The following is a 57,671-nucleotide window of genomic DNA, read 5'->3' on the forward strand; positions in this document are numbered from 1 at the left end:
ATCTATTCTCACCCAGTAAAGTTTGAATAATAATCCGTTCATTTAAGGTTAATCGTCTGCGTAATTTTTCCATAATTCAACAAAGATAAAATTTATCATTTGTTGCATTAAGTTATTGAATTCGTCAACTCTATTAGGTCTTACCGAAAACCTATACTGACCTACCGAAGCTCCCCCGCTATTCGAAGTCTCCTGACTTCGGATCAATAAAACGATAGGAACGATAGGCAGATTTGTAAATAAACTCAAGCTATTGCAGTTTAAATCTTAGTGAAACTTTGTGCTTCTTGGAGTCCTTTGTGAAAGAACTTTATACTGTAACACAAAGAGCCACAAAGGTTGCACGAAGTAACACAACGGTTTTACTTATTGAAATAACAGAAACCATCAAAAGTGATTTTGGTGGTTTTTTTATGTTTTGTTTGGGATTCTTCCTTGGTCAGAATGACAACTTGAAGCAGAAGTTTCTTAGAAATAGTGCCTCTATTCAAAACCTTTGCTAACTAGCCCCGATTATCTCACTTTGCTATTTTTTTTTAGCGGAGTTCGATGAATTTTATTTGTAGTGAAAATCCTTTTTTAACTCCGACAGAGTTTTGAACTCTGTCGGAGTTAAAAAAGATTGCAACGAAAAGCGGGAATTACCTTTACTAAAATGCGCAAGACTTTCGCTTCAATTAAAAAAAATAACTAACAGGTTTAAAACCCGCTATCCGAAGTCTCCTGACTTCGGATCAATAAACCGTGCCAATAGGTAAGGCAAACTAAATTTTAATTTCACAAACAAATGACATAAAAAATCTTTTTTATGTTATTTTTTTGATTTTGATTGTGGGTTTGCAATTCCTCTAACGGATCCGCGTTGCAAATGCATCCGTTTAATCCGCGTTCCATCTAAAGCGTAGCATCTTTATAGGAAGAAAAAGGAGTTTTAAAGAAATATTGGAAGAAAAAAGTATTTACAAAGAAGTAATAAAAACAATGTCAAAATCAGTAATTAGAATAAAAATAGGATAATTTTTAGTAATAAAAAACAAGGGTAAAGTAATTTTAGTAATAACAAAATACCTGTAAAAATGATTAGAAATAAAGCTCAACTTGACAAGATAAAACAGGATTAAAAACAGCAACAAAATAATTTTTGCAATTAATAAAAAACGATGTAATATTACATTAGAAATTAAAAATTAGTTGACATAAAAATTTAGTAATTAACAAGAAATCGTGTCAAGTAATTTTAGGAGGGGTCACCCACACTTGTAGTTGGAGCATCCGCACTTGTAATTGGAGCATGCTGTTTATATCTAAATTCTTTGCGACTTTGTGCCTTAGCGAGAATATTTTAAAAATTAGTTAAGTATATTTTATTTAATATTTAAAAGGCTTAACAAAGCAAATAGTTTGTTTTATCGAGCACCACTGTTTATTAATGCAATAATCATTTTTTAGCTTTTTTAGAATTATAATTATTTGCAGAATTAAAGAAAAAAAAACTATTTTTGATAAATATAATTTTTAGACTCAACCTATAAATAATTTTTTTATGAAGAGATTTTTCTTAGCTTTTGTTTTTTGTTTTTCAGCTATTTACGCACATTCCCAATCGGGTTATGATATTACTATTAATCTAAATAATTGTAATGATACCATTGCTTATCTTACTTTTTATCAGTTTGACAAAACGTTAATTAAAGATACCTGTACCACCATTAAAAATGGAAGAATAGTTTTTAAAGGAAAAAATAAATTGGATAAAGGAATTTACTCCTTAGTTAGCCAAAAAAAATCCATTTATTTTGATTTTTTCATTGATGATCAAACCCAAATAATAGAACTTAATAATGATTTGGCAAAAAATGACCTCGAAGATTTGTCGGCAGTTAATTCGCCTCTTGAAAATGAATTTTTCAATTATATAAAATTCATAAATAAACAAAATAAAGAATTTCAAGATTACAGAACGGAGATTAATGTTAAAACAAAAAAAGATACCCTGCTTTTAAATGAAAAGCAAAAAGTTTTGGATAAAAGAATTCAAGCTTACGAAAAGAACTTTTTGGAAAAGAACAAAGCAACTTATATTGCAGATGTTTTAAATTTAAAAATGGAAAAGGTATTGCAAGACATACCAAAAGCTTCTAATGGAAGACCAGATAGTTTGATGGTTTATAAATACTACAAAAAACATTATTGGGATAATATTGATTTTAAAGAGGAAGCAACCATGCGAAATCCTTTCTTTTTCCCAAAACTAAAAAAATATTTTGAATCGGTAATAGTTTCCTATCCAGACTCTGTAATTGTAGAAGTAGATAGAATTTTAGAAAAAACCAAACCAGGAAGTTTTCTTAATAAGTATATGTTGGCGCATTTAACGTACACCTACGAAACTTCTAAAATAATGGGGTTGGATAAAGTTTTTGTTCATATTTCCGATAAATATTTTAAAACAGGTAAGGCTGCTGGGATTTATGATGATGAATCTGTAATAAACAGAATAATTAAAAGAGCCGATTTATTAAGACCACTATTAATTGGTGCTACGGCACCCGATTTATCCATGATTAAAGCAGGTGATTATCCAATAGTAAAAAAGATGGGATTTGAAGCAGCTAAAACTAGCGACGAAGCTACAAAGGTCTATTATGCAAATGAAGGTACATTAAATAAAATGTTCAATCACCTTTATTCGGTTAATTCCGATTTTATTATTTTAGTTTTTTGGGATGTAGATTGCGGGCATTGTCAAAAAGAAATCCCAAAACTAATTAAATTATATAACGAACTGAAAAAGGATAAAAAAGACGTAAAAGTGTATAGTGTATATACATTACACGAAGGAGATAAATATTTGAAGTATATTGCAGATAATAATTTACAAGATTGGATTAATGTTTATGATGGCGCGCACATTAATAATGTGACTGTTAAATACGATGTTTATTCAACACCTGTTATTTATGTTTTAGATAAAAATAAAAAAATAAAAGCTAAGCGAATAGGGGTTGAGCAATTAAACGATATAATTAAGGAGATGGAAAAAGAATACCTTAATAAATAATATACCTACCCAATTTTTAAGAAAGACAACGTTTATGTTGCTTAAAGATGTATTTTTAATGAAAAACAACCGATAATTGCAAATTTTTCACTAAAATTGATCTCGGTTTATAATAAAAACAAAAATGAAATCAATTAAACTTATTACTCTTTTCCTAATTACGGGTTTTTCTCTTATTGCACAACAAAAAATCACGGTAGAAGAAATCTACACCGGTGCATTTCGTGCCAAAGCAATGGACGAATTGCAGTCTTTAAAAAAATCGAATCAATACACCGTTCTTAACTCGGATAGAGCAACAAGTAGCCAACAAATTGATTTATTTGATTATGCAACATTAAAAAAAGTAGCAACTTTAATTGATACTAAAAACTTCAAAAGTTTAGCAGACGGAATTGATAGTTACACTTTTAGTAATGACGAAAAGCAAATGCTTATTGCAAATGCTACAACTCCAATTTTTCGCCATTCTTTTACCGCCGATTATTATCTGTATAATCTTACAACAAAAGAATTGACTAAAATTTTGGAAAGAGTGCAAGAACCAACTTTTTCTCCCGATGGAACAAAAGTTGCTTTTGCTAGAGAAAACAATCTTTTTGTTTATGACATTGCTTCTAAAGAAATTACTCAAGTAACTACTGACGGAAAGAAAAATGCCATCATCAACGGAATTACCGACTGGGTTTATGAAGAAGAATTTGCTTTTGTAAGAGCCTTCGATTGGAGTGCAGACAGTAAAAAACTAGCCTATATCCGTTTTGACGAAAGCGAAGTGCCCGAGTTTTCAATGAATATTTATAAGAAAAATTTATACCCAACGGTTGAAACTTTTAAATATCCTAAAGCGGGAGAAAAAAATGCTTTGGTTTCTTTATTCGTATATAATGTTGCAGTAAAATCTTCCAAAGCAATTAAATTAGGAAACTATTCCGATTTTTATATTGCAAGAATGAAATGGACTTCGGATGCTAATGTTTTGTGTGCGCAAGTGTTAAATCGTCATCAAGATAATTTGGATTTGATTTTTGTAGATGGAACTTCTGGCGTTGCTAAAGTAGTAATGAACGAAAAAGATGCGGCTTATATTGATGTTACCGATAATTTAACCTTTTTAAAGGACAACAGTTTTATTTGGACTTCAGAAAAAGACGGTTATAATCATATTTATTTATACGATAAAACCGGTAAATTGAAAAACCAAGTTACTAAAGGCAACTGGGAAGTAACTGCTTATTATGGTTTTGATGAAAAATCGAAAACGGTTTTTTTCCAATCTGTTGAAAATGGATCAATAGTTAGAGATGTTTACAAGGTCGGTTTGGATGGAAAAAACAAAGTTAAATTATCACAACAAACAGGAACCAATGAAGCTACTTTTAGTCCTGATTTCACCTATTTTATAAACACTTATTCTAGTGCAATTGTTCCTAAAACCTATTCTTTGAACAATTCCAAAGACGGAAAACAAGTGCAATCCATTGTTGATAATACTACTTTGTCAGATAAATTGAAGAAATATGATTTACCAAATAAAGAATTTTTCGAACTAACTACAGACAAAGGAAACAAGTTAAATGCATGGATGATTAAGCCAAAAGATTTTGATGCTACCAAAAAATATCCAGTTTTTATGTTTCAATATTCGGGTCCAGGTTCACAGCAAGTGGCTAATCATTGGTTAGACACCAACGATATGTGGTTTATGATGTTGTCACAACAAGGATATATTGTTGCTTGCGTTGACGGAAGAGGAACCGGATTTAAAGGTGCAGCATTTAAAAAATGCACCCAATTACAATTGGGAAAATACGAAGTAGAAGACCAAATAGACGCTGCAAAAGTAATTGGAAATTATTCTTACGTTGATAAAACTAGAATTGGTATATTTGGCTGGTCGTATGGCGGATTTATGGCAAGCAATTGTCTTTTTAAAGGAGCTGATGTTTTCAAAATGGCAATTGCCGTAGCACCAGTTACCAATTGGAGATTTTATGATAGCATTTATACAGAACGATACTTGCAAACGCCGCAAGAAAATGCTAGTGGATATGATGAAAATTCACCAATAAACCATGTGAGCAAATTGAAAGGAAATTTCCTTTTAATACACGGAACGGCAGATGACAATGTGCATGTTCAAAACTCGATGCAAATGATTGAAGCTTTAATTCAAGCTAATAAACAATTTGATTGGGCAATTTATCCCGATAAAAACCACGGAATTTATGGTGGAAAAACCAGAATTCAGTTGTTTAATAAAATGACAAATTTTGTGAAAGAGAAGTTGTAAATTTAACTCATCACAATTTGTGATGACATAAAAATTTAAAAAATGATAAAATATCAAGACATTATAAAACGGAATCCAAATAAGAGATTTGGTAAACCATGTATAAGAGAAACTCGAATTTCTGTTTACGATGTTTTGAATTGGCTTGCAAATGAAATGAGTTTTAAAGATATCCTTTCCGATTATCCAGAATTGACGGAAAAAGATATTTTGGCTTGTTTAGCCTATGCAGCAGATAAAGAACATAAAATTGAAAGTGTTTAATGAAATTGCTTTTTGATCAAAATATTTCTTATAAAATTGAGAAAAAGATATCCTTATTATTTTCAGCGTCTAAACATATTTCTAGTTTAGGATTAATGAATAAGGATGACATTGAGATATGGAATTTTGCAAAAAAAGAAAACTATTCAATTGTAACTTTTGATTCTGATTTTTTTGATATTAGCATTATTAATGGCTGTCCTCCAAAAATAATTTGGATAAGAAAAGGAAACCTAACCACAAATCAGTTAGTTACACTTTTAGAAGAAAAACATTTGATAATAAGAAATTTCATAACCAATCCAGAAAAACAAGACATAGCGTGTCTTGAAATTGATTAAAACTATAACAAACTAAATAAAAACTAAATTAATTTAAAATGAGTGAAACAGTAAAAACAGGACATCCAAAAGGACTTTACTTCCTATTTTTCACAGAAATGTGGGAACGATTCAGTTATTATGGAATGAGAGCAATCTTCATTCTATTTATGACTAAAATATTATTAATGAAAGATGCAGATGCGTCTCAAATTTATGGAAGTTATACCGGTTTAGTTTATCTAACGCCACTTTTAGGAGGTTACTTGTGTGATAAATTTCTAGGAAATAGAAGAAGTATTATTATTGGAGGATTATTAATGGCTTTAGGTCAATTTTTCATGTTTTTAAGCGCTTCTGCAGGAGCAGATGGTGTTTCATTAATGTGGATGGGATTAACCTCCATTATTATTGGAAATGGTTTCTTCAAACCAAATATTTCTACCATGGTAGGGCAATTATATCCTGCAAATGATAGAAGAATAGATAGTGCTTTTACAATTTTCTATATGGGAATTAATCTTGGAGCTTTCTTTTCACCACTTATTTGCGGTTCTATGGATTTCAAATGGGGATTCTTAGCGGCTTGTATAGGAATGTTGTTAGGTTTAGTCGCTTTTATACTTGGTCAAAAAAAATACCTTATTTCTGAAGAAGGGAAAGAAATTGGTTTGCCAGTAAAAAAATTAGATGCTAAAAGTATCGGGATGATCATTGGATCCATTGCTATTATCTTTTTTATGTTGAATTTCAAACAAATGTTCAAAAGCGATATTGATATCATTAGCTATTTCATTTATGGAGCAATGGTAGCAATGCCAATTTTAATTTTAACAGATAAAAGTTTAAATAAAATTGAAACTCAACGTATTACTGTGATTTTTATTCTTGCTTTCTTTGTTATATTCTTTTGGGGTGCATTTGAGCAAGCAGGAGCTTCCTTAACATTATTTGCAGATAGACAAACCGAAAGAACTTTATTTGGTTGGGAAATGCCAGCGTCTTATTTTCAATCGGTAAATCCTTTAGCGGTTATTTCAATTGCTCCAATTATGACAATGGTTTGGGGATTTTTATATGCAAGAAAACTAGAGCCATCGTCACCTAAAAAAATGGCAATAGGTTTAGGATTAGTTGCAATGGGATATGTTGTAATTGCAATTGCTGTTAAAGGTTTAGGATTAGGCGAAAAAGTATCTATGTGGTGGTTAATTGGTTTATATGTAATTCACACAATTGGAGAATTATGTTTGTCGCCAATTGGTTTATCAATGGTTTCTAAATTAGCACCTCTACGTTTATCTTCTTTAATGATGGGAACTTGGTTCTTGGCTAATGCTGCTGCTAATAAATTTGCAGGAACATTAAGTGCCTTAATTCCTGGTGGAGAAGATGGAACAGGTGGAGCAACTTCATTTATAGGTTTTCAAATCACAAACTTATACGAGTTTTTTGTATTGTTTATCATAATGTCTGGTACTGCAGCTGCAATTCTATTTGTATTGAGTTCTTGGCTAGAAAAAAAAATGCATAATGACCATTTAGAAAGTGTTGATTTAGAAGTAGAAAACAGATAATCTAAATTAAAAATATTTTTATACCTTTCAAACCTACAAGAAATCCTTGTAGGTTTGTTTTTTAAATCAAATTACTATGTGGAAAAATCATCCTAAAGCACTGCCTTATTTGTTTTTATCCGAAATGTGGGAACGTTTTGGTTATTATTTAATGATCGGAATTTTTACATTATATCTTAAAGATGTAGAAGCTGGATTTGCCATGACCGAAAAAGAAGCTTCCGATTTATATGGAACCTTCATCGCTTTAGTATTTCTAACGCCTTTCATTGGCGGATTAGTAGCTGATAGATATTTAGGCTATAAAAAATCAATCGTAATTGGAGGTATTATGATGGGAGCAGGTTATTTTATGATGGGAATTCATAGTTTGCCAATGCTTTATCTAGCAATGACACTAGTAATAGTTGGAAACGGTTTTTTCAAACCCAATATCTCAACACTATTAGGAAATTTTTATTCAGAAGAGAAATACATCGATAAGAAAGACGAAGGCTACAATATTTTCTATATGGGAATAAATGTAGGGGCTTTTATTTGTAATTTCTTTGGCGCAGCTTTGCAAATACTTTTAGGTTGGCAATATGCCTTTATGGCTGCAGGTTTAGGAATGTTTATTGGTGTTATTGTGTTCCTTCTCGGAACCAAGCATTATGGCACTAAAACCGATAAAAAAGGAGTGCAACAAGGCGACATGCCGTTTTACAAAATTGTACTTTTTATATTAGTTCCTTCCGTTATTTTCGGAATTATTGGATGGTTTTTAAAAGGAGTAACTTCGGAGACCAATACCAATAGCGCTATTTTTGGTTCCGATAGTACCGATGCTTTTATCTTTGCTTGTATTCCTATTATTTTCTTTTACGGAAGTTTGTATTTTAAAGCCAAAGAAGAAGAAAAACGACCTATTGGCGCTTTATTATCAATATTTGCAGTGGTGATTTTATTTTGGGCCGTTTTCAAATTGAATGGTTCTGCTTTAACGACTTGGGCAGATCGATATACCGATAGAGAAATTACGGGAACTACTCAAGCGGTTTTTAGTAATTTAAAATTAGCTAAAGAAATTGAATATAAAAAAGATACTACCGAATTATACGATGCCAGTTTTCGACTTCAAAAAGAAAATGGGGAAGTGAAAAAAGTAGTGGATTATCCTATTTATTTTAGAAATGTTCACAAAGAAAAAATACCACAAGAAGGAAGTAAAATAAGTATATGGGCAACCAATTTAAGCCAATCCATAAATCCAGGTTGGGTAATTATTTTAACGCCGCTTGTTGTAGCATTTTTCACCTTTTTAAGAAGCAGAAAAAAAGAACCATCCACACCAACAAAAATCGCATTTGGTTTGTTAATTTCGGCTTTATCGGTATTGGTTATGGTTGCTGCAGTTCATATTGGAAACAACGGAATGGAGAAAGTTTCCGTTTGGTGGTTGGTTGCCAATTATGGAATCATTACCATCGGAGAATTATTCCTCAGCCCAATGGGATTGTCCATTGTGTCCAAGTTGTCTCCCAAAAACATCACCGCTTTAATGATGGGTGGCTGGTTTTTATCTACTTCAATAGGTAATAAATTATCCGGTGTTTTAGCAAGTATGTGGGACTCTTACGATGATAAAACCAACTTCTTTTGGTTGAATTTTGGATTGTTAATGTTCGCAACAGTATTGATGTTTGCGCTAGTGAAAAATTTAAATAAAGTAATGAAAGACCACGGAATTAATTAATTATGGAAAAACAAATTACAATAGAACAAATCCAAGATTTTAAAGGTAAATACCCAAAGCAAATTTGGAGTCTGTTTTTCTCTGAAATGTGGGAGCGTTTTTGTTTTTATGGAATGCGAGGAATGTTGGTATTCTTTATGATATCCCAATTGAATTTTCATAAAACAGAAGCCAACTTGCAATATGGAGCTACACAAGCATTTGTATATGCTTTTACTTTCATCGGAGGTTTATTTGCAGATAAAATACTTGGCTTTAGAAAATCTCTTTTTTGGGGAGGACTGCTTATGATTGTAGGAAGTGCTATTTTAGCAACCGATCCGCACCAATATTTCTTTTTAGGGATTTCATTTACTATAATTGGAACTGGTTTCTTCAAGCCAAATATTTCCACCATGGTTGGTAAATTATATAAATCTGGCGATTCTAGAACCGATGCAGGGTTTTCTCTATTTTATGCCGGTATCAATATGGGTGCCTTATTAGGAGGTTATTTATGTATTGCCATTGGAAAAGGAGAGATGTTTACCAATTTAATTCCAGAAGACAAACGTTGGAATGTAGCTTTCGGATTGGCTGCAGTAGTAATGATAATTAGTTTGGTTAATTTTGTTTTTACGCAACGATCATTAGGAACTATTGGATTGCAACCAGGACATCCATTGGCGGAAGTTAAATCGAAGCCAATTGCTAAATGGTTAGAGTATTCAGTGTATGCAGGAACAATTTTAATGGTTCCGTTAATAAAAATAATGGTTTCCAAAACAGAATATACCGATTATTTTATGTGGACCATTGGGCCATTAACGCTGATTTATCTTTTCTATGAAATGACAAAAGTTACTCCAGCCGAAAGAAAAAAACTTTGGGCAGCTTTAGTTTTCATACTTTTTTCTATAATTTTTTGGGGAATTTACGAGCAAAGTGGAGGGTCCTTAAGCATTTTTGCTGCAGAACATTTAGATAAAAATCTATTAGGAATGCAATTAGATCCTAACGGAGTTAATAATTCTGGAGGGGCTTTCTTTATACTTTTGGTTGCGGTTCCTATAGGTTTATTATGGATATGGTTGAACAAGAAAAAAATGGAACCAAATACAATTATTAAATTTGGATTAGGATTTATACTTCTTGGATTAGGATATTATGTTTTATTTGCAACAAAATTTTTCGCAACACTTTCTGGCATCACTTCTTTAAACGTGTTTACTTTAGCATTGTTGGTAATTACCTTTGGGGAACTTTGCTTGTCACCAATTGGGTTGTCTATTATGACTAAACTTTCCACTAAAAATCTCCAAGGGATGATGATGGGAATGTGGTTTTTAGCTAGTGCCTACGGACAATATGTAGCTGGATTAATTGGTGCTTTTCTGTCGGAAGCTAAAGAAGGGGCAACCAAAGCGGAAATACTTATAACCTATGCTGATGGATACAAACAATTAGGGCTTTATGCTTTAATTGCAGGAATAATATTAATAATAATTTCACCATTAATTAAAAAATTAATGCAAGAAGTAAAATAAATTTATTAAATTTCGGAATTATTATTGAAAAACAGATTTAAAACAGAAAATGAAAAAGATACTTATTACATTATTATTGGTTATTTCAGGTGTTACCTCTAATGCCCAAGAGGGGTTAAAATGGTACACCGATATTAATAAAGCAATTGAAGCTTCAAGACAAGAACAAAAACCATTGTTTTTATTTTTCACAGGTAGCGATTGGTGTGGCTGGTGCATACGTTTGCAAAATGAAGTTTTTAAAACTCCCGATTTTACGGCTTGGGCAAAAGACCATGCTATATTGGTAGAATTGGATTTTCCAAGAAGAACACCACAGCCAGAGGGAATTAAAGCGCAAAACAACCAACTACAAGAGATGTTTAAGGTGCAAGGTTTTCCAACGGTTTGGTTTGTTAAGCCTTCTGTTAATGACGGGAAAACTAATTTAGAGCAATTAGGAAGCACGGGTTATCTTGCAGGAGGACCATCGGCTTGGATTGCAAGCGCTAATAAGATACTTGCAAATTATGTAGCTGACCCAAAACCAGCTCCAGTAGCAAAACCTAAAACAACTAAAAAGAAAGCTAAAAAAGCGTAATTATAATTTGAAGAATCCCTTTTCGGCAGTGTCATGAAAAGGGATTTTTTCTTTTACACAAGTTGCTTTCCAAATTTTGCAATACGATTTATAATTTGAGGCATCTACGACAACTTTTTGCGGCTTCCAATTTTGGAATACTCTTTCTAAATTAATTTTTGGAGAATTAATCAAAAGTAAAATATCAGGACGTTCCTTTTCTAGGTATGCCCCAGAAGAATCAATTACTAGAATTTTTTTGTTTTTGAAATACAGTAAATTAGGTATGTTTTTCTTCTTTTGAATAGAACAATAATTAGCTACTAAATAAGATTTCAAAACTAAATTAGCATTTGCGTTTTTTTCTAAATTTTCAGAAGTAAATACCGTAACCTTATCGCCAATTCGTTTGGTGAAAATACTTGTGCGCTGTTTGTTAAAAATAATAAATTCCTCAGCTTTTTCATTAGTGTATTTAATTGTAATTGCAATTATTTGCAAGATAATTAGGGCAAATAAAGTTGCAATAAATTTTCTGTAGCTTGGTTTTTTCATCCAAATGAAGCTGCTAAAAATTACCAAATACAATCCCCACATACTAAAATAATGAAGCGGAATATCTTTGAATACAAAATTTTCAAACGATGCAACCCAAGCAATTATCTTATTTAAAGCCCAAATACAACATTCCAAAGATTTTAATAGCGGCATCCAAACCCAATCAAGTGCTGCAAGGAACATTACAATTACTCCAAGCCCCAAAATTAAAGACATCCCTGGGAGAATTACTATGTTGGTAACAAAAAATAACCCCGGAAATTGATGAAAATAATAGATGCTCATTGGCAAAGTGCCTATTTGTGCCGCAAAGGATACAGTAATGATTTCCCAAAATTGCCGTAAAATTATATATTTCGGATTCCATGCAGAAGCCAAGAAAGGCTGTAGCCAAACAATAAAATAAAGCGCTACATAACTCAATTGAAATCCAACATCAAACAAAAAAGAAGGCTGGAACAGCAAAATAAGCAAAGCGGAAACTGCTAAGGTATTGTAGATATTAATACTTCTTCTGAGGTACATTCCAATCGCAACAAAAGAAAACATAGTAACTGAGCGCACAACTGATGGCGCTAAACCGGCTAGAATTCCAAATGCCCATAAAAAGGTGATTACAATAATTAATTTGACAATAGAACCCGTTCTAGTATTTGGAAATGGCCTTAACAGAAATGTAATGAAAAGCAATATAAACCCAACGTGCAAACCCGAAACCGATAATACATGAACTGCTCCAGCATATTGATAATCCTTAACGACTTCTGGCGATATGTCTTGTTGTTGGCCTAACAGTAATGCAACTACTACATTCAGTTCCGTTTTATGAAAATGGTTTTTTTCTAGATTTCGGATAATTCGGTTTCGCAACAAACTTGCATGATAGGCAATACCCTTATCTGTGAATGAACCTACCTGAATATCGGAAGGCTTCACATACAATTGCCCATATATTTGTTGGTTTTCCAAATAGTTGCCATAATCAAATTGATTCGGATTATTAGGATTTCTATTTTTATAAAACGAACCCTTTACTTTAAGAATAGTTCCAATTTCTAAAGTAGGAATAAATGGATTCTTCTTTAGGTTCAAAAGTACTTTGCCGTAACTTTCTTTTCCGTTAAGGGTAATCATTTGCGCAACATAACGATAGTTAACTGTTGTGTTTTTTAATTTTTCTTTTAAGGTAATTGTTGCGGTGTAATTCTTCTTTTGAGTAGAAATAAAATGAATATAATGGAGTTTGTTTCGCGTTTGATTATTAGATACAAAAGTGAAAACACCAATTAAAAATGCTGCCAAAAATGTTGCAATACCAAAATGATTTTTTGGGATTATTGTCTTTCTTGGAATAATATAAGTAATTATAACTGCAATGAAACTAATTATTAATGCAATTAAAGCAACAAAAAAAGGCGGTTTTATATAATGAGCCAAGAGTAACCCAAATACAAAACAGCCTGTAATTTTTATTAATGGAAATTGAAGTACCCTCATTATTCTAAAAGTACGGAAAAGAAATAAAATCTAAAAGATATTTATTTCTTTTCTTTTGGAGTAGTGCTTATCCCAAAAGGAAGATATAACGGACAAAAACCAATTAAACTCGTTAGAGCAAAAACTCCTGCTAATGCTAAAAGTACTATTCCTAAAGTGCCATAAACAACTCCCGATAGATTTAATGCAATAAAAATTGCCGCTACAATTAAGCGTATTTTTTTATCTACGCTACCCATGTTTTTTTTCATAATAGTATAATTTAAATTAAAATCTATTACAAAAGTAAACGCAAATAATTTATTAGTTGTAACCTAAGTTACAAGAGGAAGGAGTATTATTGGGATATATCCGCAACAATTAAATGAGCTGTTTTATCACTAGCACCAATTCCGCCTAATTTTTGTTCTAATGTTTCGTATTTTTCTAATAGCACCTTTCGATAATTAGGTTCTAAAATTTTGGCTAATTCGGCTTTAATCTTAACCGAATTGCAGTCGTCTTGAATCAATTCGGTTACCACTTCTTCATCCATTATCAGATTAACAAGAGAAATATATTTAAGTGTAATTATTCTTTTGGCTATTTGATACGAAGCCCAACTTCCTTTATAACAAACTACTTCGGGGACTTTAAAAAGTGCTGTTTCTAGGGTTGCCGTTCCGGAAGTTACTAATGCAGCATAGGAATGACTTAGCAAATTATAGGTTTCGTTAGAAATAAATTTAATATTTTTTCCTTTCAAAAAAGTCTCATAAAACGAATATTCTTGACTTGGAGCACCCGCAATTACAAATTGATAATCGGGGAAATCATTCACCACGCTTAACATTAAAGTAAGCATTTTGGAAATTTCTTGTTTTCTGCTGCCTGGTAAAATGGCAATTATAGGTTTTTCGTCAAGATGGTTTTCTTTTCTAAAAGAAGCAGCATCGGTGGAAGTTCTATTATGAATGGCATCAATAAGTGGATGTCCTACAAATTCCACGGCAAAGTGGTGTTTCTTTTCGTAAAAGTCTTTTTCAAATGGAAGGATCACATATAGTTTATCAAAATCTCTTTTGATGTCTTTTATTCTGCTTTCTTTCCAAGCCCAAATTTGTGGAGAAATATAGTAATGCGTTTTGTATCCTTTAGTTTTAGCCCATTTTGCAATTCGCATATTGAACCCTGGGTAATCAATAAAAATCAAAACATCAGGCTGGAATTGGTCAATATCAGCTTTGCAAATTTTAATATTTCTGAAAATAGTTTTTAAATTTAGAAGCACTTCTGCAAATCCCATAAAGGCAAGCTCTCGGTAGTGTTTCACTAAAGTGCCGCCAGCATTTTGCATTAAATCACCACCCCAAAAACGAATTTCTGCAGAAGGATCTTCTTTATAAAGTGCCTTCATTAAATTGGATCCGTGTAAATCTCCTGAGGCTTCTCCAGCTATGATATAATATTTCATTTTATAATTTTTTAAACTATTTTATAAGAAATTACTTATAAAAACATTGTAATAATTGCTAAAATAATAGTTGCTAAAACTACTCCTCGAGCCATTAAATCTTTGTTTATTTTAAGCAAAATAAAAAACAATATCAAATCAATAATTGCTCCTAAGGTTATTACTTTTCCCATAATTCCTTGTTCCCTTATTGTAGATAAACCCTCTATTGAAACAAACGCTGGGGATTTTAGCATTAAAAAAACTAAAATACCTAAAAAGGCAGCGACAATTCCCATAAAAAAACCAATTAATAAGTCTGTTTTTTTCATAATATAGGTTTTAAAATTCCCACGTATTTAAAGTTTGAATAGCATGATGTGCCGTTAAATCAAATTGCACTGGAACGATAGAAATAAAATCGTTTGCAAGAGCCCATTCATCGGTATCGGTACCCTTATCTAAGTTGACGAATTCACCTGATAACCAATAATATTCCTTTCCAAACGGAGTTACACGTTTATCGAATTTTTCTTCCCACATTGCTTTCGCTTGACGGCAAATTTTAATTCCCTTTATTTCATTGGTTTTAAGTTTCGGGAAATTTACATTTAATACAGTTCCTTCTTGCAATCCATTAGCAAGAACTTGGGTTGCTATTTTTTTAATAAATGGTTTAATCTGTTCAAAATCGGCATCCCAATTATAATCCAATAAAGAAAAACCTATCGCAGGAATTCCCTCTATACCAGCCTCTACCGCAGCACTCATTGTGCCTGAATAAATAACATTAATAGAAGAATTAGAACCATGGTTGACTCCGGAAACGCACAAATCTGGTTTTTGTTTCAAAATTTCATTCACTGCCATTTTAACACAATCGGCTGGAGTTCCAGAGCAACTGTATTCGGTTACGATAGCATTTTCAGTAGAAATTTTATTTAAATGAAGCGTATTATTAATTGTTATAGCATGACCCATAGCGCTTTGCGGACTATCGGGTGCCACGACCACAACATCTCCAAGTTCTTGCATCACAGCAATAAGGGCTCTAATTCCAGGAGCTGAAATTCCGTCGTCGTTGGTTACTAATAGTAAAGGTCTTTTAGACATTATAATTTATTTTTTGTGTAACAAAAGTAATTATTTTGAGTCTTATTCTATTACAAATTTTATAACTTTGGCCATTAACCTTGGTTTTAACAAAAAATTATGCGAACTCCTTCTTTTACGGCATAGTTTTTTATGTAATTTAGTCAAAAATTAATGAATGCAATTATTCAATTTATGAAAAGACACTATAAAATAATAGTACTTGTACTAGCACTATCTCTTGGTCTTTGGAGTTTTATTCCGAAAGGCAAAAATGATCCCGAAAAAGACAAGCTTTTATTGGAACTTTTAGCTTTTGTTATTGAAAAAGGGCATTATAGTCCGGCTGCAATTGATGATAATTTTTCTAAGGGAGTTTACAAGGATTATATTAATGCTATCGATCCTTCTAAAAGGTTCTTTTTGCAATCGGATATTGAGGAGTTTTCAAAATATGAAATCGATATTGATGACGAAATAAAAAATAAGGACCTTACTTTTTTTGACCTTACCTACTACCGTTTATTACAACGTATGGAGGAAAGCAAAGAATATTATAGAGAGGCATTAAAAAACCCTATTGATTATTCCGTAAATGAAGATATCAATACGGATTATGAAAAAGCTCCTTTTTGTACTTCTGTAGAAGAGCTTAAAGAACGTTGGAGAAAGCAAGTAAAACTTTCTACTTTGGCATCTTTAGTTGAAAAACAAAAGGTTCAAGAAGATATCGAAAAAAATAAAAACAAATCTCCAGAAGAAAAATTGGCTGAATTTAGAACCAAACAAGGAGATAAATTAACTAAAGAAGCCGAAGATAAGTTTAAAGTAAGTCTTGCAAAAAAAGACACTATTACTCCTAAAACCTTCGAACAAATGGAAAAACAAACTCGTACCAATACTTTAAAATCTTTAGATGATAATTTCACTTTCATTAAAGATTTGGATAAAGAAGATTGGTTCGGGATTTTTGTAAACACTATTGCATCTCGTTTTGACCCACATACTTCTTATTTTCCTGCAGATGAAAAAGAACGTTTTGACGTGAGCATGAGCGGAAAGCTAGAAGGAATTGGCGCTAGATTGCAAAAGAAAAATGATTTCACCGAAATTACAGAATTAATTTCTGGCGGTCCAGCTTGGAGACAAAAAGAATTAGAGGCAGGTGATTTAGTTTTAAAAGTAGCACAAGGCGATAAAGAGCCTGTGGATGTAGTAGGAATGCGATTGGACGATGTGGTTAAAAAAATAAAAGGACCAAAAGGTACCGAGGTTAGACTTACAGTTAAGAAACCAGATGGCGCTATCAAAGTAATTACGATCATCAGAGACGAAGTGGAAATTGAAGAAACCTATGCCAAATCCAGTATAGTAGAGAAAAATGGAGTAAAATATGGCGTTATTTATTTGCCTAAATTCTATATCGATTTTGAAAATAAAGACAGCCGCGATGCAGGAAAAGATATTGCTATAGAATTAGAGCGATTGAAAAAAGAGGGTGTTCATGGAATTATTATGGACGTTAGAGATAACGGAGGTGGCTCTTTAAAAACTGTGGTTGATATAGGTGGATTGTTTATAGAACAAGGGCCAATTGTTCAAATAAAATCGGCTGCGGGTAAAAAAGAAGTGCTTTATGACAAAGACCCTAAAGTAGAATGGGATGGCCCGTTAGTAATTATAACTAATGAGTTTTCTGCTTCTGCTTCTGAAATATTAGCAGCTGCAATGCAAGATTACAAACGTGCGGTTATCCTTGGCAGTAAACAAACTTATGGTAAAGGAACGGTTCAAAATGTAATTGATTTAAACCAATTTGTGAGAGGAAATACCCTTGGCGATTTAGGTGCTCTAAAAACTACAACCCAAAAATTCTATAGAATTAATGGTGGTTCCACTCAATTAGAAGGAGTAAGTAGCGATATAGTTATGCCAGATAGTTTTGCTTATTTAAAAATGGGAGAACGCGATGTTGACAATGCTATGCCATGGGATAAAATTGACGCTGCAGATTATTCCCTTTGGAATAAACAAACCAATTTTGAATCGGCTATTGCTAATAGTAAAAAGCGTTTAGAACTTAATCCGCAAATGAAATTAATTGATGATAATGCCAAATGGAGAGAAGAACGCAGCAAAGAGGATGTATATAGTTTGCAAATTGATAAATTCAAACAAGAGCAAAAACAATTAGAAGAAAGCAGTAAAAAATTCAAATCTATTGAAGATTATAGCAACAAATTGCAATTTAAATCGTTGCCTTATGAAGAGGCCCAAATGGCAAATGACGCTACTTTAAAAGAAAAAAGAAACAGATGGCACGAAAGTTTGTCTAAAGATATTTATATTGAAGAAGCAATTCATGTATTAGACGATTTGCAATCGGGTTCTGCTAAAAAAGAAATGACGACCAAGTTGAAAAAAGAAAAAGTAGTTAAGTCTTAATCATCTTTAAGTTTTTAGAAAAGCCCTAGTGAAAAATATCTCTAGGGCTTTTTTGGGTTTTGGTGTTTTTTAAACTCTGTCAAAGTTTTGAACTTTGACAGAGTTATATAATTTTGGATAAATATGGAATTCAATTCCATATTTATCCAAAAACCATATGCCTTTAAAAGGATAACACTAAAAGGCACAAAATAATTTGGTTCAAAAAAGCGAAAAAACGAAAATTTAAGGGGAGATATAAAACAGCAAAAAGCCCAACTTAATTTCTCAAGTTGGGCTTTTTGATTTATATAAAAAATTAATTATTCCGCTTTAGGAGTAATTTTATTTTCTTCTCTTGGAGGTCTTGGTAAAAGTGCTTTTCTAGAAACTTTTTCTTTTCTAGTTTTAGGATCCAATCCTAAATATTTCACCATAAATACATCACCCATGTTTACAACATCAGCAACATTTTCTGTTCTTTCCCAAGCTAATTCCGATACGTGTAATAAAACTTCGTTTCCTGGAGCATCTGTATATTCTACAACAGCACCAAAATCTAGCATTTTAATTACTTTCACTTCATAAGCTTCACCCATTGCAGGTTTGAATATGATAGAGTCTATTTTAGCCAATACTCTTGCAATTCCGTCTGGATCTGTTCCTAGAATTTCTACAACTCCTTGTTCGTCAACTTCGTTAATAACGATAGTACAACCAGTAGCTTTTTGTAATTCTTGAATTACTTTTCCTCCAGGTCCAATTAACGCACCAATAAAGTTACCAGGAATAGTTCTCATGATAATTTTTGGAGCATGAACTTTAACGTCTGCTTTTGGAGCAGCAAGAGTTTCAGTAAGAATTCCTAGAATGTGCATACGTCCGTCACGAGCTTGAGCCAAAGCTTGCTCCATGATTTCGTATTTCAATCCGTCAATTTTAATGTCCATTTGGCAGGCAGTAATTCCTTCCGAAGTTCCAGTTACTTTAAAGTCCATATCTCCTAAGTGATCTTCATCACCAAGAATGTCAGACAATACAGCAAAACGTTCTCCATCTGTAATCAATCCCATTGCAATTCCAGAAACTGGACGAATCATTTGAATACCGGCATCCATTAAAGATAAAGTTCCAGCACAAACAGTAGCCATTGAAGACGAACCATTAGATTCTAAAACTTCAGATACTACACGAATAGTATAAGGACAATCTGCAGGAATCATATTTTTCAAAGCACGTTGTGCCAAGTTTCCGTGACCTACTTCTCTTCTTGAAGTTCCTCTTAACGGACGAGCTTCTCCAGTTGAAAATGGTGGGAAATTATAATGTAAATAGAATTTTTCTTCTCCTTGCTCGGATGGGGAATCAATTTGGTTTGCTTCTCTAGAAGTTCCTAAAGTTGCAGTTGCCAAAGCTTGAGTTTCTCCACGAGTAAACAATGCAGAACCGTGAACCGATGGTAAATAATCAACTTCACACCAAATTGGTCGGATCTCAGTTGTTTTTCTTCCGTCCAAACGAGTTCCTAAATCTAAAGTTACGTTTCGAACCGCTTCTTTGTTGACTTTGTAGAAATATTTTCCTACTAAATCTCCATTTTCTGCCAATTCTTCTTCTGTAAATAAAGCTTTTACTTCTTCTTTTACTACATCAAATGCAGCAGAACGTTCGTGTTTAGCAGAACCTTTACTTGCAATAGCGTAAATTTTATCATAAGCCGCTGCTTTCACTTTAGCATGAATAGCTTCGTCTGATTTTTCATTTTCGTACGTACGGACTTGTTTTTTTCCAAAAGCAGCAGCCAATCTTTCTTGGGCAGCAATTTGGTTTTTGATATGTCCGTGAGCAAATTTAATTGCTTCTAACATTTCTGCTTCCGAAATTTCTTTCATTTCTCCTTCTACCATAGCGATAGAATCCGTAGAAGCACCAATCATCATGTCGATATCCGATAATTCTAATTGTGCGCGAGATGGATTAATGATAAATTTACCATCAATACGACCTACACGAGCTTCAGAAATTAACGTTTCAAACGGAATGTCAGACAAAGCAAGCGCTGCCGAAGCTGCTAATCCTGCTAATGCATCTGGCATTACATTATCATCGTGTGACATTAATTGGATCATCACTTGCGTTTCTGCGTGATAATCATTTGGGAAAAGCGGACGCAATACACGGTCCACTAATCGCATTGTTAGCACTTCGTTATCGCTTGGACGCGCTTCTCTTTTAAAGAAACCTCCAGGAAAACGTCCTGCTGCTGCAAATTTTTCACGATAATCTACCGTAAGCGGTAAAAAGTCGATACCTGGACTTGCTTTTCTTGCGGATACTACTGTTCCTAAAATAACAGTATTTCCAATTCTTACTACTACAGAACCGTCTGCTTGTTTCGCTAAACGACCTGTCTCGATTGTGATGCTTCTTCCATCACCTAAATCGATACTTTCTACAAATAATTGTGGAATCATAAATTTTTCCTTTTTAATTTTACATTGGTTTTCTGCCTGTCAGCAGAGTTGTTGTGTTGTTTGTCCCGATAGTAAGTCGGATTGTAGTTGTTGTATTCCAATGAAAAACCAAACTTTTTTAATATAAAAGCTAAAAAAAAGAGGCGCGAAAGCACCTCTTATAATTTGTATTATTTTCTAATACCTAATTCTTTAATTAACTCACGATATTTTACAACATCTTTTTTCTTTAAGTAATCTAAAAGACTTCTTCTTTTACCTACCAAAAGTACTAACGAACGCTCTGTATTATAATCGTGACGATTTTTTTTCAAATGCTCCGTTAAGTGAGAGATTCTAAAAGTGAAAAGTGCTACTTGACCTTCTGTTGAACCTGTGTTTTCAGCTTTTCCTCCGTGTTTAGCGAAGATCTCAGCTTTAGTTTCTTTAGTTAAATACATTTTAATATTATTTTAAATGATTATTATGTATGAATAAAGAGTATCCTTATTCGGGTGCAAAGATAATATTTAATTTTTAAATTCCAATATTTTAAATTCCAAATTCCATAGGATAAAAAAATTCCGCCATTAGCACTTTGGAATTTGGGTTTTAAATTTTGGAATTTACTTGAAAAGTTTTGCAACCTCCTGATTTACAAATTCTAAAAATCGTTCGTCCTTTTCAGTAAACGGATCTATCACATGCGAATCAATATCTATTTGACCAATATTTATTCCATTTACAAACAAAGGAACTACAATTTCCGACTTTACCGTGAAGCTACAAGCAATATAGTTGTCTTGAGCCGCTACATCGGGAACTACAAAGTTGGCATTCGATTCGGCAACTTGACCGCAAATTCCTTTTCCGAAAGGAATTACCGTATGATCGGTTGCTGCTCCTATATATGGACCAAGATGCAAGGTTTTGGCTTCGTGATTGGCAAAGTAAAATCCAACCCAATTATAATACGAAATAGAATCCGATAAAAACTGACATAAATTTTTCAATTTTTCATCTCTATTTAAATTATTAGCAGCAAGTAGCGCGTGCACTTTAGGTTTTAAATCCTCAAAATTCATATTTTATTATTTTTTACAAAAGTAACCATTGCAATTTCTTACTTTTACCTAAAATTTGTTAAAATTATATTTTGAAAGAATACATCGTACAATTCAAGCCTTTTTTGTTATTCCTTGCCAAATTCGCTGCAAGTTATTTACTATTGACTTTTGTTTACCAAACGTACTTGCACCAATTTGACGAAAAAAAAATGGAAGTGGATGGGTTTACCCAATTGGTAGCAAATCAATCTCAAAAAATACTTTCACTTTCAGATGCTAATTCCCATACTGGCGTAAATACTAAAGAAGCCAGCGTAAAATTATTTTACGACGGTAAATGGGTAGCTAGAATTATAGAGGGTTGTAATGCGCTAAGTGTAATAATTCTCTTTGTTAGTTTTGTAATTGCCTTTACGGGAAAATTAAAACCTACTTTATTATTTATCCTTTTTGGAAGTTTAATTATTCATATTATTAATGTGCTTCGAATAGCTCTACTTTGTATTGCCTTACAAAATTTTCCCCAATACGATTCCCTACTTCACGACGTGATTTTCCCTTTAGTAATTTATGGGATTGTATTTTTACTTTGGATAGTATGGGTGAATAAATATTCTTTTTATGCTGAAAAACCTACTGAAAAATAAAACCAAAGTCTTCTTCGGAATTCTTTTGCTATCTCTATTGGTTGCTATTAGAGCCTTTGAAAATACTATTTTCTACGACCCGTTCTTGGCTTATTTTAAGACCAATTATTCGCATTTGCCATTGCCTAACATCAATAGTATTAAGTTGTTTTTTAGTATGGGGTTTCGATATTATCTGAATTCGATTATATCTTTAGGATTGCTTCGATTGCTTTTTAACGATAGTAAAATAATGAAATTCTCTATATTTTTATATTCTATTTTCGGAATTATCTTCATGGTTGCCTTCTTTTTCGTGCTTATAAAATTTGGAGAAACCAATAAAATGAATCTTTTTTATATCCGAAGATTTATCATCCAACCTATTTTATTAATTCTTTTTATTCCTGCATTTTATTATCAGAAAAAAATGAAATAGTTTTCTTTTTGCGTATCTTTATGTAGGTAAATCACAAAAAGATGAAAGTAGTTAAATATTCCGGTGATATAGTAGAATTTGAACCCGAAAAACTCAAAAAGTCCTTGTTGAAATCTGGTGCTTCCCCTGAAGCAGTAGAACGAATTGTAAATACCATACAAAGTCAAATTTACGATGGTATTCCCACCAAGCAAATTTACAAAATGGCATTTGGATTATTGAAAAAAGAATCCAATTCGCATGCCGCCCAATACAATCTTCGATCTGCCATACAAATGCTTGGTCCTGCGGGTTTCTTCTTTGAAAAATACATTGCCCGACTTTTTACTTCCGAGGGTTACAAAGCCATCACTAATTTAACTTTGGAAGGAAAATGTGTTACCCATGAAATAGACGTAGCCATCCGAAAAGAGGATGCAATTGCAATTATTGAATGTAAATTTCATGCGAGTAGAAATGTTATTTCGGATGTGAAAATTCCCATGTACATACTTTCTCGTTTCAATGATTTAAAAGATCGAAAACAAAACATTTTTACTAATGCAGATAAAATTTCCAACTGTTGGATTGTCACTAATAATAGGTTTAGTAGCGATGCTATTGCTTTTGGAAATTGTTCTCAAATGAATATGTTAAGTTGGGATTATCCTAAAAAAGATAATTTACGCACTAAAATTGACTCTAGCAGACTTTACCCTGTAACCTGCTTGACTACTTTAACCTTGGCGGAAAAAGACAAATTATTGATATTAGATATAATTTTGGCGAGTGAACTAATTAATAACATCCAAAGTTTAGAACGTTTAGGATTGTCCCCAAATAGAATAAAAAATGTATTAAAAGAAGTTACAGAACTATGTAAATATTTAAATCATGAAAGTTAAATTCATTGGCGGAGCCGGCACAGTAACCGGGTCTAAAACAATTATTGAAAGTAACGGAGTTCGAATTTTAATGGATTGCGGGCAGTTTCAAGGGATCAAACCCTTGCGCGAACTCAATTGGCAGCCCTTACCCATTTTGCCGTCAACCATTGATTTTGTTTTGCTTACCCACGGCCATTTAGACCATTGTGGTTGGTTGCCCCGATTGGTAAATCAAGGATTTGAAGGGAAAATTTATTGCACCAGTCCAACCAAAGATATTGCAAAATTAATCCTTTTAGATAGTGCTAAAATTCAGGAAGAGGAGGCGTATAAAGCCAATGAAGGGAACTATTCCAAACATGAAAAAGCCGAACCACTTTATGATGTTGCACAAGCCGAAAAGGTGTTTCCGCATTTTAGAGTGGTGAAGGAAAATGAAATTATTAATTTAGATGCTGAAATTTCAGCTGTTTTTACTAATGCCGGTCATATTCTTGGAGCTTGTTCGATAGCCTTAACTCTTGAAGGAAAAACCTTAGTTTTTTCTGGAGATATTGGCAGGGATAATGATGTGTTGATGTATCCGCCAACCAAACCTAAAAAAGCCGATTATGTATTTATTGAAAGTACTTATGGAAATAAAATGCATCCAAATGAAGAAGTAAAATTACTTCTTGAAGCCTATATCAACAATGCTTATTCTAAAGGGGGGACTGTCATCATTCCGAGTTTTGCGGTAGAACGTGCCCAAACCATTATGTATTTGCTTTGGCGATTAAAAGAAGAAGGCAAAATTCCAAACATACCCTATATTATTGACACTCCTATGGGAATTAGCGTTTTGGAAATTTTTCGAAATAATAAAAAATGGCATAAACTTTCGGAAGAAGAATGCGTAGCCATGTGCGCGATGTTTACCATGGTTTCCGATTATCAAGATACTATCAATTTTATTTATAATAAAAAGCCTAAAGTGGTAATCGCTGCTAGCGGAATGATTACGGGAGGAAGAGTTTTGAGTTATTTGGAACGTTATATTAGTTTGCCAGAAACCACCGTAATTATTGTAGGATACCAAGCCGAGGGAACTCGTGGAAGAAAACTATTAGAGGGTGCACCCGACATCAAAATTAGAGGAAAATACTACGATGTAAAAGCGAATATTGTGGAGATTGAAGGGTTATCTGCCCATGGAGATCAAAAGGATTTACTGAATTGGCTTTCGGAATTAAAATCTCCTCCCAAAAAAGTATTTATTGTTCATGGGGAAAACATGCCTGCAGACGAACTTCGAATTAAAATAAATGAAAAATACGGCTGGGATTGCTCTGTGCCTTTAATGGGACAAGAGTTTGAATTGTAAGATTTTAACAAACAATTAATTGAAGTAATTTCATTTTGATTAACTTTGCACAATGAATTTCAGAAAATACACCAATGTATTGTTAGTATTTTTCCTATTGGTTTCCAATTTAGGAATGTCTTTCAACGTGCATTATTGTGATAATGAAATTGCTTCGGTTTCTATAAATACCGCAACTGCTTGCTATGAAATTGAGAAAGATTGTTGTGGCGTGGTGGAAAAAAAATCAAAATGTTGCCATGATAAAATTATAAAATCGAACGCGAAATTTGATCAAATCACGGCTAAATCTTTATCTATAGATTCTAATTATAATGTAGTTTGTAACGAATGGAAACCATTAGTTTTTCCGGATGCTATTAACTTCCAACAAAAAGTAACTACTTCTTATTATTGCGATGCCAATGCGCCGCCATTGTACCTTTTGTATAGCCAATATACCTTTTACGGATAATTTAATTTAAAAAGTTTAGGAGTTTATTAAGTTTAAAAGTTTAGCCAAAAGGATTACTATCTATTGCTAAACGAAGTAATTGTAGGATAAAAAACGAAGTTTTTAAATTAGTGAAATTTACCACTAAAACTAATTCGTGTAAAATTCTTGCAATTCGTGTCTTAAAACTTTTTTACTCTTTTAGAAACAAATTTAAATTCAAAAATTTAATTATTCGAAAATGAAAAAAATAACAATATTCCTAATGTTGTTCGTTTCTGCAGTGAATTTCTCCCAAACAAAATTGGAAGATGTAAAAGTAGAAGCAGTAAAAAAAGGAATACGAAAATCGCTTACCACAACCGCCAATACTTCGGTGGTGGGTAGCAAAGAATTACTCAAAGCGGCTTGTTGCAATCTAGCCGAAAGTTTTGAAACCAATCCGTCCATAGACGTAAATTTTGCCGATGCTTTAACTGGAACCAAACAAATTAAAATGTTGGGTTTGACTTCGCCTTATCTTATGATTACCGAAGAAAACATTCCTTCAGTTCGAGGGGCATCCCAAGCCTACGGATTGTCTTTTACGCCTGGAACTTGGGTAGAAAGTATACAAATTACGAAAGGTGCTGGAAGTGTGGTTAACGGTTACGAAAGCATTTCAGGTCAAATAAATACCGAATTAATCAAGCCCATAAAAGACATTCCGTTTTTCTTGAATGCCTATGGCGCTTCCGATTCTAGATTTGAATTGAATACCCATTTTAACACGAAAGTTTCCGATAAATGGGCAACTAGTTTTTATATACACGGAAATACGCGTCTTGCCAAAAACGACATGAACCACGACGGATTTTTAGACAATCCGTTAGGAAAACAAGTAAATATGGTCAATCGTTGGCAGTATTCCAATCCAGAAACGGGCTGGATTTCGTTTATTAATTTCAAATATATGAAAGATGAAAAACAAACCGGTCAATTGGAATTTGATAAAAACAGGGACAAACTTACTGCCAATTTTTGGGGTTCCGAAATCAATACCAATCGTTTCGATTTTACTTCCAAACTGGGTTATGTTTTTAAAGGAATGCCCTACCAAAGTATTGGAATTCAAAATGCCTTTAGCAACCACAATCAGGATTCGTATTTTGGGTTGAACCAATATAACATCCAACAGCAAAGTTATTATTCGAACCTGATTTTCAATTCGATTATTAACAATACCATGCACAAATTTGCGACAGGATTGAATTTCACTTACGATAAATATGCCGAATTTCTGAACCTTGCGGATGTAAGTAGAATTGACAATTCGGTTGGAGGTTTCTTCGAATACACCTATGACAACAACGACAAATTCAGTTATATCCTTGGCGGAAGGTTGGACTATCATAATAGATTAGGCGCCTTTTTTACTACGAGATTACATGTTAGATATAATCCGTGGGAAAAAGCAGTGTTTCGTTTGTCTGCTGGTAGAGGAAAACGGGCTGCCAATATTTATGCGGAGAATCAAAATTTATTTGCAAGTTCTAGAGCCTTTTCGGTATTGGATACTAACGGAAAAATTTATGGTTTGAATCCGGAAATTGCTTGGAATTATGGCTTTAGTTTTACGCAAAATTTTATGCTTTTCGGAAAACCTGCCGATGTAACGGTTGATTTCTATCGCACCGATTTTCAAAACCAGGCTATAGTAGATGTAATGCAAAGTCCGCAACAGGTATTATTTTATAATTTAAAAGGGAAATCGTTTGCCAATAGTTTGCAATTGGATTTCAATTATGAAATTGTAAAACATTTTAATTTAAGAACGGCCTATAAATACTACGACATTTCGACTGATTATCTTTCGGGAAGTTTTCAAAGACCGTTGCAGGCCAAGCATCGTTTCTTCGGAAATATTGAATACGCAACACACATTATTGAAAAAGGAAAACAATGGAAATTTGATTATACTCTGAATTGGCTAGGAAATCAACAATTGCCAACAACCTCTACCAATGTGGTTGGTGAACAATTGCCGGAATTTTCTCCTTCTTTTACAGTAATGAATGCTCAAGTTACTAGAACTTTTTCAAGCACTTTTGAAGTATATGTAGGAGGAGAAAACATTGGTAATTACCGTCAGGACAAAGCCATTTTAGGAGCAGGCAATCCTTTTGGCTCGAATTTTGACACTTCCATAATATACGCACCTGTTTTCGGGCAAATGTATTATGCCGGTTTGCGATTTAAAGTGAAATAAGGTTCAATGACAATTTCAAAAATCAATAACAATAGCAATAACAATTTCAAAAATCAAAATCAATAACAATTTCAAAAATCAAAACAAAATGAAAAATATACTTTTCGGAATGTTGTTACTAGTAGTAACCCTTTCTGCTCAAGGTCAAGACACTCGAAGCGGAGCGGAACTTAGCGAAGCTAAAAAAAATAAAAATGCCAAATATACCACTGAGGTAAATGGCAATTGTGATTTGTGTAAAAAACGAATTGAAAAAGCCGCGTTCTCTGTTGCGGGAGTAAAATCGGCAATTTGGGATGTAGATACGCACCAATTAAGTTTGATTTTGAACGAAGAAAAAACAACTCTTTTGGATGTGAAAAAAGCAGTTGCTAAAGTTGGCCATGATACTGATGAAGTTAAAGCAACTACTGAAGATTATGATAAACTTCATGGTTGTTGCCTTTATGATAGAAAATAATTAGCAAAAATCCTTGAAAGTAATTTTTAGGGATTTTTTCTTTAAAAATGTATTAATTAGTTTCAACATAAGCGAAATTATAATTACTTTCACGCCCTAGACTTTGATAAAGTTGAGGAGACCAAATAATAAAAAATTAAAAAAGCATTTATGACTGATTTTGACTGGAAACAACTTTTTAATCCCGAATTCTATATTTTATTACAAATAGGTGGTGTAAAAATTGGCTTGTATGTAGTTCTATTTATCGTTTTTGCGGAAACTGGTTTACTTGCAGGGTTTTTCCTTCCAGGAGATAGTTTGCTTTTCCTTTGCGGAATATACAGCGAATCGCTAATGAAAGAGCTTTCTACAGGAAATGACTTTGTGAATGTAACTTTTTTGGCAGCGCTTATATCCTTAATGGGGATAGTTGGTAATATGTTGGGGTATTGGGTAGGAGTTAAAAGCGGATCGTATCTTTTCAAGAAAGAAGATACCTTTTTCTTCAAGAAAAAATACCTGTTCCAATCGAAAGAATTCTTTGATAAATACGGAAGTAAAGCCATTGTATTTGCTCGTTTTTTACCAATAATAAGAACCTTTGCGCCAGTAATTGCAGGTATTGTTGAAATGGATAAAAAGAAATTTATGTTCTTTAATGTTTTAGGATCTGTGCTTTGGTCGTTTACCATGATCTTTTCAGGACATTATTTATATGAGTTGTTTTTAACCCAATTCCACATTGATTTAAAACATTATATTGAAATTATTGTAATAGGAATTATCTTAATTACAACAGTTCCTGTGCTAATGAAATTACTAAAGAAGAGAAAGTAATCTAAATACAAAAATCCGCTTAATCATTGACTAAGCGGATTTTCTATTTCGTACTTCGTATTTACAACCTCGTACTTAATTTTACATCATTCCAGGCATACCGCCACCCATAGGGTTTCCGCCCGCGTTTTCTTCTTTAATTTCTACTAAAGCACATTCGGTAGTAAGAATCATTCCAGCGACAGAAGCAGCATTTTCTAAAGCTACACGAGTTACTTTTTTAGGATCGATAATTCCTGCTTTAAGCATGTCTACATATTCGTCAGTTTTGGCATTGTAACCAAAATTACCAGTTCCTTCCGAAACTTTTGCAACTACTACAGAACCTTCTAAACCTGCATTTTCAACGATAGTTCGTAATGGCGATTCCACAGCACGAGATATAATTTGAATACCTGTTGCTTCATCTGCATTATCTGCAGTAATTGTAGCTAAAGCAGCTTTAGCTCTCAATAAAGCAACACCACCACCAGCAACAATACCTTCTTCAACCGCTGCACGAGTAGCATGTAAAGCATCATCTACACGGTCTTTTTTCTCTTTCATTTCAACTTCCGAAGCAGCTCCAACATAAAGTACAGCAACACCACCAGCTAATTTAGCCAAACGTTCTTGCAATTTTTCTTTGTCGTAATCAGAAGTCGTAGTTTCCATTTGACTTTTAATTTGATTTACTCTATTTTTTATCAAATCTGCATTTCCTGCACCATTTACAATTGTTGAATTGTCTTTGTCAATAGTAATTTTTTCGGCAGTACCTAACATTTCAATAGTTGCATTTTCAAGTGTATAACCACTTTCTTCAGAAATTACTGTACCACCAGTTAAGATGGCGATATCTTCTAACATTGCTTTTCTTCTGTCTCCAAAACCTGGAGCTTTAACAGCAGCAATTTTCAAGGCACCTCTTAATTTGTTTACTACCAAAGTAGATAAAGCTTCTCCATCTACATCTTCTGCAATAATCAATAATGGTTTTCCTGATTGAGCAACTGGCTCTAATACAGGAAGTAATTCTTTAAGAGAAGATACTTTTTTATCGTATAAAAGAATGTAAGGATTTTCTAATTCTACATTCATTTTCTCTGGATTGGTAACAAAATAAGGAGATAAATATCCTCTGTCAAATTGCATACCCTCTACAACATCTACGTATGTATCTGTTCCTTTAGCTTCTTCCACAGTAATCACACCTTCTTTACCAACTTTTCCGAAAGCAGTAGCAATTAACTCACCAATTACTTCATCATTATTCGCAGATATAGATGCAATTTGTTTGATTTTTTCAGAATCACTACCTACTACTTGAGCCTGTTTACCAAGATCAGCAACAATAGCTTCCACTGCTTTGTCAATTCCACGTTTTAAATCCATTGGATTTGCTCCTGCCGCAACATTTTTCAAACCTTCTTTTACAATTGCTTGAGCTAGAACGGTTGCGGTTGTTGTTCCATCACCAGCTAAATCATTAGTTTTAGAAGCAACTTCTTTCACCATTTGAGCACCCATATTTTCTAATGGGTCTTTTAATTCAATTTCTTTTGCAACCGTTACACCATCTTTAGTAACGTTTGGTCCTCCAAAAGATTTTCCAATAATTACATTTCTTCCTTTTGGTCCTAAGGTCACCTTTACTGCATTTGCCAAAGCATCTACACCACGTTTTAAACCATCACGTGCTTCTATATCAAATTTTATATCTTTTGCCATTTTGTGTTTGTATATTTTTAAATCCTAATACTTCGTATTTCTAATTTTTTACCTCGTACTTTTTATATGATTGCAAGAATATCGTCTTCTCTCATGATAAGATAATCTTTACCGTCCAATTTAAGGTCGGTTCCAGCGTATTTACCATAAAGAACTACATCACCAACCTTCACGGTCATTGGCTCGTCTTTTTTCCCATTTCCTACTGCAAGAACAGTTCCTTTTTGTGGCTTTTCTTTTGCAGTATCCGGAATGATAATTCCAGAAGCGGTTTGCGTTTCGGCAGCTGCTGGTTCCACAATTACTCTATCTGAAAGTGGTTTAATGTTTAATGCCATAACTTGTATATTTTTTAGTATTATATTAAAGATTGTTTTTGTTTATTCAGAAATTATGCCATTACTGTAAAACTGACAATTTTTCAGCAAGGTACAAAAATCAGACTAAGAAGTAATCATTTTCTTACTAGGAGTTTATTAATTGCTTAGTTTTGTAAATAAAAAAATCCCGATATAATTCGGGATTTATTTTTAAAAAATAGATTTTTTTATTTTTTTACTGGAGCAGCAACTGGTTTTGGAGCAGCAGGTGCCTCTTTTTCAGTTGTTTTTGGTGCAACAGATTGCGATGCGTCAATTATTTTATTATTATTATCACCTAAGTTTCCTGAAAAACTTAAACTAGATAGTAACACTAATACGATTAATGCTCCTGCTAAAAACCAAGTACTTTTGTCTAAAAAGTCGGTTGTTTTTTGTACCCCACCCATTTGAGTAGATCCGCCAATAGAAGAAGACAAGCCGCCTCCTTTAGGATTTTGTACCATGATAACGATGATTAGTAAAAAACAAACGATTGTTATTAATACTAAAAAAATTGTAAATGTGCTCATTGCTTAATTATTATTGTTTTGTTGTAAATTTTTTATATCTGAAATTCGGTCTGCAAAGAAACTACTTTTTTCTGGATATTTCAAAATTAATATTTCATAAGCTTGAATTGCTTTAGAATATTTTTTTTGCTCCAGATAAACCTTAGCTAAAGTTTCAGTCATTAAATAGGATTTATCCTCTGCTACTGGGGAAAAGGCAGGTAGGATATTCTCTTTTTTAACAGGTGGAATTTTAGGATTTGTAGAGATAAATTTATCGATAATTTCTAATTTCTTCTTTTTTTCAAGGTCTTCTTTTATAGGAATTTCTTTCCGTTCAATTGGTTTTAAACGCGATAATTGAAGCCATTCTTGAAAAGAATGTTTTTCGTTTATTGTAAAGTCTAATGGTTTTCCAATTTCTAGTTTTTCTTCTAGATTTTCCACAATTGGTTTTGCCTGTGCGATAGAAGAAAGAATAGATTGCTCTAAAGTAGTACTGTTTTCAGCAGTTTTCGGAGCTATTACTACTTCGCTTCCAACGACATCCATATTTAATAATTCGGCAACTTTTTGATCGTAAAGACCATTTTGAACCGTAACAAAAGAATCGGAAGTGATAAAATCAAATAAAATACTTCGGTCGGTTGTGAAAGCTGCTGCAACCTTTAAAGCATAATTATATTTAAAACTATCTTGGTTGTATAAATGTTTTAATCGTAACACGCGAGCACTTTGAAAATAAGGAAATTCTTCCATTATTTTTTCCAATGCGATGCTGTGACGCTCGTTTATGGCATCGGGTTTATTAACTATATAAGTAAAATCGGTTACGTTCAATTTTTTGTTTTTCGGAATTTAATTTACAAAGGTACTATTTCTAAATTTACCACTTTGCAAGCGATTCATTAAAGACATCTTGGGTAATACGTTCAAATATTACATCCAATGCAGTAGTTAAAGAAGAACCAATTAATTGTTGGTCACCAGGATAATCATAATAAAAAGAAAATGGTTTTTCAAAATTGTCTTTTTCGTTATTTTTATTGGTATAACGAACATTTACTGTTATGGTCAGTCTATTTTGTGCCGCTGTTAAATCGGCAGTGGCAGCCATTGGAGTAATATTATAATTAGTAATTTCTCCTTCGTAAGTCAAATCACCGTTGGTTCGTACTAGGTTGAGGTTGGTTTGATTTTGTATAATATCTTGTAATTTCAAGGTAAATGTACGCTCAATTCCGGGTTGCACCAAAGGCGCATTATTTTGAAAATAATTCACTTGAAATGTTTTAGCATCAATTTTTCCGGTTCCAGTAAAATTGTAAGGACCACAACTATTTAAAGTTATAGTTATAAGGAGTGCAAATAAGAATTTAAGTTTATTCATTGGAAAATTTAAAAGTCAAAGATATTATTTTCTAATTATCAATTGTTAATTATCAATTATTAATTAACTACAAATCGTATTGTTTAATTTTTCGGTATAAAGTTCTTTCGGAAATTCCGAGTTCATCGGCAGCTAATTTCCGTTTGCCTTTGTTTCGTTCTAAAGATTTCTTGATCAATTCAATTTCTTTAGCCTCTAAACTTAACGTTTCTTCTTCCTCTACGGTTTCCGCCAATAGATAGTTATTTTCGTCTTCCTCTTCTTCAAATTCTTCTTGTTGTCCTTGCTGATTTTCTTCTTTTTTTACAACAACAGAGTTTCTAGGTTCCTCTTCAAAGAAAGTTTCTTCCTCTCGTTTTCCGTACACTTTCTGAACTAAATTCGGATTGATGTCTTGCACTTTGGCACCGTTTTTCATCAATTCTAAAGTCAGTTTTTTCAAATCATTCAAATCACTTTTCATGTCAAAAAGTACTTTGTATAAAATATCTCTTTCAGTAGAAAAATCGCTTTCACTTTTCTTGTCTCGGATAACACTTGGCAAATGGCTTCCGTCTTGAGGCAAATAGGACATTAAAGTTTGCAACGAAATATCCCGTTTGGTTTCTAAAACCGAAATTTGTTCGGCAGCATTTCGCAATTGACGAATATTTCCGCTCCAGCGATATCCTAAAAGGTATTTAATTGCAGTTTCTTCTAGTTTAATTGCAGGCATTTTATATTTGTGAGCAAAATCGGCAGAAAACTTCCGAAACAACAAATGAATATCGTCTTTTCTGTCCCGTAAAGGAGGTAACAAAATATCTACAGTACTCAAACGGTAATACAAATCTTCCCGAAATTTTCCTTTTTCAATAGCGTCAAATAAATTGACATTGGTTGCAGCAACAATTCGCACATTGGTTTTTTGCACTTGCGAAGATCCAACTTTTATGAATTCGCCATTTTCCAAAACACGAAGCAAACGCACTTGGGTAGTAAGCGGCAATTCGCCAACTTCATCCAAGAAAATAGTTCCGCCATCGGCTACTTCAAAATACCCTTCACGAGTAGATGTTGCGCCCGTAAACGAACCTTTTTCGTGACCAAAAAGTTCGCTATCAATAGTTCCTTCCGGAATAGCTCCACAGTTCACTGCAATGTATTTTCCGTGTTTACGGTGGGATAGCGCATGAATGATTTTAGGAATACTTTCCTTTCCAACGCCACTTTCTCCAACTACCAAAACCGAAATATCTGTAGGAGCAACCTGAATTGCTTTCTCAACGGCACGATTTAGCTTTGGGTCGTTCCCTATAATTTCAAACCGCTGTTTTATGTTTTGTACTGTTTCCATATTTTTTTTAGCCACGAATGCCACAAATTGGCACTAATCTGTTTGTTAATAGGATTTCACTAATTTTATGCGGACACTCTTTTTAAACCACAAGTACCTCTAATTGATACTAATTTATTTATAGAATTGTGCTTATTTTTTGCTTTATTTATAAAACTATTCTTTTGTGATGAAGAGATTTTGGGCTAAAATTTGCTAAAATCCCCAATTTACTTTTAGTAATATTCATGTAATTTAAAGTTTGAGCAATATTATCATCCATTAACATTTTTATTGCTTTCACTTCTAAAATAATGTTGTCGTAAACAACAAAATCGGCATAAAACCTTTTGTTTAGGGTATAGCCTTTGTAATCTATTATGAATTCTTTTTCCCTTCTAAAAGGTATCTCGTGATTTGTAAATTCAATTTCAAGTGCTTCTTTATAAACGGATTCTAATAATCCACCACCAAGAACATTTTGAACTTCCATACATAAACCAATAATTTTATAATATTCTTCTTTTTTATATAATTCCATGAATGTTAATTTATTAAAATTCGTGCAATTTCACAACATAAAAATTTGTGTCAATTAGTGTAATTCGTGGCTACTTTTAATTCCTTTCCGACAATCCCACCGCTTCTCCAATCAAGGTTCCACTGGTGCAATTGGTGATTTTTACATTTACAAAATCTCCTATTTTATAATTTTCTTTTGGAAAAACCACTGTAATACTTTGGGAATTTCTTCCGGATAAATCATTTTCTGATTTTTTAGAAGTTTTATCCACCAAAACTTCTACAGTTTGTCCCAGAAATTCTTGCGTTCTAAAAGCACTATGAATTCGTTGAAGGTCAACAATTTCTTGTAAACGACGCATTTTTGTTGCTTCAAGAACATCATCTTCCATTTTTCTGCCAGCTAATGTTCCTGGTCGTTCGGAATAGGCATACATATATCCAAAACTATATTTCACATATTCCATTAAGGATAAAGTGTCTTGATGGTCTTCTTCTGTTTCGGTAGGAAATCCAGCAATCATGTCTTGCGTAATGCAAACATTTGGTATAATCGTTTTTATTCTATCAATCAAATTTTTATATTCTTCTCTAGTGTGCAAACGATTCATTGCTGCCAATATTTTATCACTTCCCGATTGTACCGGCAAGTGAATGTGTTTGCAAACATTAGGGTATTTAGCGATAACGTGCAAAACTGGTTCGTGCATGTCTTGCGGATTGGAGGTAGAAAAACGAATGCGCATTTTAGGGAATCCCTTTGCAACCATTTCTAGTAAATGCTCGAATTTTACTGCGGTTGCAATTTGCATTTCTGACGCTTTATCAAAATCTTTTTTCAGTCCGCCTCCATACCAAAGATAACTGTCTACATTTTGTCCTAATAGAGTGATTTCTTTATAGCCGGTATCTGATAAATCTTGAATTTCTTTTATAATACTTTGCGGCTCCCGACTTCTTTCGCGACCGCGAGTAAAAGGGACTACGCAAAACGTACACATATTATCACATCCTCTAGTGATAGAGACAAATGCCGAAACCCCATTAGAGTTTAATCGAACAGGAGAAATATCGCCATAGGTTTCCTCTTTAGATAATAGCACGTTTATGGCATCGCGACCTTCTTCCACATCGGCCAATAAATTAGGCAAATCTTTATAGGCATCTGGACCAACAACCAAGTCTACAATTTTCTCTTCTTCAAGGAATTTTTCTTTCAAACGTTCTGCCATACAGCCCAAAACACCCACCTTCATCTTCGGGTTAATTCGTTTTACAGCATTGTATTTTTCCAGTCGTTTTCGTACTGTTTGTTCGGCTTTATCCCGAATAGAACAAGTGTTTACCAATACTAAATCGGCCTCTTCCAGAATCTGAGTAGTGTTATATCCATCGTTTAAAAGTATAGAGGCTACGACTTCGCTATCCGAAAAATTCATAGCGCAACCATAACTTTCTATATATAGTTTCTTAGTGTTTCCTGCTTTAGTTTCCAAAACCAAACTCTGTCCTTGTAGGGTTTCGTTAATTTCCTTTTCCATACTTAATATTATCCTTCCGATACTTCGAAATCTGAATTACAAAGATACTACTAAAAAAGAATATCTGCCAAGATGGCAGTTGTGTTTTAACAAATAAATAAGGCTTTCCTTTTAAAATTGACCAGCCCAGTATATAGGTAAAAACTCAATTTTGTTTTCTTTTCCTCTTTTGGCTAATGAAAAAACTATGGCTTGTTCAATATGTTTGTTGTTTTCTAATAAATAATGTAAACTTTTGAGCGAACCAATTTTCCCAGATTTCACCTCAATTGGAGTTATGGAATTATTTTTCAAGATAATAAAATCAACTTCAGAGCTTGCTCCCGATTCGGTTCGGGCCCAATAAAAAGTGTTTTGCTCTTTTTGGCAAATTAGTTGTTGTGCAACAAATTGTTCCGATAACATTCCTTTAAAAGCTGCAGATAATTCTTTTTTTATATAAAGATTTTGGTATTCCAAATTGCTTATTCTTAATAATAAACCTACATCTAAGAAAAATAGTTTGAATTGTTTTCCTGATGCTACAAGGGGTAAATTACTCACAGAAACATTTGGAACACTATGCAATAAACGAGCAGTTAATAGTAAATCAACCCCTTTTTTTATGGTAGGACTTGTAAAACGTTGTGATAATTTGGTATAAATTATTTGATTGCCAATAAACTTAGTGCCATTCTCTAAAATATCCAATAAACACTCGGAATTCATATTGGGTTTGTATTTTTTAAAATCTTGTTGGTAACTGTAGAGTAAGTCGTCTTGAATTTTTTTTAATCCGAGTAAATCATTTGTTTCTATAAAATAGTTTACACATTCAGGCATGCCTCCAATTATAAGATATAAATTAAAGTCTTCTTCAAAATAGTGTTTTACCTCATTTGGAACTTCTTTATAAGGCATTTCCAATAATTGAACTAAATTATTTTTATTTCTAGCTTTTAAAAACTCATAAAAATTCATTGGGTAAAGGTTCATTGTTTCGACTCTTCCAACAGGAAAAGGTTGGTTTTTAAATTCAAAATCTAGTAAGGAACCAGCTGCAATTATATGTAAATTAGGCATTTCTTCAAAAAAATACCGTAAACTGCCAAGTGCTTCTGGGCAAGATTGAATTTCATCTATAAAAAGTAAATCTTTACCTTCTTCAATTTTTGTGTTTAGTGCTAATCCAAGTTCAAAAAGAATTCTTTTTACATCCAAATTCCCTTTAAATATGGAGTGTAAATCTTTATTTTTTTCTAAATTGACTTCGATTATTTTTCCGTCAAAATGTTCTTTGCCAAAATATCTAATCAACCAAGATTTTCCAACTTGTCTTGCTCCATTTACAATTAATGGCTTTCTGTTTTTTTTCGATTTCCAAGTAATTAAATCGGATATTTTATTTCTGTACATTATTGAAGGCAATTAAAATTAATAAGCAAATTTAAAATAAATACCATTAATACAATAGTTTAATTTAAAATAAATACCATAAAAACATATTGTATTTTAATATAATTACCATAATTCATGATTAAACCTTCAGTTTCTGTTTGATTTCTAAAGAAAAACTATGAAATAATCCTATGAATTAAGTGTTCTGTTTTTATCTTAAAATGAGATAGAATGTTATTTAAAAAAATAAAATTCAATTTCAAAAAGAATAAAAATTCTAATTTAAAAAAAAATCATATACTTTTGCCGAACAAATAAAATAAAATGGCAAAGAATTTAGTTATAGTTGAGTCCCCAGCAAAAGCAAAAACCATTGAGAAATTTCTAGGTGCAGATTACCAAGTCGAGTCCAGTTATGGTCATATTGCCGATTTGCCTTCTAAAGAAATAGGAGTGGATGTCGAAAACGGATTCAAACCCAAATACGAAGTTTCTGCCGATAAAAAAGCATTGGTAACCAAACTTAGAGGATTAGCCAAAAATGCCGACATGGTTTGGTTGGCTTCCGATGAGGACCGAGAAGGAGAAGCAATCTCTTGGCATTTATCCGAAGAATTAAAATTAGATAAAAACAAAACCAAACGAATTGTTTTTCACGAAATTACTAAGAATGCGATTCTTAAGGCAATTGAAAATCCGAGAGAAATTGATTACAATTTAGTAAACGCACAACAAGCACGAAGAGTTTTAGACCGATTAGTGGGTTATGAATTGTCTCCTGTTTTATGGCGTAAAATTAAAGGCGGACTTTCTGCAGGTCGTGTTCAATCGGTTTCAGTGCGATTGATTGTAGAACGCGAACGCGAAATTCAAAATTTCAAAGCAGTTGCTTCTTATTCCGTTGTTGCCGAGTTTACTAACGAAGCCGGAAGATCTTTTAAAGCAAAACTTCCAAAAAATTTCAATACCAAAAAAGAAGCCGAAGATTTTTTAAATAAAAACATAGGCTCTACTTATAAAGTTGGCGATTTAGAAACCAAACCAACTAAAAAATCTCCAACAGGACCTTTTACTACTTCTACTTTACAACAAGAAGCAGCACGTAAACTGTACCTTCCCGTTGGAATTACCATGCAATTAGCACAACGTTTGTACGAAGCGGGGTTAATTACTTACATGAGAACGGATAGTGTAAACCTTTCTAAAGATGCTATGGAGGCTGCACAAGCAGAAATCATAAAATCCTACGGAAAAGAGTTTTCTAGACCTAGAACCTTTGTAAACAAAAGTAAAGGAGCACAAGAGGCGCACGAGGCGATTCGTCCTACAGATATGTCCCGTCATACGGTGAATATAGATAGAGATCAAGCGCGCTTGTATGATTTAATTTGGAAAAGAACCTTGGCTTCTCAAATGAGCGATGCCGAATTGGAACGTACCAATGTTAAAATTGAAGCCAATAATCACTCGGAAGTTTTTACAGCATCTGGTGAGGTAATTAAGTTTGAAGGTTTCCTTAAAGTGTATTTGGAAGGAAACGATGAAGACGATGAGGAGCAAGAAGGCATGTTGCCAGCGATGAAAGTGAATGAGAAATTGGTAAACAATTACATTACTGCAACTGAAAGATATTCTCGTGCAGCGGCTCGATATACAGAGGCTTCTTTGGTGAAGAAATTAGAAGAATTAGGTATAGGTAGACCATCTACTTATGCGCCAACTATTTCAACTATCATCAATAGAAATTATGTTGAAAAAGGAAATTTAGAAGGACAGGAGCGTAATTATACCCAATTGACGTTGCAATCGAATAAAGTTGCTGAAAAACTTCTGAAAGAAAATACAGGATCCGATAAAGGGAAGTTAGTTCCAACCGATATTGGTACAATCGTTACCGATTTCTTAGTAAAAAACTTTGAAAATATTTTAGATTATAATTTCACTGCCAAAGTGGAACAAGATTTTGATGAAATTGCAGAAGGAAACATCAATTGGACTAAAATGATGCAGGAATTTTATGATAAATTCCATCCGAATGTAAAAGATGTTGAAGCCAATGCCGATAGAGAAAGTGGCGAAAGAATTTTAGGAAAACACCCAGAATCTGGTAAAACAGTTTTGGTTCGTTTAGGAAAATTTGGCGCTATGGCTCAAATTGGCGATAGTGAAGACGAAGAAAAGAAATTTGCTAGTTTGCGTGCCGAGCAAAATATTGGAACTATTACTTTACAAGAAGCCTTAGACTTGTTTTTACTGCCAAAAGCATTAGGAACGTACCAAGGAGAAGAGGTTGAGGTGAGTTTGGGACGTTTTGGTCCGTTTATTAGATTTGGAAAAGTTTTCGTTTCTTTGCCTAAAGGAGAAGAGCCTTTGGATGTAACGTTAGAAAGGGCCAAAGAACTAATTGACGAAAAAGCACAAGCCGATGCTCCAATAGCAGTTTATAAAGGCGAAGGAGTTCAAAAAGGAACTGGAAGATTTGGTCCATTTATTAAATGGGATGGAATTTTCATTAATGTTTCTAAAAAATATAATTTTGACAATCTTTCGCAAAGCGATATTGAAGAATTAATTGAAGATAAATTGCAAAAAAATATCGACAAGGTAATTCACGACTGGAAAGAAGAAGGAATTCTTGTTCAAAAAGCACGTTGGGGAAGATCTGAAATTACTAAAGGAAAGATAAAAATTGAATTGAGTAAAGATATTGATGCTTCTAAGTTGACCTTAGCGGAAGTGCAAGAAATGATTGCTAAGAAAACTCCAGCCAAAAAAGCGCCTGTTAAAAAAGCAGCGGTAAAAAAAGCACCAGCCAAAAAGAAATAACCACTATCCTATATTTTTCTCCTTTAAATAGGAGTGGAGTGAGGAAAAAATGAAATAAAAATGGAATTTGATTTTCTTTCTCCAGTAGAAACCGATTTGATAATTGACTTAAAGCGATTGTCTTCCCAGCATTTGTCGAACAAAGTTGTTTTTCATACGCAGGAAGATTTTCCGGATATTTCCAAAGTTTCTATTGCTATTATTGGAGTCCCAGATCATCGAGGTAACAATCAAGATAGTCGAGAAATAGATTTATCTCTAATTAGATTAGAATTATACCATCTTTTTCCAGGAAACTGGAGTCACACTATAGCTGATCTAGGCGATATATTACCTGGAAATTCACCAGAGGATACTTACTTTGCTTTACAGAAAGTAGTCTCTAAGTTGATGAAAAATAAAGTTATACCTATAATTATAGGAGGCTCTCAAGATTTAACTTATGCTTTATATCGTGGTTATGATGATTTAGAGCAAATGGTTAATTTGGTATCCATTGATTCTAAATTTGATCTTAGTAAGCAAGAAGGAACTGCATTAGCAGATTCGTATTTATCCAAAATAATCATTGAAGAACCCAATAACCTTTTTAATTATAGTAATGTTGGATACCAAACCTATTATAATTCGCAAGAAGAAATAGATTTGATTGAAAAATTGTATTTTGACGCCTATAGATTAGGTGAAGTATGCAATAATATAGCTATTTCGGAGCCGGTTTTTAGAGATGCTGATTTGGTAAGTTTGGATTTAACCTCTGTAAAGTCCTCCGATTCTGGAAATTTCACTAATTTTCAACCTAATGGATTTAATGGTAAAGAAATTTGTGCGTTAGCAAGATATGCCGGTATTAGCGATAAAGTTTCCTGTCTGGGGATATTTAATCACCAAGGTTCTAAACAAGAAACAGCTCTTATTGCTCAAGTGATTTGGTATTTTATAGAAGGAATACACTATCGTTCTAATGAGTATCCGTTTGGAAGTAAAGATAATTATATAAAATATACGGTTCCTAACGAAGAAGAGGATGTAGTGTTTTATAAAAGCGATAAAACCGAAAGATGGTGGATAGAAATACCTTTTTTTACAAATTCAAACAATAAATTAAAAAAGAATACGTTATTACCATGTGCACAGGAAGATTATTTGGCTGCTTGCAACCAAGAACTACCCGAACGCTGGTGGAAAGCCCAACGAAAAAGCACAATTTAATAAAAAGCGTAAAAAAGCAATTTTTTTTTCAAGCTTTCATTTTATGAGAATATTCATAAAAAACAGCAAAACAGCATTAATTGTCTTGATTATCGGTACTTTATTAGGTATTTTATTTTTTATTTTTACATATAAATGTAATTTTGATAAAAAAAAGAAAACTTTAAGATACAAATAATTGTTTTTTTGAAAAATAATGGATAGGTTTACGCCCTTGAAATACGAACACATAATTAACCTGAATTTATATGAAGAAGTTCATTGCATTTGCATCTATTTTAACTCTATTAGTGAGCTGTGGTAAGTCTAACGACAAAGGAGAGTTAGTTGGAGTGAAAGGAAAGAAATGGCATCCAGAGAAACCTTTTGGAATGACATTAGTTCCAGGAGGAGCATATATCATGGGTAAATCAGACGATGATTTAGCTAATGTACAAGATGCGCCAACTAAAACGGTAACTGTTAGGTCCTTTTATATGGACGAAACGGAAATCACAAATAGTGAGTACCGTCAGTTTGTAGAATGGGTAAAAGATTCTATTATTAGAGTGCGTTTAGCTATTCTTGCTGATGAAACTGGTGTAAAACCTGGCGCTGGTAAAGGTGGTAAGGGTACAGGTAGTATAGGTGATTTTGCTTTTAACGATCAAGATCCTGCTAAAATGACTGCTTACGACAAATACATGTATGAGAATTATTACAGTGTTGGTACTACAGACGATCCATATGCAGGACGAAAACTGTACCGTAAAGTAAAATTGATTACAGATACTAAAAAATATCCTGATGAATACTATACGGAGGTTATGGATTCTATGTATCTTCCAGTTGCCGAATCTTTCAATGGATTAAGAACTATAGATGTAAATAAATTGCAATTTCATTATTCTTGGATGGATATTCAAGCTGCAGCTAAAGCTAAAGTTGGAAAAAGAAGTAAATTTATTAAAACAGAAAATACAAAAGTATATCCTGATACAACTGTATGGATTAAAGATTTCGCTTACTCTTATAATGAGCCAATGCACAACGATTATTTATGGCACCAAGCTTATGGTGACTACCCAGTAGTTGGGGTGAATTGGAAACAAGCTAAAGCATTTTGTGCTTGGAGAACATTGAAAAAGAATATTTACGTAAAACAAAAGAAAGGAAGAGATTTAATTAACTCTTTCCGTTTGCCTACCGAAGCTGAGTGGGAATATGCTGCTCGTGGAGGTTTACAATCCGGTAACTATCCTTGGGGAGGTCCTTATACTAAAAGTGATAGAGGTTGTTTCTTAGCTAACTTTAAACCAAGTAGAGGAGATTATGCTGCAGATAATGCATTGTATACTGTGGAAGCAAAATCTTTTCAGCCTAATGGTTATAATTTGTATAACATGGCAGGAAATGTATCGGAATGGACAGACACTTCTTATGATGCATCCGCTTACGAATTTGTGTCAACTATGAATCCTAATGTTCCTGATACTTCTAATAAACGTAAAGTTGTTAGAGGAGGTTCTTGGAAAGATGTAGCTTACTTCTTGCAAGTAGGAACTAGAGATTTCGAATACCAAGATACTGCAAGAAGCTATATTGGTTTCAGAACAGTTCAAGATTACATGGGAACACAAACAACAGGAAAAAACTAACCTGAAAACAATTTTTGTATATTAACTAACTTGATTATATTAAACTTAACTAACTAAAATTATTTATTATTATGGCAATTTTAAGCAAAAAAACGATGAATTTCACTTACGGTATGGGAGCTGCAGTCGTAATTATTGGAGCACTTTTCAAAATCGAACACTTACCAGGTGCAAGTATATTATTGAAAATTGGTCTTATTACAGAGGCTTTCATCTTTGCTCTTTCTGCTTTTGAACCAGTAGACCACGAATTAGATTGGTCTTTAGTATATCCTGAATTAGCCGGTGGTCAAGCAAAAGAAAAAACTAAAAAAGAAGAATCCAAAGATGCTCAAGGTTTATTGTCTCAAAAATTAGATACTATGTTGAAAGAAGCTAAAATTGACGGTGAGTTAATGGCTAGCTTAGGAAATAGCATTAAAAACTTTGAAGGAGCTGCAAAATCAATTTCTCCTACAGTAGATGCTATGGCAGGACAAAAGAAATATGCTGAAGAAATGGGTAAAGCTGCAACTCAAATGGAAGCTTTAAATGGTTTATACCAAGTTCAATTACAAAGCGCTGAAAGAAATGCACAAATTAATAACGAAGTTGCTGAAAACAACTTGAAATTAAAAGACCAAATGCAGTCATTAACTTCTAACTTGTCTACATTAAACAATGTATACGGTGGAATGCTTTCTGCAATGAACAATAAAGGATAATTAGTTTTAAACTATATTTTATAAATTAACAAAATTATTAAACTAAACTAATTAGAAAAAATGGCAGGAGGAAAAATAACCCCTAGACAGAAGATGATTAACCTAATGTACTTGGTTTTCATTGCAATGTTGGCATTAAATATGTCCAAAGAAGTATTATCTGCTTTTGGATTAATGAATGAAAAATTCGAAAGTTCTAATACGGCTTCAGTCGTAAATAATAAGAAACTTTTGATGACTATTGATCAAAAAGGATCTGAAAATGCAGGTATGTTTGGTCCAGCCAAAAATGCCGCAGATAAAATTGCTACTATTTCTAAAAACTTTTACGATTTTGTAGAAGGATTAAAAGCAGATGCAACTAAAGGAGTTGAAGTTGATAAAGAAACAGGTAAATTACCATACGAAGCTATGGATAAAGGACCTCATATTGACGAAACTTGGTTTAAAGGTGATGGTTATTCTCCTAAAGGGAATGAAATAATTGCTGCAATTAACAAATATGTTACTGAAATGAAAGCAGCTGCTACAAGCGAGCCTTCATTAGCAGCTAAATTAACTCCAATTATTAAAGATTTGGAAGCGAAATTTAACACAGCGGATGTTAAAGATAACGAAGGAATTACAAAAAAATATTTATCATATCATTTTGAGCATTTTCCAGCTATTGCATCTTTAGCAAAATTAACTGCTTGGCAAAATGATATTCAAAAATCAGAATACGATTGTTATAGCTCTTTATTAGGTGGTGCTGCAATTGAAGCTGCATCTATGAATAATTATACTGCGATGGTTGTACTTGAAAAAAGCGCTTACTTTCAAGGAGAAGCTGTAAAAGGAAAAGTAGTACTAGGAAGATATGATGATAGTACTAAACCTACTTCATTTCAAGGTCCTGGTAAAATTGAAAATGGACAAGCTGTTATCTCTATGACTGCAGGATCTATTGGAGAGCAAAATATTACTGGAAAGTTTACATTTGTTGAAAACGGAAAAACTATTCCTCTTCCATTTGAAGGAAAATATGTTGTTATTCCTCGCCCTAATTCAGCAAATATTTCCGCTGATAAAATGAACGTTGTTTATAGAGGTTTACCTAACCCAATGACAATTTCATTTGCAGGTATTGGAGATAATAATGTTAATGCTTCTGCTCCAGGTTTATCTAAAGCTGGTGCTAATGGAAAATACAATTTGAACCCTGCATCAGGAGAAAGTGTTACCGTTAATGTTACAGGAAAAATGTCAGATGGTAAAACTGTTTCAGATAGTAAAGTTTTTAGAATTAAAGGTATTCCTGCTCCACAAGCCGCTATTGGTGGTACAGCTGGAAGCCAAAAAGGTGCTAAATCACGTTTGCAAACATCACAAATTACTGCTGTTTTACCTGATTTCTTGTATGATTTGAAATTTCAAGTAACACAGTTTGTTTTGAAAGTTCCAGGACAAGCATCAATTGTAGTTAATGGAGACAGAGTTAATGCACAATGTACTGCTGCTTTAGCCAGAGCTACTAAAGGTGATCAAATTACAATTTCGGATGTGAAAACAAAAATTATAGGTGATGGAGCAGGTATTCAAACAAAAACTGCTGCCCCAGCTATCTTCGAAATACAATAAAAATTTAAGTTAGGCGTTTTAAAACTTACTTAGATAACTTAGAATATAAATTATGAAATTGAAAAACTTTTTACTAGTAGTATTTGGAGTTCTTGGAGGTTACACTTCATTAGCTCAGTCTAATCTATTGAATGCTAAAACACCTTCAGAAATAGGTAAAAAAACAGCTGCTCAATTGGAATCAGATAATGATAAACCACTTCCTTATGGCTATGTTCATGACAGAGACGTTTTGATGGGTAAAACTACCTGGGAATTAATTGATCTTGATGAAAGAATTAATTTTCCTTTATACTATCCTGTAGATACTGCATTTGTTGGTAAAGAAAGAAGATCACTTTTTCAAGTTCTTTTGAATGGTATAAAAGACGGTAAGATAACTGAGGTTTATGGTGATGATTATTTTAATTCTAAAAAATCTTTAAAAGACTTAGAATCAGTTTTTAAATTCAGAGATACAGTTCCGGCTGGAATTGATGAGTTTAATACCGATGTAGCAGCTTATAAATCAGGTAAAAAAGTATTAGATAAACAATACATTAATGAAACTGTTTTAGACGCTTCTGATATATCGGGATATAAATTAAAAGGGTTTTGGTATTTTGATAAACGTCAAAGTGAATTAAAATATAGATTGCTTGCTATTTGTCCAATGGCTACAGAGGCTAGAGACAAAGCTAAAGGAAATACAGATTCTATTGAATTGTTTTGGGTTTACTTTCCTTCTGTTCGTGATATTTTGCATGAGGCAAAAGCTTTTAATGATAGAAATTCGGCTATGCCAATTACCTTTGATCAATTGTTAAATTCGCGTCGTTTTAATGGTGTTATTTATAAAGAAGAGAATGTGTATGGGGATAGAAAGATTGATGATTATATGAAAGACAACGCCCAATCACAGTTATTAGAATCGGAACGGGTTAAAGAAAAAATCCGTGATTTCGAACAAGATATGTGGACTTATTAATATATTTTAAAAGCTTATTAAAAACTCTTACCTTTGGTAGGAGTTTTTTTATACCTTAAAAAATCTACTCATCAAATAAATTTAGTACTAATGTTAGATTATATTGTTGTTGGTTCTGGTTTGGCTGGAATTGCTTTTTCAGAAATTGCATTGCAAAACAACAAAACTATTTTGGTAATTAACGATGGTTCTCAGAATTCCTCAAAAATTGCTGGTGGTCTTTATAATCCGGTTATCTTAAAACGGTTTAGTGAAGTTTGGCAAGCAGGTCCTCAATTAGATTTATTATCGAATTTTTATTTTGGATTAGAATCTAAATTAGGTGTTAAGTTAGATTATAAATTACCTTTACTACGGAAATTTCATTCGGTAGAAGAGCAGAATAATTGGTTTACCGCATCAGACAAAACAAATCTTTCTAAATTCTTGTCCACCAAACTAATCACTTCCAAATTGAATTTTATCGATTCCCCTTTTAATTTTGGAGAAGTATTGCTATCCGGTTATTTGGATACTGCTTTATTATTAGATGCTTTCAAAGATTTTTTAATTTCTGAAAATTTATTTCTTAATGAAACTTTCGATTATTCACTTTTAGAAATTAAAAATAATTTTGTTTCGTATAAAAATCACAAAGCAAAACACATTGTCTTTGCTGAAGGGTTTGGCATGCTTTCTAACCCATTCTTTTCTAAATTACCGCTTGACGGAACTAAAGGAGAATTACTTTTAATTAAAGCCCCAAAGTTGAATTTAGAAGTTATTGTGAAATCAGCTATCTTTATTATCCCTATAGGAAATGATTTGTACAAAGTTGGCGCAACTTATAATTGGGAAGACAAAACCAATATCCCAACAGAAGCTGCCAAAAACGAACTTGTTGGTCAATTAAAAGAACTAATCCAATGTGACTTTGAAATAATCGAACATTATGCAGGAGTTCGCCCTACGGTAAAAGACCGGCGTCCACTAGTGGGTACCCATCCATTGCATAATGCTATTCATGTTTTAAATGGATTGGGTACAAGAGGTGTAATGCTTGCTCCAGCAATGGCAACAAGCTTATTTAATCATATTGAAAACAACATTCCTTTAGATCCTATGATAGATATTAAAAGAATTAAGAATTTTGTTTCCAGTTTTTATCAAAAGCAAGAAACATATTGATATAGATGTTTCTTGCCAATCTTGCAGTTACAGGCATCAAAGCAATAATACCTACAATAATCCCAATAAAAGTTGGTTTTACAGGAAAACCAATTATCACATTCGAAATCACAAAAATGGCTACTCCAATACCAACAGTCAGACCATAACTAACATACATTGCCCCATAAAAAAAAGAGGGTTCAATCAAATATTGGGTATGACAATGACTACAAGTATCGTTCATTTTGTATAAATCATTCAATTTATACGGGTTTTTCTCTAAATACATACTTTCTTCATGGCATTTAGGACAAGTTCCTGTTAAAATGCTATATAATTTGGATCCTTTTTTTAACATTTGCAAAAATTTTCTACAAAGGTACTCTTTAAGGAAGTTTATAATGTAACAATTGTCACAAATAATATGCTAAATATTCACAATTTATCGGTTTCTTTTGGTGGTTCGTATCTTTTTGAAGAAGTAACTTTTCGTCTTGGTTCTGGCGATAGAGTAGGGCTTGTAGGGAAAAATGGTGCGGGAAAATCTACTATGCTCAAAATTCTTGCTGGAGATTTCAAACCTGATTCTGGTCAAATTGCGAAAGAAAAAGAAGTTAGAATGGGTTTCCTTCGTCAGGATATCGATTTTGAACAAGGGCGAACCGTTCTGGAAGAAGCTTATGAAGCTTTTATAGAAATAAAACAAGTTGAAAAAAAGTTGGAAGAAGTAAACCATCTTTTGGTTACCAGAACCGACTATGAAAGTGAAGAATATGGACAAATTATTGAAGATTTATCCGATTATACACATCGTTTTGAATTACTAGGAGGTTACAATTATGTTGGAGATACTGAAAAAATTCTTTTAGGATTAGGATTTAAAAGAGAGGTTTTTAATGATCAAACGGATACTTTTTCTGGGGGATGGAGAATGCGTATCGAATTGGCTAAATTGCTTTTGCAGTCTAATGATATTTTGCTTCTCGATGAGCCAACCAATCACTTGGATATTGAGAGTATCATTTGGTTGGAAGGTTTCTTAAGAAATTTTCCAGGAGTAGTGGTAATTGTATCCCACGATAAAATGTTCTTGGATAATGTAACCAACCGAACTATTGAAATTTCTCTCGGTAAAGCCTATGATTTTAATAAACCGTATTCTGAATATTTGGAATTGCGACATGAAATTCGCGAGAAACAATTGGCCACTCAAAAAAATCAAGCTAAGAAAATAGAAGAAACCGAAAAGTTAATTGAAAAATTCCGTGCTAAAGCTTCGAAAGCTTCTATGGCGCAATCGTTGATTAAGAAGTTGGATAAAGTGGAACGGATTGAAGTAGATGAAGATGATAATTCTGTTATGAATATTTCATTTCCGGTTTCAAAAGTTCCAGGTAAAGTAGTTATTGAAGCAGAGGAAGTTACTAAAGCCTATGGCGATAAAGTGATTCTGAAAGATATTTCTTTGTTAGTAGAACGAGGGAGCAAAATTGCTTTCGTGGGCCAAAACGGGCAAGGAAAATCGACTTTCATTAAAGCAATTGTAAACGAATTCAAATACCAAGGAAATATAAAACTAGGGCATAACGTTCAAGTTGGATATTTTGCACAAAACCAAGCAGAATATCTAGATGGTGAAATCACTCTTTTAGAAACTATGGAAAATGCTGCTGCTGACACCAATCGTTCGAAAGTTCGAGATATGTTAGGGTCGTTTTTATTTCGTGGAGATGATGTAGATAAGAAAGTAAAAGTACTTTCGGGAGGCGAACGAAACCGTTTGGCCTTATGTAAATTGTTGTTGCAGCCCATCAATGTTTTGGTGATGGATGAGCCAACAAATCACTTGGATATTAAATCGAAAAACGTATTGAAAGCGGCACTTCAAAAATACGAAGGAACTTTATTGTTAGTTTCCCACGATAGAGATTTCTTACAAGGAATGTCGAATTTAGTGTACGAATTTAAAGATCAAAAAATAAAAGAATATTTAGGGGATATTAATTTCTTCTTGGAACAACGCAACTTGGAAAATATGCGGGAAGTAGAGAAGAAAGATATTGCAAAAAAAGAGGCTCCTAAAGAAACTAGTAAAGTTTCGTATGAAGAGCAAAAGAAAAATAAATCCCTTCAAAATCGTTTGAGTAAAATTGAAAGTCAAATTAAGCAATTGGAAATTGACATCCAACACGATGACAAAGCTTTGGCTTCTAATTACGATAAACACTTGGAAGACGCTTCTTTTTTCATGGCGTACAACAAGAAAAAAACAGAGTTAGACAAGCTTCTAGAAGATTGGGAAGTAGTACAAGGTGAGATAGACGCTATGAGTTAGCAGTTACTTAAACGGATTGCGTTCTTGCCAAATGGTTTTTGGCTCCAAATAATTAAATATGGTTTTCGTACATCTATCAATTAATTTGGTTTCGTGTTTGATGTAACCAAAAACTTCGGTAGGTTTTGCGCCTACCGAACTTTTTATTTCTAATGCCGTTCGAGCAAAAACAATTTCGTGAAATCCTTTATTTATGGAATACGCAATCATGTCGTAAAGCATGTTGAGATACAACATTTTCTCTTTTTGAATGGAGTCGTCATACCCTAAGAAATAGGTGTCCATGGCCTCTCCATTTTTTATTAATGTATTAAAACCAATCAATTTTCCATCTAAAAAGTATCCGTAAAAAAGGAATTTATCTTTTAAGATTTCTTTAAAAACCCTAAAATGATTTTTCGCTAAATAGAACGTATTGAAGGGAGCATTCTGAGCAACATGAAAATATAATTCGTAAATTTCTTCTTCGTGATGAATGATTTCTTCTAAATTTAATTTTCTTTTTTCAATATCCGAAGCCTTTTTACGAGCACGTTTGTATTGGTCTCGGTATTTTTTGGATAAAGCATCAATATAATCTTGTTCGGTTTTCCAGTTTTCCAGAATAGAAAAAACCATATTGGGCTGGGTAGAAAATTGAAAATAATCTGCAAAGGTTTCCTTTTCAAATGCTGCTATGTCGGTAGATTCAAAATCTTTAAAGGTGGTGATATGCACTTTTTTTCCTGAGGATTGTATGTGCTTCTTCAAATCTTCCATGGCACGCAATAAGGCTTCTGCAATAGATTTCTTTGAAATTTTATTAGAAAAAGCAAAAGTATTCTGACCTGTAAGCATGTTGTTGCCAATGAGTAAAACGTGGGAACAAAAGTTTTTGAATATTAAATTCCGAACACTTGTTTTAATACATTTATCCCGATCTCCAAAAGACTCCAATTGGTTAAGGTCTAAAAATTGAGAAAGTGCAATTCCAACTAATTCCCCATTATAAAAAAGTCCTATAAAATAACAGTTCATGTTTACAGGTGCCGATTTTTCTAGTACTTCTAGATATTCTTTGGATAAAAAAATGTTATTTACAGCCAATGAGTTCCAATTTTCAGGAAGTTCACTAACTTTGGAATAAATAGTAAATTGTATTTTAGAATTCAAAGGTCCAATATATTCTCCAAATTTAGTTTATTTGGAACAGATTAATAAAATAGTATTTTACTTTTAACTTAATTTTCTGATAATGAAAAAATATTCCGATATAGAAATTCAAACGGCTATAAAAACCCTAAATAATTGGATTTTAAATGAAGATAAAATTGAAAAACAATTCCAATTTAAAGATTTCAGTGAAGCTCTGACTTTTATTGTCCGCATTGGCGTTTTAGCTGAAAAACAAAATCATCATCCCGAATTATATAATGTTTATAATAAAGTAAAAGTTGCATTAACTACCCATGATGTAAGTGGTTTGTCGGATAAAGATTTTCTGCTGGCATCCTCAATTGATGCCATTTCATAAAAAAAATCGCCCCACAAAAATAGAGCGATTAGTATATAAATAAATGTGAATATTACATCCATTGGCAAATAATTCCACCCATCAATAAGCAAGTAACCACCCAATAACCACCAGCAATAAGTGTGTATTTCCAACTTCTTCTTTCAAAAAGTGCATTTACACCAACTACCGGCAAAGCAAAAAACAGCCCTGCTATAAAACCATGTATAGCTCCATGTCCAAAAGTTCTATAGGTTGTTCCGTAGGCATCCATGTAGTTTTTTAAAATTGAAGGGTCAACACCTTTTATATTAACAGTTGCAGAGTTAGCTCCCATTTGATGAATAACTAAAGACCACAATACAACTGAAATAAAGAATGCATAAACATATGCCATAAGCATTGTTAAAGCAATGTTACCTCCTTTTATTTTTTCCTCGGTAACTCCAGATTCTCTCATCCAGATGTTTCCAAAAACTTTAGGATTGTACCAAACAAAACCCACAAATAAAGAAGAAAATGACGAAAGCAATAAAATTAAAACAGTGTGCATGATTTTTTGATTTTAGAATTAGTAAAACAAATATAAAAAATATTTAGTTTATTTTAAACTGAAAAAAGCCTTAATGAAACTAAATCATTAAGGCTTTTCTGTATATTTAAGTTTCGGTTTTATTCTTCCGCACCTTCACCTGTTTTACGGTAAATGAAATTACCATAAATATGACGTTTTGCAAATCTGTTTGAAGATTCAGCATTTACCATTTTAACATAAATGTTTCTCGGAACTCCAATGTATTCGTAAGTCATTCCGTTTACATAAGTTACAAAAAGAGTTTGTTTCTCTAAATGAAAATCAAGAATATTAAAATTATTAATAGTTTCTTGGTATTCAGGGAGGTTTTTCTCTACAGTTTCTGCAGCAATACTTACTAAAAAATGGTACGCATTAATGATGTTTTTACTTTGCTCCTCAGCTGCAAGTTTACCTGCTTCGTCATTTACAAACTTATCCGGATGGCTATCCTTCATGCTATTTCTGTAAATAGACTTTAATTCTTTTAAAGTTACATTTTTGTCAACTTCCAATAACTTTCTGTACTCAACAACTCTTTTCATAAACTAAAATTAATTAAAAAATAAAGTAATTTTTCTCAAAACACTTATTCAATAAGGAAAACCTATCACTATTTGTACCTCTTTTGTTTTGAGGATATATAGCTGCAAATAGGTTTCTATCTTTCTAAAAAGAAAGATTTCTTTTTAATGCGTGCAAAAGTAGTAAATAAAGTGCAAACTATTCACGATAACATTAGATAATATATCAGCAAAAATTATATTAGAGAAGCATTCGTTAACATTACGGACTGTATAAACATAAATACTTAGTGCTAAAAAAAATCCGTTAGGACTTTTTAATCACAAATGGAACAATACTAACTATCCATTTGTGATTTTTTTGAAAAAAAAACTTTATTAATTTGACTGTAGCCTTTAATATTTTTTTTATAATTTTAAAAACACCACTTTATCTGTGGATTTTTTAGAATTAACTTAATAAGTTTGTTGCTAAATAAATTATCTTCAATAAAAGGTAACTTTTTAATAATGTGTAATCCGTACTTTACGAATGAATTAGCTATAATATTGTGAATTTTGAGCTTATAATTTTTTCAAGAATCACTATTTGAATTGCACAAATTGTAAATAGTATTTTTTAGTTGAAAAATGGATACATTTGTATTAATAGTATTGTTAAAGTATAACCTTCTTGTACCAACTTGCACCAAATAAGTGTAATTATTTTGGTTTACTTTGCATGTTAATTTAGATTGCCCCTTTTGTTTATGGTAAAGGACGAAATTAAAAAAATAATTTACTATTGATAGTATATTTTTCGTGAGAAAAACGTCTATTAATCGTTTTAAAATGAGATTGCCCTAATATTAAATCTTTGCCCCCAAAGAATATAATAAACCTACATTATGAGAAATAGTTACAAATTTCTATTGTTATCTTTTATTTTTTGTACTAATTTACTTTTGGCTAATACCCAAAACGAAAGGACTACTATAAAGCCCTTAGTTACCAGCTCTTCGAAGATTGCGGTAATTCCTGTAATAAACGTTACTGCATCATTAACCACTTTTAATGCTTGTTTGGGAAGCGTTTCAGCAACGCAGACTTTTACAGTAGGTGGGACAGGATTGTCTAATAATGATATTACAATTAGTGCGCCAGCGGGTTATGAAATCTCTTTAAACGGGACTTCAGGATGGTCAACAACAACTCTAATCTTAACTCCATCTGGTGGCGGTAATGTTGCATCAACTATAATTTACATTAGGATTGCATCTTCTACAACTTCTATTACCAATGGAATTACGATTCAAATAACTTCCACAGGTGCCATAACTCAAACTATTACAGTTAATGGAAACATTAATGCTTTGCCAACAATAACAGGAAGTGATAATGTTTGTGATAATTCCTCTATTACGTTAACTGGTTCTCCTACTGCAGCAAGTTTGAATTCATGGGTATCTTCTTCACCTTCAGTAGCAACAGTAATTGCGGGAGTAGTATCAGGTGTAAGCCCAGGACAAGCGACAATAACCTATACTAATTCTAATGGTTGTGCAAAAACTAAAGATATTACAGTTAATGCATTGCCTACTATTTCAGGTCCATCTAATGTATGTGTTGGTGCAACTATTTCATTAACTGGTTCTACTACTGCGGCAAGTTCAAATGCTTGGGTATCTTCTGTTCCTGCTGTAGCAACTATAAATGCTGGAGTTGTTACAGGTGTAAGTACTGGACAAACGACAATAACCTATACTAATTCCAATGGATGTGTGAAAACTAAGGGTATTGTAGTTAATGCTTTGCCTATTGCTATAGTAACGACAACTACACCAACAACTTTTTGTGAAGGTGATTCAGTTGTTTTAACTGCAAATACAGGTACTGGTTTAACTTATGTTTGGAAAAAAGATGGGATAATTATTCCGTCAGAAACTACTTCGACTTATACAGCAACTACATCTGGTGATTATACAGTTACTATTACAAATTCAAACGGGTGTACTTCAACAAATCTCCCTTCTGCAGTAACAGTTAATCCTAGAATTGATCCAATATTGGGACCAAATGGAACTACTTCTTCAGTAACTTTTCAAAATATTTTTTACTTTACTAGATGTACTTCTGCTCCAACAGGTGTTATTAATTTAATTAACCAGACATTAAATCAAACCCAAGTAATATCTTATGCTTTGAATTGGGGAGATGGCTCTCCAATCCAAAATCTTACAATTTTTACAACAAACATAACACATCAATATAATCAAGGATTTTACACTTTAAATATTTCATTAACAACAAATCAAGGTTGTGTTTATAACAAAAATTATCAGGTTTTCGTTGGAAATACACCATCTGGATCAATAGGGAATCCAGGAAATCTATCAGGATGTACCCCAAAAACAATTACCTTTCCAATTGATAATACGGCTGGTAATACTCCTGGAACGCAATACATAATTAATTTTGGTGATGGTCAATCAATAACTTATATCCATCCCATTGTTCCTTCTTCAGTATCACATACTTATAATAATTCTTCTTGTGGAAATATACCCTCAGGTTCAGGAACTTCTCCAAATTCATTTGTAGCTACAATGACTACAACAAATCCCTGTTTCCCTCCTGCTTTTACAACAATTGGACCAATTTTGATAAATACAGCTCCCATTCCTGACTTCACAATTATACCTAGTCCTGCATGTATTAATTCACCAATTAGTATTTTAAATATTTCAGATCCAGGTTCAATTATTAATGCAAGTGGTTGTTCTACAACTCCACCCTTTTATTGGGTGATTTCGCCAGCAATAGGATGGAATGCAACTGGTTTAGGAAGTAATGGGGGAAATGCCAGTGATATTGATTACTGGAGTAATGGACTAAATAATCCTACAATTAATTTTAATATACCCGGTAATTATTCTATAACTTTATATATTGGAAACATCTGCGATATTAAAAGTATTACAAAAACAATTTGTGTTGAAGCCCCAACCGCTCCTCAATTCACATTAAACACCACAGCAGGTTGTACCCCATTAGCAGTTGCTGCTACTAATACTACCAATTTATCTAATGTTTGTAGTACATTAACTTATGCATGGGAGGTTACTTATGCAAGTGGTTATTGTGGTAGTGGTACCGCTGTTTGGAATTATACAAATAATACTACCGCAGCTTCACCAAGTCCTTCCTTTAATTTTGTTACTCCAGGAACCTATTCTATTAAAGTTACTATTTCCGGAAGCACTTGTGGAACCGTCACCTCCGCTATTCAAACTGTAATTGTTAAAAAGCCACCTACGGTTGCTATTAATGCTATATCTGATTATTGTGGTACTGCTACTGTTAGTCCTACTGCTGTGGTAAATGGTTGTTCTAATATAACATTAAATAATCCAACCTATGGTTGGAGTTTTCCTGGAGCAACCACAGTCCCTAGTGGAGCAACAAATGCTATTAGCCCAACAGGTATAGTTTATTCAATTCCAGGAACCTATACGGTTACTCTTGCTGTAACTAATGAATGTGGAACCTCAACAGATACGAAGTCTTTTACTGTAAAGCCTTTACCTACAGCTACAATATCTGGGGGTACAACTATTTGTCAAAATGCAACGGCGCCAACTATAACTTTTGTAGCGACTTCCAATTCGGCTGTTGCGCCCTATACCACAACGCCTCCTTATATATTTACTTATAATATTAACTCAGCAATTCCTAATCTAACAGTAACTGCAGCTTCTACTAATACCGCTACAGTTTCAGCTCCTACGGCTACCGCAGGAACTTTTATTTATAATTTAGTAAGTGTTCAATATAGTACTTTGCCAGCTTGTTCCCAACCGCAAACAGGCTCTGCTACAGTTATAGTAAACCCAACAGGACAAGTTAATCAGCCTACAGATGTTGTTTATTGTACCGCCAATACAACGGTTGCAATACCATTTAGTACTTCTAATACAATTGGAACCACCACTTATGCTTGGACTAATTCAGCTCCAAGTATTGGCTTAGGAGCAAGTGGTACCGGGACTATTCCTTCCTTTGCCGCAACTAACACATGGACCGCTCCTGTAGTAGCCACCATTACAGTTACACCAACTTTTACCTTTGGAAGCGTAAGCTGTCCTGGACCTGCAAAAACATTTACGATTACAGTTAATCCATTAGGGCAAGTTACCCAGCCTGCAGATGTTGTGTATTGTAATGCTAATACAACTGTAGCAATACCATTTGCAACTACCAATACAATAGGAACCACCACTTATGCTTGGACTAATTCAGCTCCAAGTATTGGACTGGGAGCAAGTGGTACGGGCTCTATTCCTTCTTTTAACGCAACTAATACAGGAACTGCCCCTTTAATAGCAACCATAACAGTTACACCAACTTTTATTAATGGGAGTGTAAGTTGTGCGGGACTTGCAAAAACATTTACAATTAAGGTTAACCCAACAGGACAAGTTAATCAGCCTACAGATGTTGTTTATTGCACTGCCAATACAACAACAGCAATTTCTTTTGCAACTACCAATACAGTAGGAACAACGACTTATGCTTGGACTAATTCAGCTCCAAGTACTGGATTAGGAGCAAGTGGTACCGGCACTATTCCTTCCTTTACCGCAACTAATACAGGAACCGCCCCTTTAGTAGCAACCATAACAGTTACACCTACTTTTACTAATGGAAGTGTTAGTTGTGCAGGTGTTGCAAAAACACTTACGATAACGGTTAATCCAACTGGACAAGTTACTCAGCCTGCAGATGTTGTGTATTGTAATGCTAATACAACCGTA

At 33.1% G+C, this 57,671-nt stretch carries 48 protein-coding genes (1 of these 48 running past the window's edge); 27 read left to right on the plus strand and 21 right to left on the minus strand.

Features of this window, described 5'->3' with window-relative positions; translation table 11 throughout:
- Positions 1-1,543: 1,543 nt before the first annotated feature.
- The 8 genes from ACIQ2J_RS09720 (at position 1,544) to ACIQ2J_RS09755 (ending at position 11,356) form a co-directional block, all read left to right on the plus strand.
- Positions 1,544-3,061 carry a thioredoxin-like domain-containing protein gene (locus tag ACIQ2J_RS09720; RefSeq protein WP_396169129.1) on the plus strand — a complete coding sequence of 506 codons (1,518 nt, stop codon included), beginning with the start codon at positions 1,544-1,546 and terminating at the stop codon, positions 3,059-3,061.
- 124 nt (positions 3,062-3,185) lie between these two features.
- The gene (locus ACIQ2J_RS09725) at positions 3,186-5,354 is read left to right on the plus strand and encodes a S9 family peptidase (RefSeq protein ID WP_396169131.1); all 2,169 of its coding nucleotides are present in this window, start codon (positions 3,186-3,188) and stop codon (positions 5,352-5,354) included.
- Between the two features lie 42 nt (positions 5,355-5,396).
- Positions 5,397-5,618 (plus strand): DUF433 domain-containing protein, encoded by a 222-nt coding sequence (locus ACIQ2J_RS09730; RefSeq protein WP_396169133.1) that lies wholly within the window; start codon positions 5,397-5,399, stop codon positions 5,616-5,618.
- A complete protein-coding gene (locus tag ACIQ2J_RS09735) occupies positions 5,618-5,959 on the plus strand; it encodes a DUF5615 family PIN-like protein (RefSeq protein ID WP_396169135.1) in 342 nt (113 codons plus the stop codon). Before ACIQ2J_RS09730 ends, ACIQ2J_RS09735 begins: the two co-directional genes overlap by 1 nt.
- 38 nt (positions 5,960-5,997) lie before the next feature.
- The gene (locus ACIQ2J_RS09740; protein WP_396169137.1) at positions 5,998-7,515 is read left to right on the plus strand and encodes a peptide MFS transporter; all 1,518 of its coding nucleotides are present in this window, start codon (positions 5,998-6,000) and stop codon (positions 7,513-7,515) included.
- A 76-nt stretch (positions 7,516-7,591) separates the two neighbouring features.
- Positions 7,592-9,250, plus strand: a complete 1,659-nt coding sequence (locus ACIQ2J_RS09745) for a peptide MFS transporter (protein ID WP_396169139.1) — start codon at positions 7,592-7,594, stop codon at positions 9,248-9,250.
- 2 nt (positions 9,251-9,252) lie between these two features.
- Entirely contained in the window at positions 9,253-10,776 is a 1,524-nt protein-coding gene (locus ACIQ2J_RS09750) for a peptide MFS transporter (RefSeq protein ID WP_396169141.1), read from the plus strand.
- Positions 10,777-10,825: 49 nt separating this feature from the next.
- Entirely contained in the window at positions 10,826-11,356 is a 531-nt protein-coding gene (locus ACIQ2J_RS09755; protein ID WP_396169143.1) for a thioredoxin family protein, read from the plus strand.
- On the opposite strand, the gene ACIQ2J_RS09760 is transcribed toward ACIQ2J_RS09755, so the two are convergent.
- The 5 genes from ACIQ2J_RS09760 to surE all read right to left on the minus strand — a co-directional run bounded on the left by ACIQ2J_RS09760 (position 11,357) and on the right by surE (position 15,935).
- The gene (locus tag ACIQ2J_RS09760; protein ID WP_396169145.1) at positions 11,357-13,390 is read right to left on the minus strand and encodes a ComEC/Rec2 family competence protein; all 2,034 of its coding nucleotides are present in this window, start codon (positions 13,388-13,390) and stop codon (positions 11,357-11,359) included. It abuts the gene before it with no gap.
- Positions 13,391-13,431: 41 nt separating this feature from the next.
- Positions 13,432-13,641, minus strand: coding sequence for a DUF2892 domain-containing protein (locus ACIQ2J_RS09765; protein ID WP_396169147.1), 210 nt, complete (start codon positions 13,639-13,641; stop codon positions 13,432-13,434).
- An 86-nt stretch (positions 13,642-13,727) separates the two neighbouring features.
- Positions 13,728-14,843, minus strand: coding sequence for a lipid-A-disaccharide synthase (gene lpxB, locus ACIQ2J_RS09770; RefSeq protein ID WP_396169149.1), 1,116 nt, complete (start codon positions 14,841-14,843; stop codon positions 13,728-13,730).
- Positions 14,844-14,878: 35 nt separating this feature from the next.
- Positions 14,879-15,154, minus strand: a complete 276-nt coding sequence (locus tag ACIQ2J_RS09775) for a hypothetical protein (RefSeq protein WP_396169151.1) — start codon at positions 15,152-15,154, stop codon at positions 14,879-14,881.
- Between the two features lie 10 nt (positions 15,155-15,164).
- On the minus strand, positions 15,165-15,935 hold the full coding sequence (gene surE, locus ACIQ2J_RS09780) for a 5'/3'-nucleotidase SurE (protein WP_396169154.1): 771 nt from the start codon (positions 15,933-15,935) through the stop codon (positions 15,165-15,167).
- Between the two features lie 153 nt (positions 15,936-16,088).
- Here surE and ACIQ2J_RS09785 point away from each other — a divergent pair, with 153 nt between their 5' ends.
- Positions 16,089-18,359, plus strand: a complete 2,271-nt coding sequence (locus ACIQ2J_RS09785; RefSeq protein ID WP_396169156.1) for a carboxy terminal-processing peptidase — start codon at positions 16,089-16,091, stop codon at positions 18,357-18,359.
- A 302-nt stretch (positions 18,360-18,661) separates the two neighbouring features.
- On the opposite strand, the gene ACIQ2J_RS09790 is transcribed toward ACIQ2J_RS09785, so the two are convergent.
- From ACIQ2J_RS09790 to ACIQ2J_RS09800, 3 genes are all read right to left on the minus strand, one after another.
- Positions 18,662-20,812, minus strand: a complete 2,151-nt coding sequence (locus tag ACIQ2J_RS09790; RefSeq protein ID WP_396169158.1) for a polyribonucleotide nucleotidyltransferase — start codon at positions 20,810-20,812, stop codon at positions 18,662-18,664.
- 170 nt (positions 20,813-20,982) lie between these two features.
- Complete coding sequence (rpsO, locus tag ACIQ2J_RS09795) at positions 20,983-21,252, minus strand: 30S ribosomal protein S15 (protein WP_345092811.1); 270 nt, start codon at positions 21,250-21,252, stop codon at positions 20,983-20,985.
- A gap of 165 nt (positions 21,253-21,417) precedes the next feature.
- Entirely contained in the window at positions 21,418-21,876 is a 459-nt protein-coding gene (locus ACIQ2J_RS09800; RefSeq protein ID WP_396169161.1) for a GAF domain-containing protein, read from the minus strand.
- A 71-nt stretch (positions 21,877-21,947) separates the two neighbouring features.
- On the opposite strand from ACIQ2J_RS09800, the gene xrtF reads away from it, so the two are divergent.
- The 8 genes from xrtF to ACIQ2J_RS09840 all read left to right on the plus strand — a co-directional run bounded on the left by xrtF (position 21,948) and on the right by ACIQ2J_RS09840 (position 29,112).
- Entirely contained in the window at positions 21,948-22,505 is a 558-nt protein-coding gene (gene xrtF / locus ACIQ2J_RS09805; protein WP_396169163.1) for an exosortase family protein XrtF, read from the plus strand.
- Positions 22,480-22,923 carry an exosortase F system-associated membrane protein gene (locus tag ACIQ2J_RS09810; RefSeq protein ID WP_396169165.1) on the plus strand — a complete coding sequence of 148 codons (444 nt, stop codon included), beginning with the start codon at positions 22,480-22,482 and terminating at the stop codon, positions 22,921-22,923. The genes xrtF and ACIQ2J_RS09810 overlap by 26 nt, the downstream gene beginning before the upstream one ends.
- A 41-nt stretch (positions 22,924-22,964) precedes the next feature.
- Positions 22,965-23,807 (plus strand): ATP cone domain-containing protein, encoded by an 843-nt coding sequence (locus ACIQ2J_RS09815; RefSeq protein ID WP_396169167.1) that lies wholly within the window; start codon positions 22,965-22,967, stop codon positions 23,805-23,807.
- Positions 23,797-25,152 carry an MBL fold metallo-hydrolase RNA specificity domain-containing protein gene (locus ACIQ2J_RS09820; RefSeq protein WP_396169169.1) on the plus strand — a complete coding sequence of 452 codons (1,356 nt, stop codon included), beginning with the start codon at positions 23,797-23,799 and terminating at the stop codon, positions 25,150-25,152. The genes ACIQ2J_RS09815 and ACIQ2J_RS09820 overlap by 11 nt, the downstream gene beginning before the upstream one ends.
- Before the next feature lie 52 nt (positions 25,153-25,204).
- Positions 25,205-25,606: an HYC_CC_PP family protein gene (locus ACIQ2J_RS09825; RefSeq protein ID WP_396169172.1), complete on the plus strand. Its 402-nt coding sequence runs from the start codon at positions 25,205-25,207 to the stop codon at positions 25,604-25,606.
- Between the two features lie 220 nt (positions 25,607-25,826).
- Entirely contained in the window at positions 25,827-27,833 is a 2,007-nt protein-coding gene (locus ACIQ2J_RS09830; protein WP_396169174.1) for a TonB-dependent receptor plug domain-containing protein, read from the plus strand.
- Positions 27,834-27,921: 88 nt separating this feature from the next.
- Positions 27,922-28,293: a heavy-metal-associated domain-containing protein gene (locus ACIQ2J_RS09835; protein ID WP_396169176.1), complete on the plus strand. Its 372-nt coding sequence runs from the start codon at positions 27,922-27,924 to the stop codon at positions 28,291-28,293.
- Between the two features lie 150 nt (positions 28,294-28,443).
- Positions 28,444-29,112: a DedA family protein gene (locus ACIQ2J_RS09840; protein WP_396169178.1), complete on the plus strand. Its 669-nt coding sequence runs from the start codon at positions 28,444-28,446 to the stop codon at positions 29,110-29,112.
- Positions 29,113-29,193: 81 nt separating this feature from the next.
- Here ACIQ2J_RS09840 and groL read toward each other — a convergent pair whose 3' ends face one another.
- The 9 genes from groL to ACIQ2J_RS09885 all read right to left on the minus strand — a co-directional run bounded on the left by groL (position 29,194) and on the right by ACIQ2J_RS09885 (position 37,856).
- A complete protein-coding gene (gene groL / locus ACIQ2J_RS09845) occupies positions 29,194-30,822 on the minus strand; it encodes a chaperonin GroEL (RefSeq protein WP_396169180.1) in 1,629 nt (542 codons plus the stop codon).
- A gap of 62 nt (positions 30,823-30,884) precedes the next feature.
- Positions 30,885-31,160 (minus strand): co-chaperone GroES, encoded by a 276-nt coding sequence (groES, locus tag ACIQ2J_RS09850; RefSeq protein WP_396169182.1) that lies wholly within the window; start codon positions 31,158-31,160, stop codon positions 30,885-30,887.
- 209 nt (positions 31,161-31,369) lie between these two features.
- Positions 31,370-31,714 carry a preprotein translocase subunit SecG gene (gene secG / locus ACIQ2J_RS09855; protein WP_396169184.1) on the minus strand — a complete coding sequence of 115 codons (345 nt, stop codon included), beginning with the start codon at positions 31,712-31,714 and terminating at the stop codon, positions 31,370-31,372.
- A gap of 3 nt (positions 31,715-31,717) precedes the next feature.
- The gene (locus ACIQ2J_RS09860) at positions 31,718-32,533 is read right to left on the minus strand and encodes a tetratricopeptide repeat protein (protein WP_396169186.1); all 816 of its coding nucleotides are present in this window, start codon (positions 32,531-32,533) and stop codon (positions 31,718-31,720) included.
- Positions 32,534-32,579: 46 nt separating this feature from the next.
- Positions 32,580-33,083 carry an LptE family protein gene (locus tag ACIQ2J_RS09865; RefSeq protein WP_396169188.1) on the minus strand — a complete coding sequence of 168 codons (504 nt, stop codon included), beginning with the start codon at positions 33,081-33,083 and terminating at the stop codon, positions 32,580-32,582.
- 67 nt (positions 33,084-33,150) lie between these two features.
- Positions 33,151-34,419 (minus strand): sigma-54 interaction domain-containing protein, encoded by a 1,269-nt coding sequence (locus ACIQ2J_RS09870; RefSeq protein WP_396169190.1) that lies wholly within the window; start codon positions 34,417-34,419, stop codon positions 33,151-33,153.
- A gap of 148 nt (positions 34,420-34,567) precedes the next feature.
- Positions 34,568-34,939: a GxxExxY protein gene (locus ACIQ2J_RS09875; protein ID WP_396169192.1), complete on the minus strand. Its 372-nt coding sequence runs from the start codon at positions 34,937-34,939 to the stop codon at positions 34,568-34,570.
- Positions 34,940-35,015: 76 nt separating this feature from the next.
- The gene (gene miaB, locus ACIQ2J_RS09880) at positions 35,016-36,461 is read right to left on the minus strand and encodes a tRNA (N6-isopentenyl adenosine(37)-C2)-methylthiotransferase MiaB (RefSeq protein ID WP_396169194.1); all 1,446 of its coding nucleotides are present in this window, start codon (positions 36,459-36,461) and stop codon (positions 35,016-35,018) included.
- Positions 36,462-36,572: 111 nt separating this feature from the next.
- On the minus strand, positions 36,573-37,856 hold the full coding sequence (locus ACIQ2J_RS09885) for an ATP-binding protein (protein ID WP_396169196.1): 1,284 nt from the start codon (positions 37,854-37,856) through the stop codon (positions 36,573-36,575).
- Between the two features lie 306 nt (positions 37,857-38,162).
- Between ACIQ2J_RS09885 and topA the strand changes: the two genes are divergently transcribed.
- The 7 genes from topA to ACIQ2J_RS09920 all read left to right on the plus strand — a co-directional run bounded on the left by topA (position 38,163) and on the right by ACIQ2J_RS09920 (position 47,971).
- Positions 38,163-40,664 carry a type I DNA topoisomerase gene (gene topA / locus ACIQ2J_RS09890; protein WP_396169198.1) on the plus strand — a complete coding sequence of 834 codons (2,502 nt, stop codon included), beginning with the start codon at positions 38,163-38,165 and terminating at the stop codon, positions 40,662-40,664.
- A 60-nt stretch (positions 40,665-40,724) separates the two neighbouring features.
- Entirely contained in the window at positions 40,725-41,876 is a 1,152-nt protein-coding gene (locus tag ACIQ2J_RS09895) for a formimidoylglutamase (protein ID WP_396169200.1), read from the plus strand.
- Positions 41,877-42,124: 248 nt separating this feature from the next.
- Positions 42,125-43,513 carry a gliding motility lipoprotein GldK gene (gene gldK, locus ACIQ2J_RS09900; protein WP_396169202.1) on the plus strand — a complete coding sequence of 463 codons (1,389 nt, stop codon included), beginning with the start codon at positions 42,125-42,127 and terminating at the stop codon, positions 43,511-43,513.
- A gap of 71 nt (positions 43,514-43,584) precedes the next feature.
- On the plus strand, positions 43,585-44,217 hold the full coding sequence (gene gldL / locus ACIQ2J_RS09905) for a gliding motility protein GldL (RefSeq protein WP_396169204.1): 633 nt from the start codon (positions 43,585-43,587) through the stop codon (positions 44,215-44,217).
- A 60-nt stretch (positions 44,218-44,277) separates the two neighbouring features.
- Positions 44,278-45,837 (plus strand): gliding motility protein GldM, encoded by a 1,560-nt coding sequence (gene gldM, locus ACIQ2J_RS09910; protein WP_396169206.1) that lies wholly within the window; start codon positions 44,278-44,280, stop codon positions 45,835-45,837.
- A gap of 52 nt (positions 45,838-45,889) precedes the next feature.
- Complete coding sequence (gene gldN / locus ACIQ2J_RS09915) at positions 45,890-46,804, plus strand: gliding motility protein GldN (protein WP_396169208.1); 915 nt, start codon at positions 45,890-45,892, stop codon at positions 46,802-46,804.
- Between the two features lie 90 nt (positions 46,805-46,894).
- Positions 46,895-47,971 carry an NAD(P)/FAD-dependent oxidoreductase gene (locus ACIQ2J_RS09920; protein WP_396169210.1) on the plus strand — a complete coding sequence of 359 codons (1,077 nt, stop codon included), beginning with the start codon at positions 46,895-46,897 and terminating at the stop codon, positions 47,969-47,971.
- Here the strand turns inward: ACIQ2J_RS09920 and ACIQ2J_RS09925 are convergent.
- The gene (locus ACIQ2J_RS09925) at positions 47,925-48,311 is read right to left on the minus strand and encodes a DUF983 domain-containing protein (protein WP_396169212.1); all 387 of its coding nucleotides are present in this window, start codon (positions 48,309-48,311) and stop codon (positions 47,925-47,927) included. The genes ACIQ2J_RS09920 and ACIQ2J_RS09925 overlap by 47 nt on opposite strands.
- Positions 48,312-48,377: 66 nt before the next feature.
- On the opposite strand from ACIQ2J_RS09925, the gene abc-f reads away from it, so the two are divergent.
- Entirely contained in the window at positions 48,378-50,288 is a 1,911-nt protein-coding gene (gene abc-f, locus ACIQ2J_RS09930; RefSeq protein ID WP_396169214.1) for a ribosomal protection-like ABC-F family protein, read from the plus strand.
- A 3-nt stretch (positions 50,289-50,291) separates the two neighbouring features.
- Here abc-f and ACIQ2J_RS09935 read toward each other — a convergent pair whose 3' ends face one another.
- Positions 50,292-51,440 carry an 8-amino-7-oxononanoate synthase gene (locus tag ACIQ2J_RS09935; RefSeq protein WP_396169216.1) on the minus strand — a complete coding sequence of 383 codons (1,149 nt, stop codon included), beginning with the start codon at positions 51,438-51,440 and terminating at the stop codon, positions 50,292-50,294.
- An 82-nt stretch (positions 51,441-51,522) separates the two neighbouring features.
- Here ACIQ2J_RS09935 and ACIQ2J_RS09940 point away from each other — a divergent pair, with 82 nt between their 5' ends.
- Positions 51,523-51,801, plus strand: a complete 279-nt coding sequence (locus tag ACIQ2J_RS09940; RefSeq protein ID WP_396169218.1) for a 4a-hydroxytetrahydrobiopterin dehydratase — start codon at positions 51,523-51,525, stop codon at positions 51,799-51,801.
- Positions 51,802-51,853: 52 nt separating this feature from the next.
- On the opposite strand, the gene ACIQ2J_RS09945 is transcribed toward ACIQ2J_RS09940, so the two are convergent.
- Positions 51,854-52,333, minus strand: coding sequence for a DUF1761 domain-containing protein (locus tag ACIQ2J_RS09945; RefSeq protein ID WP_396169220.1), 480 nt, complete (start codon positions 52,331-52,333; stop codon positions 51,854-51,856).
- A 119-nt stretch (positions 52,334-52,452) separates the two neighbouring features.
- Positions 52,453-52,899: a KTSC domain-containing protein gene (locus ACIQ2J_RS09950; RefSeq protein WP_396169222.1), complete on the minus strand. Its 447-nt coding sequence runs from the start codon at positions 52,897-52,899 to the stop codon at positions 52,453-52,455.
- A gap of 866 nt (positions 52,900-53,765) precedes the next feature.
- On the opposite strand from ACIQ2J_RS09950, the gene ACIQ2J_RS09955 reads away from it, so the two are divergent.
- Positions 53,766-57,671 carry the start of a PKD-like domain-containing protein gene (locus ACIQ2J_RS09955; RefSeq protein ID WP_396169224.1) on the plus strand. Its footprint extends 10,194 nt past the window's final position, so the window shows 3,906 of its 14,100 coding nt (coding positions 1-3,906); it begins with the start codon at positions 53,766-53,768; its stop codon lies beyond the right edge, outside the window.

This window comes from Flavobacterium sp., from assembly GCF_044357305.1.
GTDB lineage: Bacteria > Bacteroidota > Bacteroidia > Flavobacteriales > Flavobacteriaceae > Flavobacterium.

Coding starts and splice junctions, on each gene's coding strand:
- ACIQ2J_RS09720 (WP_396169129.1), top strand. CDS start 1,544: ATGAAGAGATTTTTCTTAGCTTTTGTTTTTTGTTTTTCAGCTATTTAC.
- ACIQ2J_RS09725 (WP_396169131.1), top strand. CDS start 3,186: ATGAAATCAATTAAACTTATTACTCTTTTCCTAATTACGGGTTTTTCT.
- ACIQ2J_RS09730 (WP_396169133.1), top strand. CDS start 5,397: ATGATAAAATATCAAGACATTATAAAACGGAATCCAAATAAGAGATTT.
- ACIQ2J_RS09735 (WP_396169135.1), top strand. CDS start 5,618: ATGAAATTGCTTTTTGATCAAAATATTTCTTATAAAATTGAGAAAAAG.
- ACIQ2J_RS09740 (WP_396169137.1), top strand. CDS start 5,998: ATGAGTGAAACAGTAAAAACAGGACATCCAAAAGGACTTTACTTCCTA.
- ACIQ2J_RS09745 (WP_396169139.1), top strand. CDS start 7,592: ATGTGGAAAAATCATCCTAAAGCACTGCCTTATTTGTTTTTATCCGAA.
- ACIQ2J_RS09750 (WP_396169141.1), top strand. CDS start 9,253: ATGGAAAAACAAATTACAATAGAACAAATCCAAGATTTTAAAGGTAAA.
- ACIQ2J_RS09755 (WP_396169143.1), top strand. CDS start 10,826: ATGAAAAAGATACTTATTACATTATTATTGGTTATTTCAGGTGTTACC.
- ACIQ2J_RS09760 (WP_396169145.1), bottom strand. CDS start 13,390: ATGAGGGTACTTCAATTTCCATTAATAAAAATTACAGGCTGTTTTGTA.
- ACIQ2J_RS09765 (WP_396169147.1), bottom strand. CDS start 13,641: ATGAAAAAAAACATGGGTAGCGTAGATAAAAAAATACGCTTAATTGTA.
- lpxB (WP_396169149.1), bottom strand. CDS start 14,843: ATGAAATATTATATCATAGCTGGAGAAGCCTCAGGAGATTTACACGGA.
- ACIQ2J_RS09775 (WP_396169151.1), bottom strand. CDS start 15,154: ATGAAAAAAACAGACTTATTAATTGGTTTTTTTATGGGAATTGTCGCT.
- surE (WP_396169154.1), bottom strand. CDS start 15,935: ATGTCTAAAAGACCTTTACTATTAGTAACCAACGACGACGGAATTTCA.
- ACIQ2J_RS09785 (WP_396169156.1), top strand. CDS start 16,089: ATGAATGCAATTATTCAATTTATGAAAAGACACTATAAAATAATAGTA.
- ACIQ2J_RS09790 (WP_396169158.1), bottom strand. CDS start 20,812: ATGATTCCACAATTATTTGTAGAAAGTATCGATTTAGGTGATGGAAGA.
- rpsO (WP_345092811.1), bottom strand. CDS start 21,252: ATGTATTTAACTAAAGAAACTAAAGCTGAGATCTTCGCTAAACACGGA.
- ACIQ2J_RS09800 (WP_396169161.1), bottom strand. CDS start 21,876: ATGAATTTTGAGGATTTAAAACCTAAAGTGCACGCGCTACTTGCTGCT.
- ACIQ2J_RS09810 (WP_396169165.1), top strand. CDS start 22,480: ATGCTGAAAAACCTACTGAAAAATAAAACCAAAGTCTTCTTCGGAATT.
- ACIQ2J_RS09815 (WP_396169167.1), top strand. CDS start 22,965: ATGAAAGTAGTTAAATATTCCGGTGATATAGTAGAATTTGAACCCGAA.
- ACIQ2J_RS09820 (WP_396169169.1), top strand. CDS start 23,797: ATGAAAGTTAAATTCATTGGCGGAGCCGGCACAGTAACCGGGTCTAAA.
- ACIQ2J_RS09825 (WP_396169172.1), top strand. CDS start 25,205: ATGAATTTCAGAAAATACACCAATGTATTGTTAGTATTTTTCCTATTG.
- ACIQ2J_RS09830 (WP_396169174.1), top strand. CDS start 25,827: ATGAAAAAAATAACAATATTCCTAATGTTGTTCGTTTCTGCAGTGAAT.
- ACIQ2J_RS09835 (WP_396169176.1), top strand. CDS start 27,922: ATGAAAAATATACTTTTCGGAATGTTGTTACTAGTAGTAACCCTTTCT.
- ACIQ2J_RS09840 (WP_396169178.1), top strand. CDS start 28,444: ATGACTGATTTTGACTGGAAACAACTTTTTAATCCCGAATTCTATATT.
- groL (WP_396169180.1), bottom strand. CDS start 30,822: ATGGCAAAAGATATAAAATTTGATATAGAAGCACGTGATGGTTTAAAA.
- groES (WP_396169182.1), bottom strand. CDS start 31,160: ATGGCATTAAACATTAAACCACTTTCAGATAGAGTAATTGTGGAACCA.
- secG (WP_396169184.1), bottom strand. CDS start 31,714: ATGAGCACATTTACAATTTTTTTAGTATTAATAACAATCGTTTGTTTT.
- ACIQ2J_RS09865 (WP_396169188.1), bottom strand. CDS start 33,083: ATGAATAAACTTAAATTCTTATTTGCACTCCTTATAACTATAACTTTA.
- ACIQ2J_RS09870 (WP_396169190.1), bottom strand. CDS start 34,419: ATGGAAACAGTACAAAACATAAAACAGCGGTTTGAAATTATAGGGAAC.
- ACIQ2J_RS09875 (WP_396169192.1), bottom strand. CDS start 34,939: ATGGAATTATATAAAAAAGAAGAATATTATAAAATTATTGGTTTATGT.
- miaB (WP_396169194.1), bottom strand. CDS start 36,461: ATGGAAAAGGAAATTAACGAAACCCTACAAGGACAGAGTTTGGTTTTG.
- ACIQ2J_RS09885 (WP_396169196.1), bottom strand. CDS start 37,856: ATGTACAGAAATAAAATATCCGATTTAATTACTTGGAAATCGAAAAAA.
- topA (WP_396169198.1), top strand. CDS start 38,163: ATGGCAAAGAATTTAGTTATAGTTGAGTCCCCAGCAAAAGCAAAAACC.
- ACIQ2J_RS09895 (WP_396169200.1), top strand. CDS start 40,725: ATGGAATTTGATTTTCTTTCTCCAGTAGAAACCGATTTGATAATTGAC.
- gldK (WP_396169202.1), top strand. CDS start 42,125: ATGAAGAAGTTCATTGCATTTGCATCTATTTTAACTCTATTAGTGAGC.
- gldL (WP_396169204.1), top strand. CDS start 43,585: ATGGCAATTTTAAGCAAAAAAACGATGAATTTCACTTACGGTATGGGA.
- gldM (WP_396169206.1), top strand. CDS start 44,278: ATGGCAGGAGGAAAAATAACCCCTAGACAGAAGATGATTAACCTAATG.
- gldN (WP_396169208.1), top strand. CDS start 45,890: ATGAAATTGAAAAACTTTTTACTAGTAGTATTTGGAGTTCTTGGAGGT.
- ACIQ2J_RS09920 (WP_396169210.1), top strand. CDS start 46,895: ATGTTAGATTATATTGTTGTTGGTTCTGGTTTGGCTGGAATTGCTTTT.
- ACIQ2J_RS09925 (WP_396169212.1), bottom strand. CDS start 48,311: ATGTTAAAAAAAGGATCCAAATTATATAGCATTTTAACAGGAACTTGT.
- abc-f (WP_396169214.1), top strand. CDS start 48,378: ATGCTAAATATTCACAATTTATCGGTTTCTTTTGGTGGTTCGTATCTT.
- ACIQ2J_RS09940 (WP_396169218.1), top strand. CDS start 51,523: ATGAAAAAATATTCCGATATAGAAATTCAAACGGCTATAAAAACCCTA.
- ACIQ2J_RS09945 (WP_396169220.1), bottom strand. CDS start 52,333: ATGCACACTGTTTTAATTTTATTGCTTTCGTCATTTTCTTCTTTATTT.
- ACIQ2J_RS09950 (WP_396169222.1), bottom strand. CDS start 52,899: ATGAAAAGAGTTGTTGAGTACAGAAAGTTATTGGAAGTTGACAAAAAT.